General features: G+C 53.4%; 49 protein-coding genes and 1 tRNA gene (1 of these 50 running past the window's edge). 14 read left to right on the top strand and 36 right to left on the bottom strand.

Going from position 1 to position 57,671, the window contains the following annotated elements; all coding sequences use genetic code 11:
* The 7 genes from JXO50_02455 to JXO50_02425 form a co-directional block, all read right to left on the bottom strand.
* A protein-coding gene (locus JXO50_02455; GenBank protein ID MBN2331945.1) for a hypothetical protein crosses the window boundary here: on the bottom strand, positions 1–58 show its 5' end (the start). The gene continues 821 nt to the left of window position 1, outside the view; the window shows 58 of its 879 coding nt (coding positions 1–58); its start codon is at positions 56–58; its stop codon lies beyond the left edge, outside the window.
* Positions 51–956: a hypothetical protein gene (locus tag JXO50_02450; GenBank protein ID MBN2331944.1), complete on the bottom strand. Its 906-nt coding sequence runs from the start codon at positions 954–956 to the stop codon at positions 51–53. The genes JXO50_02455 and JXO50_02450 overlap by 8 nt, the downstream gene beginning before the upstream one ends.
* Before the next feature lie 61 nt (positions 957–1,017).
* Positions 1,018–1,500: an acyl-CoA thioesterase gene (locus tag JXO50_02445; GenBank protein MBN2331943.1), complete on the bottom strand. Its 483-nt coding sequence runs from the start codon at positions 1,498–1,500 to the stop codon at positions 1,018–1,020.
* A 61-nt stretch (positions 1,501–1,561) separates the two neighbouring features.
* The gene (locus tag JXO50_02440; GenBank protein MBN2331942.1) at positions 1,562–3,403 is read right to left on the bottom strand and encodes a UbiD family decarboxylase; all 1,842 of its coding nucleotides are present in this window, start codon (positions 3,401–3,403) and stop codon (positions 1,562–1,564) included.
* An 83-nt stretch (positions 3,404–3,486) separates the two neighbouring features.
* Entirely contained in the window at positions 3,487–3,963 is a 477-nt protein-coding gene (locus JXO50_02435) for a PaaI family thioesterase (protein MBN2331941.1), read from the bottom strand.
* Between the two features lie 161 nt (positions 3,964–4,124).
* Complete coding sequence (locus tag JXO50_02430) at positions 4,125–5,045, bottom strand: MBL fold metallo-hydrolase (GenBank protein ID MBN2331940.1); 921 nt, start codon at positions 5,043–5,045, stop codon at positions 4,125–4,127.
* A gap of 69 nt (positions 5,046–5,114) precedes the next feature.
* Entirely contained in the window at positions 5,115–6,071 is a 957-nt protein-coding gene (locus JXO50_02425) for a hypothetical protein (GenBank protein ID MBN2331939.1), read from the bottom strand.
* Positions 6,072–6,349: 278 nt separating this feature from the next.
* On the opposite strand from JXO50_02425, the gene JXO50_02420 reads away from it, so the two are divergent.
* Positions 6,350–7,732 carry an MBL fold metallo-hydrolase gene (locus JXO50_02420; GenBank protein ID MBN2331938.1) on the top strand — a complete coding sequence of 461 codons (1,383 nt, stop codon included), beginning with the start codon at positions 6,350–6,352 and terminating at the stop codon, positions 7,730–7,732.
* A gap of 162 nt (positions 7,733–7,894) precedes the next feature.
* On the opposite strand, the gene JXO50_02415 is transcribed toward JXO50_02420, so the two are convergent.
* The 4 genes from JXO50_02415 to cysK all read right to left on the bottom strand — a co-directional run bounded on the left by JXO50_02415 (position 7,895) and on the right by cysK (position 13,060).
* Complete coding sequence (locus JXO50_02415) at positions 7,895–8,818, bottom strand: UDP-3-O-acyl-N-acetylglucosamine deacetylase (GenBank protein MBN2331937.1); 924 nt, start codon at positions 8,816–8,818, stop codon at positions 7,895–7,897.
* A gap of 346 nt (positions 8,819–9,164) precedes the next feature.
* Positions 9,165–10,613 (bottom strand): Asp-tRNA(Asn)/Glu-tRNA(Gln) amidotransferase subunit GatB, encoded by a 1,449-nt coding sequence (gene gatB / locus JXO50_02410; GenBank protein MBN2331936.1) that lies wholly within the window; start codon positions 10,611–10,613, stop codon positions 9,165–9,167.
* 50 nt (positions 10,614–10,663) lie between these two features.
* Positions 10,664–12,139, bottom strand: coding sequence for an Asp-tRNA(Asn)/Glu-tRNA(Gln) amidotransferase subunit GatA (gene gatA / locus JXO50_02405; GenBank protein MBN2331935.1), 1,476 nt, complete (start codon positions 12,137–12,139; stop codon positions 10,664–10,666).
* Positions 12,140–12,157: 18 nt separating this feature from the next.
* Positions 12,158–13,060 carry a cysteine synthase A gene (gene cysK / locus JXO50_02400; GenBank protein MBN2331934.1) on the bottom strand — a complete coding sequence of 301 codons (903 nt, stop codon included), beginning with the start codon at positions 13,058–13,060 and terminating at the stop codon, positions 12,158–12,160.
* Between the two features lie 185 nt (positions 13,061–13,245).
* Here cysK and JXO50_02395 point away from each other — a divergent pair, with 185 nt between their 5' ends.
* On the top strand, positions 13,246–15,231 hold the full coding sequence (locus tag JXO50_02395; protein MBN2331933.1) for a DUF3857 and transglutaminase domain-containing protein: 1,986 nt from the start codon (positions 13,246–13,248) through the stop codon (positions 15,229–15,231).
* A 56-nt stretch (positions 15,232–15,287) separates the two neighbouring features.
* On the top strand, positions 15,288–15,662 hold the full coding sequence (locus JXO50_02390) for a cytoplasmic protein (protein MBN2331932.1): 375 nt from the start codon (positions 15,288–15,290) through the stop codon (positions 15,660–15,662).
* An 88-nt stretch (positions 15,663–15,750) separates the two neighbouring features.
* On the opposite strand, the gene JXO50_02385 is transcribed toward JXO50_02390, so the two are convergent.
* Positions 15,751–15,957: a hypothetical protein gene (locus JXO50_02385; GenBank protein MBN2331931.1), complete on the bottom strand. Its 207-nt coding sequence runs from the start codon at positions 15,955–15,957 to the stop codon at positions 15,751–15,753.
* Positions 15,958–16,181: 224 nt separating this feature from the next.
* Between JXO50_02385 and JXO50_02380 the strand changes: the two genes are divergently transcribed.
* Positions 16,182–18,050: a DUF3857 domain-containing protein gene (locus JXO50_02380; protein ID MBN2331930.1), complete on the top strand. Its 1,869-nt coding sequence runs from the start codon at positions 16,182–16,184 to the stop codon at positions 18,048–18,050.
* A 105-nt stretch (positions 18,051–18,155) separates the two neighbouring features.
* Here the strand turns inward: JXO50_02380 and clpB are convergent, their stop codons facing one another.
* The 4 genes from clpB to JXO50_02360 all read right to left on the bottom strand — a co-directional run bounded on the left by clpB (position 18,156) and on the right by JXO50_02360 (position 22,325).
* On the bottom strand, positions 18,156–20,753 hold the full coding sequence (gene clpB / locus JXO50_02375; protein ID MBN2331929.1) for an ATP-dependent chaperone ClpB: 2,598 nt from the start codon (positions 20,751–20,753) through the stop codon (positions 18,156–18,158).
* 105 nt (positions 20,754–20,858) lie between these two features.
* The gene (locus JXO50_02370; protein ID MBN2331928.1) at positions 20,859–21,302 is read right to left on the bottom strand and encodes an Hsp20/alpha crystallin family protein; all 444 of its coding nucleotides are present in this window, start codon (positions 21,300–21,302) and stop codon (positions 20,859–20,861) included.
* Positions 21,303–21,363: 61 nt separating this feature from the next.
* Positions 21,364–21,765 carry an Hsp20/alpha crystallin family protein gene (locus JXO50_02365; GenBank protein MBN2331927.1) on the bottom strand — a complete coding sequence of 134 codons (402 nt, stop codon included), beginning with the start codon at positions 21,763–21,765 and terminating at the stop codon, positions 21,364–21,366.
* Between the two features lie 266 nt (positions 21,766–22,031).
* The gene (locus tag JXO50_02360) at positions 22,032–22,325 is read right to left on the bottom strand and encodes an EscU/YscU/HrcU family type III secretion system export apparatus switch protein (protein ID MBN2331926.1); all 294 of its coding nucleotides are present in this window, start codon (positions 22,323–22,325) and stop codon (positions 22,032–22,034) included.
* 396 nt (positions 22,326–22,721) lie between these two features.
* On the opposite strand from JXO50_02360, the gene JXO50_02355 reads away from it, so the two are divergent.
* Positions 22,722–23,426, top strand: a complete 705-nt coding sequence (locus JXO50_02355) for a gamma-glutamylcyclotransferase (GenBank protein ID MBN2331925.1) — start codon at positions 22,722–22,724, stop codon at positions 23,424–23,426.
* Here the strand turns inward: JXO50_02355 and JXO50_02350 are convergent.
* The 15 genes from JXO50_02350 to JXO50_02280 form a co-directional block, all read right to left on the bottom strand.
* Complete coding sequence (locus JXO50_02350; GenBank protein ID MBN2331924.1) at positions 23,352–24,863, bottom strand: hypothetical protein; 1,512 nt, start codon at positions 24,861–24,863, stop codon at positions 23,352–23,354. The two genes, JXO50_02355 and JXO50_02350, sit on opposite strands and share 75 nt — an antisense overlap.
* Positions 24,864–25,346 (bottom strand): hypothetical protein, encoded by a 483-nt coding sequence (locus JXO50_02345; GenBank protein MBN2331923.1) that lies wholly within the window; start codon positions 25,344–25,346, stop codon positions 24,864–24,866.
* A complete protein-coding gene (locus JXO50_02340) occupies positions 25,327–26,595 on the bottom strand; it encodes a histidine--tRNA ligase (GenBank protein MBN2331922.1) in 1,269 nt (422 codons plus the stop codon). The genes JXO50_02345 and JXO50_02340 overlap by 20 nt, the downstream gene beginning before the upstream one ends.
* A gap of 317 nt (positions 26,596–26,912) precedes the next feature.
* Complete coding sequence (locus JXO50_02335) at positions 26,913–29,429, bottom strand: ComEC/Rec2 family competence protein (protein MBN2331921.1); 2,517 nt, start codon at positions 29,427–29,429, stop codon at positions 26,913–26,915.
* 33 nt (positions 29,430–29,462) lie between these two features.
* On the bottom strand, positions 29,463–30,380 hold the full coding sequence (locus tag JXO50_02330; GenBank protein ID MBN2331920.1) for a J domain-containing protein: 918 nt from the start codon (positions 30,378–30,380) through the stop codon (positions 29,463–29,465).
* 255 nt (positions 30,381–30,635) lie between these two features.
* On the bottom strand, positions 30,636–32,717 hold the full coding sequence (gene pnp / locus JXO50_02325; GenBank protein ID MBN2331919.1) for a polyribonucleotide nucleotidyltransferase: 2,082 nt from the start codon (positions 32,715–32,717) through the stop codon (positions 30,636–30,638).
* A gap of 164 nt (positions 32,718–32,881) precedes the next feature.
* Positions 32,882–33,151, bottom strand: coding sequence for a 30S ribosomal protein S15 (gene rpsO, locus JXO50_02320; GenBank protein ID MBN2331918.1), 270 nt, complete (start codon positions 33,149–33,151; stop codon positions 32,882–32,884).
* 93 nt (positions 33,152–33,244) lie between these two features.
* Positions 33,245–34,153: a tRNA pseudouridine(55) synthase TruB gene (gene truB, locus JXO50_02315; protein ID MBN2331917.1), complete on the bottom strand. Its 909-nt coding sequence runs from the start codon at positions 34,151–34,153 to the stop codon at positions 33,245–33,247.
* Entirely contained in the window at positions 34,153–35,142 is a 990-nt protein-coding gene (locus tag JXO50_02310; protein MBN2331916.1) for a bifunctional oligoribonuclease/PAP phosphatase NrnA, read from the bottom strand. The genes truB and JXO50_02310 overlap by 1 nt, the downstream gene beginning before the upstream one ends.
* 104 nt (positions 35,143–35,246) lie before the next feature.
* On the bottom strand, positions 35,247–35,588 hold the full coding sequence (rbfA, locus tag JXO50_02305; GenBank protein ID MBN2331915.1) for a 30S ribosome-binding factor RbfA: 342 nt from the start codon (positions 35,586–35,588) through the stop codon (positions 35,247–35,249).
* A gap of 42 nt (positions 35,589–35,630) precedes the next feature.
* Positions 35,631–35,927, bottom strand: coding sequence for a DUF503 domain-containing protein (locus JXO50_02300; protein MBN2331914.1), 297 nt, complete (start codon positions 35,925–35,927; stop codon positions 35,631–35,633).
* Positions 35,928–35,995: 68 nt separating this feature from the next.
* Positions 35,996–38,686: a translation initiation factor IF-2 gene (infB, locus tag JXO50_02295; protein ID MBN2331913.1), complete on the bottom strand. Its 2,691-nt coding sequence runs from the start codon at positions 38,684–38,686 to the stop codon at positions 35,996–35,998.
* A gap of 76 nt (positions 38,687–38,762) precedes the next feature.
* Positions 38,763–39,038 (bottom strand): YlxR family protein, encoded by a 276-nt coding sequence (locus JXO50_02290; protein MBN2331912.1) that lies wholly within the window; start codon positions 39,036–39,038, stop codon positions 38,763–38,765.
* Positions 39,039–40,454 (bottom strand): transcription termination/antitermination protein NusA, encoded by a 1,416-nt coding sequence (nusA, locus tag JXO50_02285; protein ID MBN2331911.1) that lies wholly within the window; start codon positions 40,452–40,454, stop codon positions 39,039–39,041.
* Between the two features lie 4 nt (positions 40,455–40,458).
* Positions 40,459–40,926, bottom strand: a complete 468-nt coding sequence (locus JXO50_02280) for a ribosome maturation factor RimP (GenBank protein ID MBN2331910.1) — start codon at positions 40,924–40,926, stop codon at positions 40,459–40,461.
* 299 nt (positions 40,927–41,225) lie between these two features.
* On the opposite strand from JXO50_02280, the gene JXO50_02275 reads away from it, so the two are divergent.
* Positions 41,226–41,975, top strand: a complete 750-nt coding sequence (locus JXO50_02275; GenBank protein ID MBN2331909.1) for a 1-acyl-sn-glycerol-3-phosphate acyltransferase — start codon at positions 41,226–41,228, stop codon at positions 41,973–41,975.
* A 19-nt stretch (positions 41,976–41,994) separates the two neighbouring features.
* Here the strand turns inward: JXO50_02275 and JXO50_02270 are convergent, their stop codons facing one another.
* The gene (locus tag JXO50_02270; GenBank protein ID MBN2331908.1) at positions 41,995–43,593 is read right to left on the bottom strand and encodes a DUF445 family protein; all 1,599 of its coding nucleotides are present in this window, start codon (positions 43,591–43,593) and stop codon (positions 41,995–41,997) included.
* 127 nt (positions 43,594–43,720) lie between these two features.
* Here JXO50_02270 and JXO50_02265 point away from each other — a divergent pair, with 127 nt between their 5' ends.
* The 4 genes from JXO50_02265 (at position 43,721) to JXO50_02250 (ending at position 46,688) form a co-directional block, all read left to right on the top strand.
* Entirely contained in the window at positions 43,721–44,113 is a 393-nt protein-coding gene (locus JXO50_02265; GenBank protein MBN2331907.1) for a RidA family protein, read from the top strand.
* 333 nt (positions 44,114–44,446) lie between these two features.
* On the top strand, positions 44,447–45,022 hold the full coding sequence (locus JXO50_02260) for a rubrerythrin family protein (protein ID MBN2331906.1): 576 nt from the start codon (positions 44,447–44,449) through the stop codon (positions 45,020–45,022).
* 78 nt (positions 45,023–45,100) lie between these two features.
* Positions 45,101–45,988 (top strand): ArsA family ATPase, encoded by an 888-nt coding sequence (locus JXO50_02255; protein ID MBN2331905.1) that lies wholly within the window; start codon positions 45,101–45,103, stop codon positions 45,986–45,988.
* Positions 45,989–46,049: 61 nt separating this feature from the next.
* The gene (locus JXO50_02250) at positions 46,050–46,688 is read left to right on the top strand and encodes a DUF3047 domain-containing protein (protein MBN2331904.1); all 639 of its coding nucleotides are present in this window, start codon (positions 46,050–46,052) and stop codon (positions 46,686–46,688) included.
* A 183-nt stretch (positions 46,689–46,871) separates the two neighbouring features.
* Here JXO50_02250 and JXO50_02245 read toward each other — a convergent pair.
* Positions 46,872–46,948 (bottom strand) — tRNA-Met (locus tag JXO50_02245).
* 212 nt (positions 46,949–47,160) lie between these two features.
* Here JXO50_02245 and lptG point away from each other — a divergent pair.
* The 4 genes from lptG (at position 47,161) to JXO50_02225 (ending at position 53,418) form a co-directional block, all read left to right on the top strand.
* Positions 47,161–48,249 carry an LPS export ABC transporter permease LptG gene (lptG, locus tag JXO50_02240; GenBank protein ID MBN2331903.1) on the top strand — a complete coding sequence of 363 codons (1,089 nt, stop codon included), beginning with the start codon at positions 47,161–47,163 and terminating at the stop codon, positions 48,247–48,249.
* 99 nt (positions 48,250–48,348) lie between these two features.
* Positions 48,349–49,422: a peptide chain release factor 2 gene (gene prfB / locus JXO50_02235; protein ID MBN2331902.1), complete on the top strand. Its 1,074-nt coding sequence runs from the start codon at positions 48,349–48,351 to the stop codon at positions 49,420–49,422.
* The gene (locus JXO50_02230; protein ID MBN2331901.1) at positions 49,422–51,089 is read left to right on the top strand and encodes a ribonuclease J; all 1,668 of its coding nucleotides are present in this window, start codon (positions 49,422–49,424) and stop codon (positions 51,087–51,089) included. The genes prfB and JXO50_02230 overlap by 1 nt, the downstream gene beginning before the upstream one ends.
* A 91-nt stretch (positions 51,090–51,180) precedes the next feature.
* On the top strand, positions 51,181–53,418 hold the full coding sequence (locus JXO50_02225; GenBank protein ID MBN2331900.1) for a DNA translocase FtsK 4TM domain-containing protein: 2,238 nt from the start codon (positions 51,181–51,183) through the stop codon (positions 53,416–53,418).
* A 9-nt stretch (positions 53,419–53,427) separates the two neighbouring features.
* Here JXO50_02225 and JXO50_02220 read toward each other — a convergent pair whose 3' ends face one another.
* The 3 genes from JXO50_02220 to JXO50_02210 all read right to left on the bottom strand — a co-directional run bounded on the left by JXO50_02220 (position 53,428) and on the right by JXO50_02210 (position 56,657).
* The gene (locus JXO50_02220; protein MBN2331899.1) at positions 53,428–54,090 is read right to left on the bottom strand and encodes a hypothetical protein; all 663 of its coding nucleotides are present in this window, start codon (positions 54,088–54,090) and stop codon (positions 53,428–53,430) included.
* Positions 54,091–54,292: 202 nt separating this feature from the next.
* Positions 54,293–56,023: a tetratricopeptide repeat protein gene (locus tag JXO50_02215; protein ID MBN2331898.1), complete on the bottom strand. Its 1,731-nt coding sequence runs from the start codon at positions 56,021–56,023 to the stop codon at positions 54,293–54,295.
* Between the two features lie 97 nt (positions 56,024–56,120).
* Entirely contained in the window at positions 56,121–56,657 is a 537-nt protein-coding gene (locus tag JXO50_02210) for a PEP-CTERM sorting domain-containing protein (protein MBN2331897.1), read from the bottom strand.
* Between the last annotated feature and the right edge of the window lie 1,014 nt (positions 56,658–57,671).

The raw sequence follows: 57,671 nt of genomic DNA, 5'->3' as shown, positions 1-57,671 counted from the left end.
TTTTGGGTTTTGCTTTTGCCGCTGCGGAAAAAATTTCCGGATAAAGCTCTTCAGCCATTGTTCCTCCTTTCCTGCAGCGCCACCAGGCCTACCCCGAAGGTTAATTCACGCAAAATGGAATCAGCACCATCAGCCCTGGAGGGCAGCAGAACCGGCCCACGATCGGTATGACTGTAGGAAACCCGGACAATGCCTTTGATGAAAAAATCCAGTTTGACCACCACGTTGCCGGTATTCAGGTCGGGAAGGAGGAGAATATGGGGCAGCCGGTCAAGGTCAAGCCTGCCGTCATGGCTGGCCGTCACCACCTCTTTCAATGAGGTTGCATCGGTAAGATGATAGCGCCCCCGATGATCCCTGATGGAGGGGGTTTTCAATCCCTGTCCAATGTCACTTTTGAGGTGCAGATTGGAGGGGTCGGAAATCAGCTCGGTTACCCGGGGATTGGAACAGCCAAGGACTTGGGCAGCCTTGACGGCATTGTCAACAATTTCCAGTTTCTGCTGCTCATTGGGAGAAATGTTGGCCCCGGCATCGGTAAGCAGCACCAGATGGTTGCATTGTTCCAAGTCCCAGACGGTAATCACGCTGACGATGGAACCCTCGCCATACTGCTTTTTTTTACGGATAATTGAGCGATAAATAAAGCTGGTGGGAATCTGTCCCTTGCTGACCATCCGGACATCACCATCATAGAGCATGGCCAGCGCCCGGTCAGCTACTTCCTGCCGGTCTTTGATCTCGATAATTTCCTGGGCATCACAGGCCAGACCGGCCTTTTCCGCCGCCCGGGCAATCAGTACGGGATTGCCGATGAGCACCGGTTCAATCAACGACTGGTCGCTGGCCAGTTTGATCGCCTGCATAAACTCCTGGTCTTCAGGAGCAATGATGGCAATTCTTACCGGCTTTGATTGATGGGCCAGATCAAATATTTCCGCTAGTGAACGAACCATTATCAACCTCGTGTTTCATCATTCCTGGTTGGGAAATCCTTCGTAAAAACTGCCCTTCATTTCATTGCTGCCGGCGCTTCTCCTGACGCTGCTGCTGGCGGTAGCGGGAACGTTCCATTGCCTCCTGATAACGACGTTTTTCGTCTCCAGTCTCCAGAATAAGCGGCGGAACCTCCACTGCTCTGCCATTGCTGTCCAGGGCCACAAAGGTAAGATAGGATGAGGCTATATGGCTCGTCTGACCGGTCAGCAGATCTTCCCTTTCCACCCGCACTCCGATCTCCATTGACGACCGGCCGGTCAGGTTTAGGCTGGCTTTAAAAAATACCAGGTTGCCGATATACGCTGGATAGTGAAAGTCAAGCCGGTCGATGGAAGCGGTAACCACATTCCGGCGTGCATGGCGGGTGGCAACCACCCCGGCCGTCGTGTCAATCAGCTTCATGATCACCCCGCCATGGACGTTGCCCGCTGGATTGGCATCCACAGGCAACATCACATGAGCAATGGTAACACTGCTTTCCCGCGCGGTTTTTCCCTGCATCATAGCCTCCATTGACCGTCACCCGCCAGAACAACCGGGACAACTAAACTTCCAGTTAACATTAGATAATACCATGCAGGGGACCGCCAGCAGCTCCAAGGTCATCCACCCGCTTCTCAACTGCCGGGTCATCCAGCAGTGGCGGTGCATGGTGGGGCTTCTGCCGGGCATCAATAATCAGCGGCCCACCACAGCCCCAATGTTTGGCCTCAATCACCGCATCAATACCATAGATGTCGCTGGCCGGGTCGGAGCGGGTGAAGGTAACCCAGAGGAAATTACTGAGGCTCCGGGAAACAAATTCGCTGTCATCAACCACCACGATGAGGGGCAGAAAATCATAGACCAGAGAGTCATTACCCTGGCAGAAGCGGAGCATATCTCCGTCCTGATTCGCCGGCAACGATGATGTGCATGCCGGACCCCGAACAGCCATGACACCAGGGAGACAGATACGGGGATCGGTGAAACCGGACGGCAAGGAAATATCTGTCGGAATCTCAACCGCCAGCTCCCGCCGACAGGGACCAGCCGCAGCTACGACCACTTTTGACCCCTCGTGCAAACCGCTGCCGGAATAATCAAGAGTGTCAATAGTTGTCCTGGTCTGGAAATGGAGATCACGGCGCCAGTCAACCCGGGCCAGCAAATGGGAGAAAAATGCCGGGATATCATCAATATCCAGCCCCGGATTATCCTGACCGGCAACAATAAGCAGATACTTGGCCAACGACAGCTGGCCCTGACCGAGGATGGCATTAGCCTGGGTCAGCAGCTCCCGGGGCTGGCGCTCATCGGCATAAGGAACATAGCGTTCACTGCCGATTGCCAACAGCAACGGATGGACCCCGGCAGCATCGACAGCATTCACCGCCTTGACACCCGGCAACACATCAGCAATCAATTCACCAGTCAGCTGGTGAATAAAGGCCCCAAAACTGGTATCTTCCTGGGGCGGCCGGCCAACGGTGGTAAAAGGCCAGATTGCACCATCCCGATGCCAGACCCGTTCAATGTCCAGGACGGGAAAATCATGGGCCAGGCTGTAATAACCAAGATGATCGCCAAAAGGACCTTCCGGCAGCGTTTTTCCCGGTTTCACGGTTCCCTGTAGACAGAAATCGATTTCCGCCGGCATCGGCAGCTGGCCGTGACGACCTACCATGGTCATCTGACGGCCGCCCAGCAAGCCGGCAAACGCCAGCTCCGGCATCCCTTCCGGCAGCGGCATAACGGCAGCCACCATCAGGGCCGGCGGACCGCCGACAAAAACATTGACCCTCAGCGGCTGCCGGCGCTCCAGGGCCTCGGCATGGTGAACGCCGATGCCCCGATGGAGCTGGTAATGAAGTCCCACTTCGCGATTTGGCTCATAGCGGCCGCCGGCCAGCTGCACCCGGTACATTCCCAGGTTGCCGTGCTGCCAGCCGGGGTTGCCGGGGCTTTCGGAATATACCAATGGCAGGGTAATAAAAGGACCGCCGTCACCGGGCCAGGATTGAATCCAGGGCAAGGCGTCGACGGTCGTCCGATGGTTCAGGATGGGGCCGCGGGCAACCTTTCGGGGCCACAGATGCCAAGCTGCCCGGGGCAATGACAACAGACAGCCGGGATCTTTGAGCAGCTTCCCGGGTGCCGTTTTTAAGTTCACCAGCCGCTCAATATCCCGCAGGGTATCACGGAACATGAACCGGGTTCTTTCCAAAGTACCGAACAGGTTGCCAACCAGGGGAAAACGGCAGCCTTTGACCCGGCTGAAAAACAGCGCCGGCCCGCCAGCCTGGCATACCCGCCGCTGGATGGCGCCCACTTCCAGATAGGGATCAACCTCGTTGCTGATCCGGATAAGCTGGCCGGCAGTTTCCAGATCCAGGATGCATTCGCGCAGGTTTTTATAGCCCATCATGCCTCTCAATCATCGCCAGACAGACAGAGCCGGGAGCCGCCGCCCTGGCCGCCAGGCGGCAGCTGATCCGCACCATTATTTTACTGATCAGCAAAGGAAACTCCCTCCACCTGGGTGCGGCGGGCCAGCTTGAATACCGAAGCAAACTCCAGCACCGGCCGCCCCTCATCGTTGAGCACCGTTGCCTCTCCATGCAGCAGCCGATCCTCAGACTTGAGGACCTTGGCTTTCGCGGTCACCACTCCCTGTTTGACCGGATAGAGAAACCTGGTCTGCAGCGAAATGGTAGCGAAGTGGCTTTTGGGCGGCACAATGCTTTTGATCGCCATGACCACTGCCGTATCTGCCAGGCTCACCAGGGCTCCGCCATGGAGCAAGCCGGCACCTTGGGCAAATTGTCGATAGAAAGGCATTGTCAGCACGGCCTCGCCATTGGCTGCTTCGACAATGGTCATGGCCAGCAACTCTTCAAAGGGGGCACAGCTAATCCACCCCGGCATCTCCAGTTGATGGGGACCGGTCGACCGGCCGCCCTCGTCTACAGGTTCATCGGTCATCATCAAAATCTCTGCTAAAAAATGTGACAAGATAACGACATTGTTTTTGTTTGACTGCATACGCACACTGACATAAAAAAAACCGTGTACAACTGCCAAGGAACAATGCCGGCTTTGTGAATGCTGCCTTGATCAGCACATTTGCTGATCAAGGCAACTGCTCAAGGAACAACCGAGGTCAGCCAGCAGCCACCTTCCAAATAAATCGTCCCCCGTTTCTGCAGACTGGTCATGGTTTCCCCGTAGGCGCTCTTATAGTCGCCCAGTTCATAGGCATCTACTGTTTCGGCAAACCACCGGCTTGCCAGCAGGTGATCAAAAAAACGATCTGACGGAAATGATTTGTGCATCAATAACGTATAGACGGTTATCTTCTTCAGCAGATCAGCACCGATGGCTGAACGCTGTTTTTCATAATGGGCCAGATTTCTTTGTGCCCTGGCAATAGCGCCGGTGAAATCGGCGAAAGGCTTCCCGTGCCCGGGGTACACTTTCTTCACCTCCAGCAGAGCCAGTCTTTCCAACGACTCCTGCCAGTCCTTCAAGGCATGGCTACCCTCCAACCGTTCGGTAAGGACAGCCTGACCATACTCCCACAGGATATCCGATGAAATCAAAATCTTTTCCCGCCGGTTGTAGAGGGCAATGCCGTCAGCGGAATGGCCCGGCACATGAATTACCTGAAATTCATGCGGCCCGACAGTCACCGGGTCGCCATCAGCCAGAGAATGGGTGGCATGGAAAAACTCGGCCTCCTGGTGATAGTAGCCTGACCAGGTGGCCAGGTTGTCCCCGGCATCAACCCATGCCTTGCCCACCTCATGGAGGGCAATATCACACCCAGACAGTTGCTGAATCCGCTTATGAGCCCCAATATGATCACAATGGCAATGGGTTGAGACAATAAGGCCAACCTTCATGGGATCAACCCCCAGTTTACCAATCAGCTGCAGGGTCCGTTCGACATCACCCAAATAACCGCTATCAATGAGCAGCGGGGCCGCACCACGATAGACAAAATGGTTGCCATTGAGATATCCCCGCTCAATAAAAAAAAGATCCTCACAAACTTGCTGCATCACTTGGCAATAATACTCCCACGATGACAATTCCCGGCTTCATGGGTCATCCTGACGTAGCCGCAAAGTCCATCAAAAGCTGACCTGGTCCAGTTTTTCCTCCACCCGGGTGTCATAGAATTGCTGGCGCAACCGGGGTACCACCAGCCACTGGCCGCTGGCGGCAGCCACTAGTTCATAACCACCATCATTGTCCAGTGATAGAACCTGGCCGGTGGCATAGTAGACCTGCCTGCTGCTGCGGCCTTTGACTCGGGGCGTCGGGGAGGCAAAAATCAGCTTTTCAGCCACTCCCACGGGACGCTGAAAAGTAAGGTCTAAACGAACCGTAACCCCAAACAGTTCGCCGGCAATAAATCCCGACCAGCCGCAGATCTCATCAAGCACCGCGCCGATCACACCGGGGTGGAGCATTTCCTGCCCCTGCTGAAACCAGTGGGCAACTGCAGCGTCAGCGGCAGCAAAACCATATCGGGCCAGTATATAGTCCTGGCCAGCGAAAGACCCCTGGAAAAACCGGCGCCCGATTCCCGGCGCCTGACGCTGGTTGCCGCAGATAAAACAGTTCTCATAGATAGACAAGGCCCTGAGCATCCCTGCAGACTCCAGCTCGGCAACCGGCGGCAGGGGCAGACATGCGTCGTCATTACCGTCGGCAACAGGTTCTGCAGCACCGGCAAGGTAATTTTTCTCTTCTCCCTGCCGCTTCATCTGCAACTCAACCCGCCGCAGTTCATGGTTCATTCGGGCGGTCATCTGTAGTTGGTCACCTAGGCGACAGACATCGCCGAACTTCAGGGACAGAGAGCAGGGATAGGGCAGATTCCGGCCGGTTTCCTGAAGCCATGCCAGATCAGCCAGATCAATAAGCGCACTGATGCCGATCCCCCCATGGGGAATATCCAGCCAGCCCTCATGCCTCTTTTCCATCAGCAGAGAGGCATCCAATCCACCGGCAACCACAGCGATGGTATTCAGGCAAAAACCCTGCCGGCAGGCAAAACAATTTTCATGTCCCTGAACATTCATGTCATCGTTCCTACACATATTCCCACTAACATTGAGTACTCCTAGCTACACAAAGCACCCTCTAGCTATACCTCAACTTGCCGGCCGAGTCAAAAAAAACACCGCCGATAAGACGGTGTTACAAAATAACACTGGCCATCTCAGCGATTCAACCAGCAAACGCCATGAACTGTTTGCAGAAAACCTGGAATGCCGGAAAATCTATTGACATTTTCCTGAGCATGAACACATAGCTATGAATATCATTCATACTAATTGATAGTGAAAGGGACAACGCTATGTTTTTTCAACAATTCAAGGTAGATGGTCTGGGATGCCTCTCCTACATGATCGGCTGCCCCCGGGATGGTCGGGTGATTGTCGTTGATCCGAAACGTGACATTGCCGATTACCTGTTGGCTGCCAAAGAGCAGAAAATGGTCATCAGCCACATCATCGAAACCCATGTGCATGCCGATCACATCTCCGGCGCCATGGAACTCAGGAAAGCAACCGGGGCGGCCATTCATATCGGCGCCGGCAGCCCGGTATCCTACGATCATATTCCCCTTCATGATGGTGATGAACTGATCCTTGGGGCCGTCAAAATGGAGTTCATTGCCACCCCCGGACACACACCCCATGCCGTCTCAGTCGCCGTTGCCGATCTTGTCCGCGGCAAGATGCCACAGCTGCTGTTGACCGGCGATCTGCTGTTTGTCGGCAGTATCGGCCGCCCAGACCTGGCCGGCGACGAACTGCTTGATGAACAGATCGCCAACCTCTACAACAGTCTGTACAGCAAACTGAGTCGTTTCGGCGATTACGTTGAGGTCTACCCGGCCCACGGGGAAGGCTCCCTGTGCGGTGCCGGACTGAGTGCAAAGCCCTCTTCCACCCTGGGTTATGAGCGGCATACCAATCCCTACTTCAACCACAGTAGAGAGGATTTCAAACAGCTCATCAAACGGGAAATCCCCCACCGGCCAAAAAATTTTTCAACCATTATTGCCACGAACAAACAAGGCGCCTCGGTGGAGGAAGCGTTGCCGGTGGTCAGAGCAAAAAGTCCGGCTGCCATCAAACAATTTCTCAGCAACCCCCAGGAGCATGTGCTGGTTGACCTCCGGGAAGCGGCAGCTTTCGGCGGCGCCCACATCCCCGGCAGCATCAACATCGGCATGACGTCAAATTCCGCCTCATGGATAGGCAATGTGGTGGATCCAGCGATGCATATTATCCTGCTGGGAGACCGGCAGGAGCAGATAACCATGGCAACCACCATGTTTCGCCGGGTGGGCTATGACCGGATTGTGGGTTCCTGCATCGGCCTGTCCGACTGGATACTGACGGGCAATGCAACCGGCTTTCTCCCTCAGGTATCCATCCATAGTTTACAAGACATCCTGCGAAAATATCCCAACCACACAATTATCGACATCCGCACCGAAGCGGAATGGCAGGCCGGTCACTTGGCTGAAGCCATCCACCTGCCTCTGCCGCGACTGCTTGCCAAGGACATCAGCAACAGCCGGGCAGATCATATCAGCCTGATCTGCGGTTCCGGCTATCGCTCCAATATCGGCGCCTCGATGCTCAAGAACCAAGGATGGCAAAACACCTACAGCGTCATCGGCGGGATGAATGCCTGGCGAGCCGCCGGGTTCTCCATGGTCAGCTGAAAACCATGCAAAGCCGCCTGACCTGTGCTCCAGCTTAACACATACATCCGCCCCTGGTTCCGCAAAGTTTCATTGACCATATCCATCAAAAAGCCCCCGGACCAAAGGTTGGTCCGGGGGCTTTATCGTTAACAGCCAACGATTCAAAATTCCGGCATGCTATCAGGCAAATTGGGGCACTGCCACCGTCTGCCGGGGAGAGGCAACCCGGGCGGCGGCTGGCTGGCCTTCCAGGGGAGTAACAATTTCCCAGGCCTCAGGCTGCGACCATACTGCTTTTACCAATTGATGGTTGAGAGCATGTCCTGCCTTATGGGCCGTTACCCGGGCAATAAGAGGTATCCCCAAGAGGCTCATATCACCCAGACAATCAAGCACTTTGTGGCGGACAAACTCGTCAGGGAAACGCAAGCCGCCCTCATTCATCACCCCGAAGTCATCCAGGACAACTGCATTTTCCAGGGATCCACCCTGAGCCAGATTATGCGCTTTAAGCATCTCAACCTCTTTCAGGAAACCGAAGGTGCGGGCGCGGCTGATCTGGCGTTCAAAATGACGATCGGTAAAATCAAGGGTATAAGCCTGTTTACGGATCAGCGGATGAGCAAAATCAATCAAGCAGGAAATCGACAGCGAGGCGGCCGGCTCCAGAGAAATCCACTTATCTCCCTCGGTAACGGTTACATTGTCCCTGATCACCAGAAATTTCTTCGGTGCAGACTGGGATACAATACCAGCGGTTTTGATCAGAAAAACAAAAGGACTGGCACTACCATCCATAATGGGAATCTCATCACCGTGAACCTCTATAAGGGCGTTATCAACACCCATACCGTACAAAGCCGCAAGCAGATGTTCCACAGTTCCGATCTGCACCCCATCTTTACCCAATGAGGTGGCGTAGTTGGTGGCCACCACATGTTCGGCAACCGCCTCGATGAGGATACGCTGTTCCCCGGCCACCCGCACAAAGAGGATGCCATGGTCCACCGGCGCAGGCTGCAGAACAATGGTAACTTTCTTCCCTGAATGCAACCCGATACCCGTTGCATAGATCTCTTTTTTCAATGTTCTTTGAAAAAGCATCACTCTTTCCTTTATCAGTCATCTCCCGTAAGAAGCTTATCACGGGAAATCATAGTCAATGAAATACGGACAGCCACACGGCTCTAGACAAAAGCAAAAATTATACCAAAAAAGAACCAGCCAACCATTGACTGCCGTCAATATACCACCATAAAAGATTAATTGCTTATGATATCAAAAGGTTATAACTAAAAAAACAAGGACACCCATCACCATCAACGGCTTCCGGCTGCCCTTTCAGGTACGGGACGAAAACTACCCAGTGAGACGATTTTGTCCTTGAGATGAGACAATAATGTCTCATTAAAAGATAGACGTTACTTGCCCCGCCGGCCGCATTACCGTTTCAGGGCCGACCGGCATCAAGCTGCTGCTGGAGCAATTCATTAACCAGGCCGGGATTTGCTTGGCCCCTGGTCTGCCGCATCACCTGTCCGACAAGGAAACCAAACACCTTCTGTTTGCCACCATAGTATTTTTCAACTTCGGCCGGGTTGGCCGCCAGCACCTGCCGGACAACTTCCGCCAAGGCGCTGGTGTCATCAATCTGCACCAGCCCCTGGGCGGCAACAATAGCGGCGGGATCATTCTGCCGCTCCCGGTACATGGTGGCAAAAACTTTTTTAGCTATCTTACCACTGATTGTCCCGGCCTCAATCATGGCCAACAGCGCGGCCAGGCCGGCCGGAGTTACGGGACATGCATCAATTGACGTTTTCTCATCGTTAAGGTAGCGGAGCAGCTCGGACATGACCCAATTGCTGACCATTTTCGGATTGGCAAACCGTTTCACTGCTTCTTCAAAAAAATCAGCCAGCGCCCGGCTGCTGGTCAAGCCTTCAGCATCCACCTCGGCAAGTTCATAGGTACTGATAAAACGGGTCTTTTTGGCTTGGGGCAATTCAGGCAATGACGCACCCAAATCAGAAATCCACTCTGCAGGAATCTGAACCGGTAGCAGATCAGGATCGGGGAAATAGCGGTAGTCATGGGCCTCTTCCTTACCTCTCATGGAAATGGTCATGGCTTTCTCAACATCCCACAGCCGGGTTTCCTGAACCACTTGGCCGCCGCCGGCAATGACTTTCCGCTGGCGCTCCACCTCGTACTCAATTGCCCGCTGGACGTTGCGGAAGGAGTTCATATTCTTCAGTTCCGCCCGGGTGCCAAATTCCTGCTGCCCAAAAGGACGGATGGAAACATTGGCATCACAGCGAAAACTGCCCTCCTCCATATTGCCATCACAGATCTCCAGATAGACCAGGATATCCCGTAGTGCCCTGAGGTAGGCGACAGCTTCAGCCGAACTGCGCATATCCGGTTCACTGACAATTTCCAACAATGGTACGCAGGCACGGTTATAGTCCACATAACTAACCCCGTAGAGGTGCTCTGGATGAACCAGCTTGCCGGCATCCTCTTCCATATGGATGCGAGTAATGCCAATCCGCTTCTGCTCCTGGCCGGCAACCTTGATATCGAGATAACCACCCAAACAGATGGGACGGTCAAACTGAGAAATCTGGTACCCTTTGGGCAAATCGGGATAAAAATAATTCTTGCGGGCAAAAACACTATCATTGACAATCTGACAGTTGGTAGCCAAACCGGCTTTCACCGCATATTCAACTACCCGGCGGTTAAGAACCGGCAGGGCTCCGGGCAGGCCGGTACATACCGGACAGGTATTGGCGTTCGGCTCATCACCAAAAGAGGTGGCGCAGGAGCAGAATATTTTTGTTTTCGTCCGTAGCTGGGCATGCACTTCCAGCCCGATTACAACTTCAAAATCCATGTGACTCTCCATAACGGATGGGTAACCCTAGAAAGGCAAGATGTTTCTCATCAGTTTGCGCTCCCATTAATGACCGGTTTTTCCCGATGCCAGTCGGTTGCCTGTTCATACTGATGGGCAGCCTGGAAAAGGGATTCTTCGGCAAACGGCCTGGCAATCATCTGCAAACCAATGGGCAGCCCCGACTTGCTGAAGCCGCAAGGCAGCGAGAGGGCCGGCAGGCCGGCAAGGTTTACCGGAATCGTCAGAATATCGGTAAGATACATCTGCAGCGGGTCATCAACCTTCTCGCCGATCCTGAAGGCCGGTGTCGGCGATACGGGCGAGACAATGATATCGCAAGAGGAAAACACAGTTTCAAAATCTTGCTTGATCAGAGTCCGCACCTGTTGGGCCTTTTTATAGTAGGCATCGTAGTAGCCGGCTGATAGGGCATAGGTTCCCAGCATAATCCGGCGCTTAACTTCCGGGCCAAAACCCTCGGACCTGGTCTGGCAATACATCTCTAGCAAACCGTCAGCATCGGGTGACCGATAACCGTACTTCACCCCGTCATAGCGGGCCAGATTAGAGCTTGCTTCAGCGGTGGCCACCAGGTAGTAGGTAGCAACCGCATAGTCGCTATGGGGCAGATTTACTTCCCTTATAGTGGCTCCCTGATCTGCAAAAAAACCGATGGCCCGCCGCACAGCTTGTTCCACCTCGGTATCCATCCCTTCGACAAAATACTCCTGGGGAATTCCCACCGTCAGGGAACGAAGATCACGATCAAGGAGGGTATGCCAGGTTGGCACCGGTTCTTTGACCGATGTGGAATCATGGTGATCATAGCCGGCGACAACCGATAGCAGCAGGGCAGCATCGGCTACCGTTTTAGTGAAGGTACCGATCTGATCCAGAGAAGAGGCAAAAGCCACCAGGCCGTAGCGGGAAACCCGGCCATAGGTGGGTTTCAAGCCAACAACCCCGCAAAAGGACGCCGGTTGACGAATGGAGCCGCCGGTATCGGAGCCCAGAGAAGCAATACATTCATCGGCCGCCACCGCGGATGCCGAACCGCCACTGGAACCACCGGGGACACATTCAAGGTTCCAAGGATTTCTGGTGAGCTGAAATGCTGAGTTTTCCGTTGATGACCCCATGGCGAACTCATCCATATTAAGTTTGCCGGTCAGCACCGCTCCAGCCTGCCGCAGCCGGTGAACCACGGTGGCATCGTAGGCGGGAACATAGTGCTCGAGAATTTTGGAGGCACAGGTAGTCCGCATTCCCTTGGTTGACAACAAATCCTTGAGACCAAGGGGAATGCCGGTCACCGGCGACACCGCTTCTCCGGCCGCCAGCCGCCGATCGGCCTCAGCGGCCTGTGCACGGGCCCCGATCACATCCACCAGCAGATAGGAACCAACCTGCTGGTCAACCTCACCTATCCGCCTCAGAACTGACTCGGTTATCTCCATCGCTGAAACCTCACGGCGCTGCAGCTTCTGCTGCAGCTGGGTCAGCGTCTGCGCATATAATTCCATAAAAGCTCCTTGCCCGATTCAGATCAGGCTGGTACTGAAATAGCGCTCAATACGATCCGGCAGAATGGTTACCACCCTCTTGTCGGGACCAAGCTCCCGGGCAACCTTAATGGCCGCCCAAACGTTGGCTCCTGAAGATGTTCCCACCAGCGTACCTTCACAGCCAGCCAGCTTACGGGCCATCTCAATGGCATTCTCATCACTGACGGTCACCACCTCATCAATCAGTGAAACATCCAGCACCGGCGGCACAAAGCCATCACCGATGCCCTGAATCTGGTGCAGGCCAGGCTCCTGACCGAGAAGGGCAGCTGAATTTTCCGGCTCCACCGCAACAATTTTCACCAGGGAATTCTGTTCTTTAAGAAACTTGCCGGCACCGCCCAACGTTCCACCGCTGCCAACCCCGGCGACAAAAGCATCAACATTGCCTTCCAACTGTTTCCACAGCTCCGCCCCGGTGGTTAGGTAATGAACTTCCGGGTTGTCAGGATTTTCAAACTGGCCGACAACATAGGCATTGGGAATCCCGGCTGCCAGCTCTTTCACTTTATTGACTGAACCGGTCAGACTCTCTTGTGAGGGGGTCAGCACCAGTTCGGCCCCCAGGGCCCGAATAATCTTTTTTCTTTCCTCACTCATATCTTCTGGCATGACGATAATCACCCGATAACCGCGGTGAATGCCGACGAAGGCCACGGCAATGCCGGTATTTCCCGATGTTGCCTCGATAATCACCGATCCGGGCTGCAAATCACCTCTTTTCTCAGCCTGGGTAATCATGTATTTTGCCACCCGATCTTTGACGCTGCCACCAGGATTCAGGTATTCGGCTTTTGCAAAGATGGGAATGGACGAAACCTTCGCCAACCTGAGAATCGGCGTATTGCCGATTACATTGAGAATGTCATAAAATTCCATACTCCCCTTTCCTCCTCAAACGGCATGGTTCCTGCGACCGCGTTGCAATGAAAGCAGACAACCGACAGCAGCAAGGCCACCGGGAACAAAACCGGTCAATAGTGTTGCAAAAAAAACCGGGCTAGTCTACTATAACTCCTTCGATAAATAAAGTTGTTTATCCCAACTTCCATCAGCGGATCAGCATGCTCAGACCATTCAGCTCCCACATGAGGCAGCAGTTCATCAACATTGTGCCGGCCATGGTGTTTTTTTCCATCCTGGCCATCAGCTATCCGGCTGCGGCAGCAACGCAAAACTTTGCTTTTCTGGCCCAGATTACCAGGAGGCAGTATCCCCATGCCCATGCTGTCCTGGCTTTGGAAAAAGAAACCATTACCTATGCGGCCAACGGCACTTCCAGAGCTGAAGACGAGGTTTTCCTCACCATATTGGATGAGCAGGGAAAACAGGAACATGGCGTGTTATCTTTCCAGGTAAACCGCTCCTATGCAAAGTTGGATATCCCCCTCCTGGAGATCATCAAGCCGGACGGCCGGCTGCTTTCGGTTGACTTTGAAAAGAACTCCCGGGAGGATACATCAACCCGCAACAGCAGGATGAATATCTACAATCCCAACCAGCGGACAATCAACATTTTCCTCCCAGGTCTGGAGATCGGTGACACCATTCATTACCTGACCAGGCAGGAACGTTTCAAGACAATCATCCCTGACCAGATGTATGGCATGGTGTTGGGACAGTATCTCTTTCCCATCCGCACCTACCATTTCACCCTGAAGGGACCCGCTTCACTGCCCATCAACCACCTGATAAAGGATGAGGTTGCCGGCTGCGTCAGCTATCATGAAGAAAAGGAAAAAAATCTGGTGATCAGAAACTGGACTTTCAAAGACGTACCACCAGTGGTTCCCGAACCCTCGATGCCGCCCCTCAGACAGGTAGCAATGCGTCTGCTGTTTTCATCCCTTGATTCATGGGAACAAATATCACGTTGGTACCATGAGCTGGTGGAACCCAAACTGAAACCGACCCCTGAAATGACGGAAATGGTTGCAACCTTGACGGCCGGGAAACACACTGCCGAGGAAAAAATAACCGCCGTCTACTATTTTGTTGCCCAGCAGGTCCGCTATATGGGAATCACCACTGAAACCGACCGGCCCGGCTTTGAACCCCACGACGTTGGCCTGACTTTCAGCCGTCGGCATGGGGTGTGCCGCGACAAGGCCGCCCTGCTGGTCAGCATGCTGAGGCTGGCCGGTTTTGCAGCCAACCCGGTCCTGATAAGCCTTGACGAAAAGCTGGATCGTGAAATTCCCCTGCCCTATTTCAACCATGCCATCACGGTGGCCAGCAACAGCAAGGGTGAACCGGCCTGGTTTATGGATCCTACATCGGAAACCAGTCGGCAGTTGCTGCCTGATTATGAACGGGATGCCTCCTATCTGATCGCCGACCAGCAGGGCACCTCCCTGAGTCTGATACCGCCGGTACTGCCGGAGGAAAACCGGTTCTCCCTCCACATCAATGACCGGATCCAGCCGGATAACAGCCTTGCCGGAACGATCACCGCCACCTGTCGTGGTTTCGCCGACACCGCCATGCGCTCACTCCTCATGCGCCGCAGCCGGGAAGAACAGAAAGATTTCCTTGAGCAGATGATTTTGCGGCGGCGGCCGGAAATAAAGGTCACCAATCTCAACTGGTCAGACCCGGCTGACCGGGCAACTCTGTTCACCTTTTCCTGTTCATTCAGTCTTCCCGACGCTATCCGCTGGCTGGACCAGCAGAGAGGCATTTTCCTGCCGGCCAGCAATATGGCCGACCCCGGCATCCTGGACCGCTGGATTCTTGGCAAAGCGGATATGACCACCAGAAGCTACCCGCTCCGCCTGGGATACACCTACAGCACGGTTGTCGAGGAACAGATTGCCGCCAACCCTCTGTTACAGCAGCTGGAACTGCCACCCGCTACGGCAATTGACACTAAGTATTTCAACTACCAAACTCTCTATGTCGGCAAAGGGGAAGAACAGCTGACCATCACCCGCACCTTTGCCCTCAAGCAACTGGAGGTCCCAGCTGCCTCGTACCAGGAAATTACCTCCCTCCAGCATGACCGCAACCAGGAGGTACTGCTACCCATTCTGATTACCAGAAAGCCATGATACGGCAACAAGGCAATAAGGCAACTTCAAACCTCACATGACAGAAAAGGAGAACCATGTTTAGCGGAAATCAACCCAACCTCACCGACCAGATCTCTGTTGACCGGAGTAACCTTTATCGCGAAGAAACTTTTTCCGATTTACAGATGGCAACGATTAAAAAACTCATCCCGGTCAAAAGCGATGGCACGGTGGATGAAACCAGAGAAATCATCTTCATCGGCCACACCCAGCTGCTGACCCAGGCCGGCATGCTGCCGGTACAATGCCCCATTGCCGGCCGAACCCTGGAAGAAGCAATGACAAACTTTCCCCAGGCGGTCAATGACGCCGTTGAAAAAATGATCGAAGAAGCCAAGGAATATCAGCGACAGCAGTCTTCGAGGATTGTTGTCCCCGGAGCTAAGGATATCGGCAAGATCATTACCTGATATGCCTCACAACCGGCAACTACACAATAAAAGAGGCAGCACCTGTACAGGTGCTGCCTCTTTGCCACAACCCGGCACGCAATCTGGATCAGCTGCAGCAGGAGCTGCTGGAGCCGCAACCGCCGCAGGAACCACCACCAGCAATGGGAACATTGGAGGTAAGCTGAAAACCAAAACCGTTGAAATCTACCTTGATCGGGGCAGCTTTCACCATAAAATCCTTATCGACCAGATATTCAAACCCGGCAATCTCATACACATGATCACTCTCTTTTTTGTCCTTATCGATGGCCATCGATATCGCTGGGCCGCTTCACCCGCCTTCTTGGAGAAACACCCTGATCGGCAACGATTCTTTTCCCTGAAAATACGCGGCAATCTCCTTTTGCGCCGCCTCGGTAACTTCAAACATGTACGCCTCCTGTTTTGCACCTGAAGAAAGATCAGGCTTTTGAATTGATAATCGCTATTACCTTAGTAATTCACATTGAAATTGTCAATAGGAAAAGGAAGAAAATCATGCATCCCCAGCGACACAGCAACTATTTTTTACGGCTCGTGTTTGTCATCCTGCTCTTTGCAACCCTTGGGACGTCGGCAGCCCGGGGCACAACATCCTCCCCACCAGCCGACTGGCTGCAGGATGCCGACGCCCTAACCCTGTTGATTGACAAACGGTACACGGTCAACCAGAATGGCAGTTATGATCTCCAAATTCATGTGGTTCGTAAAATCATCACCTACAAGGGTAAAAAGAACTATGCCGACTTCAAACTTGCCTACAATGACAGTTACCAGAGCGTCACCATCGAGAAGGCTGAAACCACCACGCCTGAGGGATCGGTGATTGCCGCCGACACCGGGGAGGTGCATGATATTCTGGCTCCTTGGACTGCCAATGCTTCCATCCATTCCCACAGCCGGCAAAAAATCGTCAACCTGCCGTCGGTGGTTCCCGGGGCCACCATAGATATTGAACTGACCCTCCACTCCCGCCTCGGGTTCTGGGCTGAAGAGCTGTTTCGCCTTGACGATCCAATCAGCAAAAAAAGTGTATCCGTAACCGTCCCTGACAGCCTCTCTCTCTATTTTCGGGAACCCGCAGGCATCAGCGGCACAAAACAGCGGCACGAAAACGAAACGACCACCTATTGCTGGGAAGCCGTCATGCTGCCCAAACAGGTCCCTGAACAACTGACACCCCGGAGCGAAAACCAGGACTTCAGCCTGTTGCTTTCCACCTTTGGCAGCTGGCAACAGGTTTCCTCATGGTATGCAGACCGCATCGCCCCATCAGCCGGCACCTTGACAGCTCTCAACCTGGAGCCCTTTGCCCTGGAGATATCCACCGTCGACCGGCTGTATGAATCGCTGATGCGCCAGATAACGCCCAACCCCATCAGTTTTCTGGCAACCGACCTGACCCCACAGCCAGCAGCAGAAACGCTGGCCCAGGGATATGGCACGCCGGCCGACTTGGCCCTGCTTTTCTACCAGGTCCTCCAGCACCTTCGGATTCCGGCCACACTGCTGTGGAGCAACACCTCCGGTATTTTTTTGACTGATCTTTCAGCCGCCCCCTCTCCGGAACTGCTGAGCAATCCCCTGGTTCGCTGCCGCAGCAAAGACTACTCCTTCGAGCGGCAGGAACTGCCACCCGGCTTTACCGGCTGCGAAGATCAGTTGGCACTGAGCATGGCCGACGGCAGTCTGGTGCCAGTCATCACCTCTTACCCTAACCAGCAGCATACCAAGATGGACATCTCCCTGACCGCCGAAAACCAGCTTGCCGGCAGCATAAAAACGGTACTTAGCGGAGAGGCGGCAGTGGATGCCAGAAAGCAATGGCGCTATCTGTCACCAGAGGAACGCCAGATTACTGCCTCCCGGTTTCTCCATGCCATTGATCCGCTGGCGGTCATAGACGGGTCATTAACCACCAGCGGCCTTGAGGAGCTGCAGCAACCGGTTATCATCGAGTGCCGTTTCACCATTCCCCGGACACTTCCCATGGTCGGCGGATACTCCCTCTTCACCATTCCAACGCCGGCGCTGCCAGGGGAATTCACAACCTGCCTGCCGGATCGGCGGACAGCTCTGATGATTGACACCCCTTTCGCCGACAACCTGGAGCTCACCATCTCCCTGCCGGCCATGAGCACCTGCAGCACGATCCCCTTATCCACTGCCGGAGAACTGCCCGGCATCACATGGGAAACAACCGCCGCCATGGCTGGCAATCACCTGCTCTACAACAGAACCATTGAACTGAAACGCACCATCCTGCCGGCAGATTCCACCTACCAGCAGTTTCGCCGGCAACTGGTCAGTTTCCATCAGCCTATGATGCTGATGGTGTTGATCAAACCGGAAAAGGTGCGGAATTGAAATGCTTCAACCGCTAAGCTGCCCCAGAATCAGGCATTGTTTGGATAAAGCTCTGGGCGGCCAAAGCCGCCGGTGACCATGCTCCACGATTGCACCGGCACTCTCTTAATTCATGAAAATCAGGTGATCACCTTCCGGCCGCACCCTCACCCGGCTGCCGTTTTTCACCTTCCCCTGCATGATTTCACGGGCCAGCGGCGTTTCCAAATAATGCTGGATAGAGCGTTTCAGCGGCCGGGCGCCATAGGCGGGATCATAACCTTTTTCAGCCAGGAATCCCCTGGCCTCGGGAGTAAGCTCCAGGACGATCTCCCGCTCAGCCAAGCGCTCAAACAATCGCCGCAGCTGAATATCAACAATAGACTGCAGCTGAACCTTATTCAGTGAGTGAAAAACAACAATATCATCCACCCGATTGAGAAACTCCGGCTTGAACTGGGCGCGCATGTCGGCCAGCACCCGGTCCTTCATCCTGCCATACTGCTGTTCATCTCCCTGGTATTCCAGAATATGCTGGCTGCCGATGTTAGAGGTCATGATAATGACGGTATTTTTAAAATCCACCGTCCGACCGTGGGCATCGGTCAGCCGGCCGTCATCAAGAATCTGCAGCATAATATTGAAGACATCGGGATGGGCCTTTTCTATTTCGTCAAACAGCAGCACCGAGTAAGGCCGGCGACGGACGGCCTCGGTAAGCTGGCCACCCTCTTCAAAACCGACATATCCTGGCGGCGCCCCGATCAGGCGGGCAACCGCGTGTTTTTCCATATACTCCGACATATCAATACGGGTCATATTCTCTTCATCATCAAAAAGAAATTCAGCCAGTGACCGGGCCAGCTCCGTTTTGCCGACCCCGGTTGGACCAAGGAAAATAAAGCTGCCGATTGGTCGATTGGGATCCTTGATCCCGGCCCGAGCCCGGAGAACCGCATCGGCAACCGTCTGCACTGCTTCATCCTGGCCCACAACCCGGCGATGGAGCATCTCCTCCAGGTGGACAAGCTTTTCCCGCTCCCCCTCCATCAGTTTGTTCACCGGAATACCGGTCCAGCGGCTGACAATGGCAGCCACATCTTCTTCATCAACCTCCTCCTTGAGCAAACGGCTGCCGCCTTTCGGGCCGGCAACCGACTGTGCCGCTGCAGCCTTTTCCTGCTCAAGCTTGGTCAGGACACCATACTTCAATTCCGCCGCCCGGTTGAGATCGTAGTTGCGCTCCGCCTTTTCAATCTCCCGTTTGGTTTCTTCCAACTGCTTATTCAGCTCCTGGAGACGGCTGATCTGCTCTTTTTCAACCTGCCACTGGGCCAGCAGAGCGGCGCTGCTCTCCTGCAGATCAGCCAGTTCCTTTTCAAGTATCCCCAGACGCTTGCGGGAGGCGTCATCCTTCTCTTTTTTTAAGGCTTCGCGCTCAATTTCCAGCTGCATAGTTTTTCTGGTCACCTCGTCCAGATCAGCAGGCATGCTGTCAATTTCAGTCCGCAGCCGGGCAGCCGCCTCATCAATGAGATCGATGGCCTTGTCGGGCAGAAACCGGTCGTTGATATAGCGGTGGGAAAGAACCGCCGCCGACACCAGAGCGGCATCCTTAATTCTTACTCCGTGGTGGACCTCATAGCGTTCCTTCAACCCCCTCAGGATAGAGATGGTGTCGGGAACCGTCGGCTGCTTTACCAATACCGGCTGGAAGCGCCGCTCCAGAGCGGCATCCTTCTCCACGTGCCGGCGATACTCATTCAGGGTTGTGGCACCGATACAATGAAGCTCGCCCCGGGCCAGCATGGGCTTCAGCAAATTGCCGGCATCCATCGACCCTTCGGCCCTGCCGGCGCCGACCACCGTATGCATCTCATCGATGAAAAGAATAACCTGACCATGGGATTCCTGCACTTCTTTGAGTACCGCTTTCAGCCGTTCCTCAAATTCACCGCGGAATTTAGCACCGGCAATCAGGGCTCCCATGTCGAGTGAAACGAGCTTTTTCTGCTTCAGATTTTCCGGCACATCCTGACGGATGATCCTCTGGGCCAAGCCTTCAACAATGGCTGTTTTTCCCACTCCCGGCTCACCGATCAGCACTGGATTATTCTTCGTCCGCCGGGAGAGGACCTGAATCACCCGACGAATTTCGTCATCCCGGCCAATAACCGGGTCCAGTTTTCCCTGGCTGGCTGACCGGGTAAGGTCAACACCGTATTTCTCCAGAGCCTGATAGGTTTCTTCAGGATTCTGGGAGGTCACCCGCTGCGCCCCCCGCACCTCGCTGAGCACCTGGAGCACTTTATCGCGGGTGACACCATAGCCGACAAACATTGCCGCCAGGGGATCTGCGGTGTCATTGAGCAGGCTGAGAAGCAGATGTTCAACGCTGATATACTCATCCTTCAGGCGACTGGCTTCATCCTGAGCTCCCAGAAACAGTTTATTCAACCGGGTAGTAATGTAGATACTGCCAGCGGACGCGCCGGTACCGGTGACCGAGGGAAAAGCGGCCAGCCGTTTTTCAATCTCCCGGCCGATGGTATCCGGCACCAAACCAATTTTTTCAATGATTCTCGGAATAAGGCCCTGTTCCTGCTGCAGCAGGGCCAGCAGCAGATGCTCACCATCAACCTGCTGATGGTTGCGCCGGAGTGCGATATTCTGGGCATCCTGCACTGCTTCCTGGGCTTTTTGGGTCAATTTATTCAAATCCATCCGGCAAAACTCCTTATCTGCGGATCACATCTTTTTTATCATCTGCCATAGAGAAGGGGGCAGATAGTGCCCCCTTTGCTTAAACGCAACCTGTCACCGGATTGGTTACTGCACTTGAATCTGCACTTTTTTGGGCTTCACTTCCTCCTTTTTCGGCAGAGTTATTTTCAAAACCCCTTTATCATAGCTCGCCTTGATGCCATCCTGATCGACCGTTGTCGGCAAGTCAAAGGAACGGGTAAAAGAACCATAGAATCGCTCAACCCGGTGATAATTATCCTTTTTCTCCTCCTGCTCCAACTTCCGTTCACCTTTAATGGTCAGGGTATTATTCTCGATATTGAGCTGGATATCCTTTTCATCAACCTCCGGCAGTTCAGCCTTGATAATGATTGCCTGGCCATCCTCATAAATGTCCACCAGCGGCTGCCAGGACGGAGCCATCAGCCTCTTTTCATCGGTCCGCTGCAGACTGTCTTCAAACAAACGATTAATCTGATCCTGAATCGTCATCAAATCACGAAATGGGGTCCATTTTACCAATGCCATGATTCATTACCTCCTCATTCACTACGTTGTTAAAAAATGTTTTCGTCATCACATGCTACGTTTATCCATCTCCCCCGGCAACCGGGATATATCGTGCTGGCCCTGCAGCTTTTTTGGCAATGGCTACCTCCAGCACACCATGTTCATAGCGAGCCCGCACCCCGTTTTTATCAGCTGAATCCGGAAGGATAAAACGCCGCTCAAAAACACCGTAATGGTTTTCAGCTCTGGCAAATAGTTCTCCATGTTCCAGCGCCGGCCGGCGACGCTCCCCGGCAAGAACAAGAACATTATCATCGACTTCAACTGTCAGCTGGTCAGGCTCAACCCCGGCAATCATCAGCAGCAGTCTGTAAGCCAATGGCCCTTCAATCACATCGACATGGGGGGTAAACTCATAACTGCCGGTGTAGTCCTCTCCCCATGGCTGCCAGCTTGGCTGGGAAAAGATGTTTTCTTTCATCCTTCCTCCTCATTATTCATGTGGTCGTTCCATCTACAATATAAAGATAATACTGCTTTTTTGATTGTCAAGATCAAAAGGATTTTTTAGGCAGTCTTGAGAAAAATAGATTATTCAAGGCAGAGGTAGGTGAGCATTGCAACCTCATCAATCCCGTCATAGTTGGAGGGAGTACCCGTTTATCATAAGACGGCAAACGGGCAAAAAGGCATTTTTGCAAGACAGTCTTTCAGTCAACAGCAACGGAATGTGAGGCTGGGAGTGTTTCAGGAATCGTACTTCTGGTGGGCCCGGTAAATCATCGCCAGGATGTCGGCAACAACATGATACACTTCGGGGGGAATTTCCTGGTTGATATCGAGGGTCATCAGCACCTGCACCAATGCCGGATCTTCTCTCAGGGGAATGCCATGTTCCCTGGCCACCTCGATAATCTTTTCCGCCATCAAGCCGGAACCTTTGGCAACCACCGTCGGCGCTTTCTGTTTGCTCCGTTCGTAGGTAAGCGCTGCGGCAGCCCTTTCCTTCTTCACCTCTGGCTTTTTACTATTTTCAGACATGATATCCTCATCAAAAAATGGGGGGAAGCCAACCCATGCAACTTTCTGGAGAGCTGCAGTTGACCGCAGCAAACGAACTCAGTTTTCAGCCAGAAAGCCGAAACACCGCAGCGCCAGACAACCCCACACGACAGAACGTACTCCCCCAAAACATTACGGTGTTGGCGTCAGGTCCAGACAATCACAACCTGCCAACAAAAGGCACCATCAGGAAAAAATATCAGCTTGATTTCAGTCAGTCTCCGTGCTATTATCCCCCGGCCTTTTCCTGAAAGGCTCCAGCATTCCCCTGCGACACCAAACATTTCAGCACCACCGGCATTCAGGAAAAACTCTGAAGAGGATATCGTTTGGTTGTGCGCCAACCTCTTTTTTGGGCAAACCTCACGGATCACCATGAGCGATAAACTCGCCTTGCGACTCAAAGCCTTGGCTGAATTAAGAAAAGCAGACGTCCTCACGACGCCCTATTTTTTTGTCTATGGCAGTCTGATGGAACGCTACAAGAATTTCAACCGCTTTATCCGCAGGCAGGTAACCAGCATCCAGCCGGCCTACTGCCAAGGGCTGCTCTACCACCTGCCAATCGGCTTCCCCGGCCTCATTATCCTTGATGGCTGCCAAGATATCGTTTTTGGTGAACTGATGACTTTTAAAAGGCCGGAAAAAACCATGAAGGCTTTGGACCAGTTGGAGAGCTACTACCCAGACAACTTCCAGAAAAGCATCTATATCAGGAAAAAGCTGTCCATCGTAGTTGAAACGAATACCAATCCGCGGGAATTCCAGGAGGAGGAAGCTTGGGTCTATACCTACCCCATAGAACATCTGACCCCGGAGCACCAGAAAGAGTTCCTTATCTCCTGCGGCAGCTGGAAATTGCTCTCTGAACAGCCCCAGATCAAGGAGGCGCAACGCATACGGAATCTGTTCAGACGGATGAAAAAAGTACCCGAACCGCAGCACGTCCATATTGAACCGGCGCTATGCATCGATGAACATCTGCACGAGCGCTGGTCCCAATCATTAGCCTGTGAAAAATTTTGTAAAAACCCCCACCTCTGCCAGCATAACAGCAGGAAACGGATCGAAAATTTCTAGGATAATGACACAGGAGAGTATCCGATTCCAGTCCTTGAGGATGGTCATAATCTGGTCTCCCCATGTACCGATCTCCCTCTCGCCATAGGCCTCTTCACTCCTCAGGCCGCTTTTGACCGTCTCCACAAATCGATGCAGGGAACTCTCCGCCAGTGGCCGGGGATTTTGCGCCCAGTGCAGCATCCCCTGCACCTGATCACGGCAACTCAAATCGAGATTATAGCCATGCTGAAAACCTTTCAGAGCCATAATCACCGGCAAATAACCATACTCCCGATCACCGGCACGCCAGAGGCGGAGAAAAGAATATTCCACCACCGCCTTTTTCTTCTCGGCCAAAAGAGACAGGTGTTTCCGCCGCTGAATAACCCCCCGCAATTCGTTGCCACCAAAACGCTTTTCGAGCATTCTGCCGTTTTCATCCTTCCCCAGGTCCCCACCCAGCATCAGCAGACACAAATAATCATCAAGCTGGGGGCGGACAACCCCCAACCCCCGATTTTCAAGATTCACATGCAGGCTGTGGGGCTTGATCTCACGGACAAAATCGATGGTCTCACCAATCATGGCGCTCGCCACCCACGGATCGGTGGTCAAAGGCAGACTGTAATGTCGGGGATAATCCACCCGCACCAGCGAATATTCATAAAACCCGCCAAAGCGGGAAAGGGTAAATAGGCGACGGCCGCGAACATGGGTATCGACATAGCCTCCCAGTCTCCAGGTCACATCCTCAAGCATGAAAGCGCTGTAATATTCCATATTGTGGAATGGATCAGCATCGACACCATGACGACCAAGCTTGTCAAAGGTGGCATAACGACCGAGATTGCTGAATTCCATCTCAAGGCCGATGGGGGTTCCACCTGGCATCTGAGAAGCCCGATACAGCTCAATTTCGGCAGCCAGCTCCTCCTCATCAAAAATACTGCGGGCGGCCTCAAAGGCAAGCAGGCAATAGATATACAAATGCCTGACCTTCTCTTCGATAACCCGTTCAACATGGGGGGCTATGGCCTGCTGACAGAGCGACCAATGGCGGTTAATCCAACGGAGAACGATCAGGTTTACCGGCGTTTCCCAATAACAGGATGGCGATGGTTGCGGCAGACGAGCACGATGACTGGCCCTGGTCAACTGCACCAGAAAACCGAACAGGTAGTGACGAAAGATGAGCGGCAGATAACCCGGCAGCAGGTCGCGATGACGCCAGGTCAAACGGCTGATAGTCTGTTTTTCATGCAGACTCTTGCCGGCAAGGACAAGGTTCTCTTTAAAACGCTGGCTGGAGTTGGTTGATTGCAGAAAACGGAATCGGCGTTCATAGGTGACACCGACAAACTCGCGCAGGAGCCTCAGACGTTCAACCGTCGTCAGGCGCTCATACAGTTGCCGGTAGGGAGTATCATTATACTGGTTGGGAAAAAAAAGGCTCATTTACCCATAGTCACCACGGACATATTTTTCAATCTCAACGCGAGCCATAACGACCGAATCTCTCATTAGCGTATACAACTTGTCCGCAGATGTCAAGTGAGCCATATAGCCAAGCATGTTGCGGGACACCGCCTCCATATCTTCTATCAGCCTTCGCTTGTCAAAAAGGTTGGCAGTTCCCTTATCCAACTTGTCATGATAGGCATCCATAATCCCAATTAATCGCTCCGTATCGGCAATACCCTTTTCCCGCAAATCAAACCCCTGGGGCAGCTCCGGCAATTCATCAATTTCATAGACGGGAAACGGTGCTTGGGGAACAGCAACCTTCTGGACCCCCTGGCTCTGCTGGTGCGAAGCATCAATCCGGCTGCGAAGCAGATCCTGAAAATTACCCGCAGCATTTTGTTCCGATACCGGACGATTTTTTCCGGAACCACCGGTAGCAGGGACTGCTGACGGATCAGTTATTTTGATGCCCATGGAAAACCTCCCTGATAGATTCAACCAGCAGCGACAGGGGTATCGACTGCTGCTCTTTAGTCATCATGTTACGCAAGATTGCGGCACCCTCTTTGAGCTCCTGGTCACCGGCAAGGAGGGCGTAGCTCACCTTATCCCTATCGGCTTTTTTCAACAAACTCTTGAGGCTTTTCTCCTTAAAACTCATCACCGCCCTGATCCCCTCCTGATTCAGCTGATGCAGCAAAGGAAACAGGAACGTTGCCGCTGTTTCTCCCAGAGCCACCAAGGCTATAAATGGATCCGATTCGGGAACGTCAGCGTTATCAACCAGCATATTGAGTCGTTCCAGACCTATGGCAAAACCAATGGCAGGGGTTGCACACCCCCCCAACGCCTCCACCAAACGATCATACCGGCCGCCGGCAGCAACAGCATTCTGAGCTCCCAGGTCACCGGCAAGAAATTCAAACGTTGTCCGAGTGTAATAGTCCAACCCCCTGACCATGAAAGGATCAATCGTATACTCAAGCCCTGATTGATCCAACAGGCCTGTAAGACCAGCAAAATGTTCCCGGCAGGCATCACCAAGATAATCGGAAATTTTCGGTGCTTCAGCCATCACCGCCCGGCATGATGACTGCTTGCAATCCAGAGCCCGTAGGGGATTCTGGGGCACCCGCCGGTGACAGTCAGCACAGAGAGCGGTCATTCGCTGCTCGAGATAACCCTGCAATGCTTGCCGATAGGCCGGACGGCACAGTTCGCAACCAAGAGAGTTCAGGTGCAATTTTGCCGAGCTAATACCAAGAACATGAAAATATCGTGCCAACATGATCAGCATCTCAGCATCCTGGCAAAAAGACTCCTCGCCAAACACTTCCGCCCCCAACTGATAGAATTGCCGATACCTGCCTTTCTGGGGCCTTTCATAGCGAAACATAGGGCCGAGGTAATACAGCTTATTGATTTCCCTGGTCGCTGCCAACCCGTGCTGAATAAAAGCCCGCACCACCGAAGCCGTGCCTTCAGGCCGCAGAGTCAAACTCCGGTTCGAACGATCAGCAAAGGTATACATCTCTTTTTCAACGATATCGGTATCATCACCGATACTACGGGAAAACAGTTCCGTATACTCCAGGATCGGCAGACGAATCTCGCCGTAATCATATGATGCCAGCAGCTGGCGAAAAGCCTGCTCAATCCACTGCCAGGCTTGGGTCTCAGTCGGCAAAATATCATTGAAACCTTTTATGGCATTTAGTCCCACAACCACTCTCCATCATTTCGATCTTTCATGAACGTCTTTATCGTATCAAGCAACTTTTTTCTCCGTTGAGGAATGCCAGGGCCGGCAAGCACCAGAGTTCAGATTCCCGCTCGTTCTTACCGGCCACTTGCAGCCGACTCCGAGATGTCCTCCAGACACCCAAAGCCGCTCAGAACATGAACCTTGGCAGCTCCAGGAAGTGAGAATCAGTCAACCAGGTTCTTGTCTTTGGGCCATTTAATGATCGAGCAGCAGCCCTCTTTATTCGCTGATCTTTGTTGATAACGCAGGACCCCGGAATTAGCAATAGGAAAAATTTACCTAGCAGCCGGCGTATGTCTGGATGGGGACACCTGGGAGAAGGACGTCTTTTTATTGATACGGATTTTGCCGTCAGCAAACAGATGACACTCAATAAAACCGTCTGACCTGGTCTGCCAGACAAGCGATCCTTTCGGCCACTTGTCAACGTTACCGCCGGCGAACACGCTGGGGAGAACCACAACCATCGGTGCTTGAGCGTCCATCGGCACCGAAGCAGGCTGAGACTGAATGCAAAATAGGAGATCAAGCTGACCTTGCCCTTCCGGGACACCGTAGCGCTGCAGCCCGGTCGGCGATCCACCCCATATCAATGCCTGGCAGTCGCCAAATTGTATGGTCATGGATAAAGCCATCTCATCAAGAAACGTCCGCCAGGGCGCTAGCAGCTGAATATCGTTAGCCGGGGGAGCCACCGCCTTCAGGGTTACCCGGTTGAATATCCAGGCTCGGGAAAAGTCGGTCAACTTCCGCCAACGGACCCCTTTTTCTTTGCTCCTGGCATAAAAGTCACGAAAAGGCGGGTAGCCGGTCCACAGGCCGTTGTACCAGATTTCCCTGACACCGAAATGTTCAATCATAAAATCAAGCCCGGCCACCGCCCCACGTTGAGGGTTGGTCAATATCAGAACATCAATATGACCAATTTTGCGTGACCAGCAGAAAGGGGCAATAATTGATTCCACCATGGAAAAATCCTGGTTGGCAAAACTGCCGCCATTAACCAGCAGCACCTCCCCCGTTGGCATTTCAACAATCATTGCCTGGGAAAAACCGCCGACAAAAGCTGAAATAGCGATATGATCCCGTTGGAAGCGACGATCATACCAGACAATACCATCCACCATCATGACAAACATCAGGAGAGCGAGCAGCAGCAGGGGAACAACTTTTTTACGACGACAACACAGCATCCCGACGATGAGCCAGAAAGCATAGTAGAGTATCAGTTCAACGGCAGTAAAAGAAGCAGCATACCAGCGGAGACCAGGCAGCAGGGAATGGACCCACTGACAGCCATTGATCATTATTCCGGTCACCATAGTCAAAAGCCCAAGGCAAGCGGTGCCCAGCAACGGCAATGGCAACAACAGCAGGGTTACAAACCCCAGGGGGAGAATAAGACAGGAGAAAACAGGAACCAGTATCAGGCTGCTGACCAAGGAAAAAGGTGTCAGAAAATGGACCCGGTTGAGCAGCAGTGGCCCGGTGGCCAGCCAGGCTGCCAAGCCGATAACCAGGATCAATGCAGTCCAGGTGGTGCCCGCAGACAGCCACGTTCCCCACCCTCCCTTATCTGCTGCCAGTGTCAACCAGCCGGCCGCTGTCCGATAATAGACCGTTAACGCCAACAGGATTGCCGCAACCGCAGCCACCGACAACTGAAACGAGAGTTGAAAGAGAGCTTGAGGCCAGAGAGCGAGAATAATGATCACTGCTGCCAGCAGAGAGCTGAATGGGTCATCAGCCGCATCCACCATGATCGACAGGAGAAAAACACTGGCCATGATCCCAGCCCTCACCGCCGGCAGGTGCATACCGGTGATCAGAACATAGAACCAGCAGCTCAGCAAGGCAATGCCGGCGGCAACCTTGCGCGGGCCGGCAACAAAAAGGCACGGGAACAGGCGGTTGAAAAGCTGGCAGGAAACGGCAAAAAGAAAAGCAACCACAATGCCGACGTGCAAACCGGAGATGGCAAACAAATGGTAGGCACCAAGATCAAGAAACAGATCTTTTATCTCCGGAGTCAGTTTATCCCTGGTACCCAGCAGCATGGCCTGTACGATACCCATGACATGTTCCGGCGCGGCTCTTGAAGCGACCTTACCGTATATCCAGCGGCGCAACCGATCGACGGGCCGCAACCAACTGCCGGTAGAACGTTCTGCAATAACAGCACTACCGGACCAATCATCCACCCGGACAAAGACACGCCGGTCACTCGCCATCCATTGATAGGCCCGGAATGCCAGAAATGGATGTTTTGGCGGGCGGTAAGAACGATACGACGCTTCAAGGCGCACCAGATCACCAACAAGCGGCAGACGAGGGTCGTCATAGGAAGCAGCCGGCAGGCGCAGCAAAAGCTTCACCCCCCCGGCAGAATCCCCGCCAGCAGCATGGCCAGCTTCACCGACCATGGCTGCCGGCACCATCCAGGAATCATAATACCCTTCCGGGAAGCCGGTAATTACTACCGTTAAAAAAGTTTTCTCTGATGGGGCTGACGGCATTGCTTCCTGCCGGACAGAAAAGGAGGAAACTCTTGCTGCCACCCGCAGAGCAACGAGAGAGGAAAGCAGGGTGGAAAAAAATAGGAAGGAAAAAACAACCGTTTTTCGAATTTCGGCCTGGGGGTTATAGTATCGACTTAATCGATAGTAAATCCAGGCAGCTAAGACGGCAAACAAAGGATAAAGCCAGCCCGCCGGCAGCAGCACCGGCCAGGCAACCGCCGCCAACATCTGCAAAAAGGGTAGGACCAGAGGTCGGAAAGCAAAACTCTTCACCGGTCAGACACCAGTTCCGGATGCTGCCGGCCATCAGGCGGCGGAGATGGCCGCTGCCAACTGTTCAACCAGTTTCCTGGCCTCAGGCGTAAGTTTTTTGGGAATCTGGACCTCAATCTCGACGATCTCATCACCATGGGCACCGGACTTGCCTTTTTTTACCCCCTTACCCTGCAGGCGAAATTTCTGACCCGATTGAGTTCCGGGCGGCAGGCTAAGCACCGCCTTACCATCAAAGGTGGGAACATCAACCCGGCCGCCAAGCATCGCCAAGGTCACTGGGATTTTCACTTGACAATGGAGGTTGTAACCATTCATGGCAAAAATTTCATGGGGCAGCACCTTAACGCGCAGCAACAGGTCCCCCGGAGGGCCGCCGTGGATTCCCGGCTGGCCTTTGCCCTTAACCCGCAATTTCCCGTTGTTGCTGATCCCAGGGGGAATGCGCACCGTTACTTTGCGGTTATTAATCTGCAGAACAAGTTCTGTCCCATGAACCGCATCTGCAAAGCTGATTTCCACTTCATAGCTGATATCATGGCCCTTGTGCGGTCCCTGCTGGAAACCACCGCCACCGGAACCGCCAAAGAGGTCGGAAAAAACATGGGAAAAGTCACCGCCTCCGGGGGTAAAGGTACGTGATCGACCACCCGCACGGCCGCCAAAGAGGTCATTGAGATCAAAGCCAAAATCACCAGCTCCCGGATGGCCATGAAAGCCTCCGGGCTGCTGGAAGGTAGCACCATACATATCATATTCTTTACGTTTCTGCTGATCTCCCAGAACCTCATAGGCCTCATTAATCTCCTTGAACTTCTTTTCCGATTCAGCATCATCTTTATTCATATCAGGATGATATTTGCGGGCTAACCGGCGAAATGCCTTTTTAATCTCCTCTTCAGAAGCCTTTTTATCGACGCCAAGTACGGCATAGTAATCTTTTCCAGCCACAGAACAATCCTTTCCTCACCCGCTATCAGTCTCCATGGACAATCTGCAGACCATCAACCAATCCATAGAGTTCGCTTGCCAACAACCTTGATCAAACCCCGCATACAGCAGTGTTTCCATCGTACAATCACTTTTCAGTATAGTCATCAGCTGAAATTTTGTAAAGCGGCATCAATGGCGGCCGCCACAAAAAAAAGCGGGGGTGATACCCCCGCCTTTTACGTCACCGACACATATCCTTTAACAGCACCTAGCTTATGCCTGGCTGTCCAGAGCATCCTTACGGGAAAGCTTGATTTTTCCCTGGCGATCAATTTCCAGCACCTTCACCAGTACCTCGTCGCCTTCCTTGAGAATATCCCGCACATCACGGACCCGTTCGTGAGCCAGTTGGGAAATATGCACCAGCCCGTCAGTTCCTGGGAAAATTTCAACAAAGGCGCCAAAATCCATAATTTTCTGGACTTTCCCCAGATAGATTTTACCTACTTCAGCCTCCTGGGTCAGGTCACGAATCATGGCAATGGCCATTGCTGATGCTTTTTCATCGGCGGAAGCAATCTTGATCTCGCCGCTATCCTCGATATCAATCTTGGCTCCGGTTTTTTCAACAATCGCCCTGATATTCTTGCCTCCCGGCCCGATGACGTCACGGATTTTATCCTGATGAACCGTAATTGTCAGGATGCGGGGGGCATAGGTAGAGATATCAGCCCGGGACTCAGCCAGGCTCTGCTCCATCACCCCAAGGATCTTCAATCTTCCTTCCCTGGCTTGGCTGAGAGCTTTTTTCATAATCTCCTGACTGATACCGGTAACTTTTATATCCATCTGGATGGCCGTTATCCCTTCCCGGGTACCTGCCACCTTGAAATCCATGTCACCAACATGATCTTCATCACCAAGGATATCAGTGAGAACGATAAAATCATCCCCTTCTTTAACCAGACCCATGGCAATACCGGCTACCGGCGCCTTGATGGGAACACCGCCATCCATCAGCGACAGGGAACCGCCACAAACGGTTGCCATGGACGATGAACCGTTTGATTCCAGCACCTCGGAAACAACACGGATGGTATAGGGGAACTGCTCGGCAGCGGGAAGAACCGGCGTCAAGGCCCGCTCGGCCAGCGTCCCATGGCCGATTTCCCGCCGCCCGGGACCACGGAGGAAACGGGCTTCACCGACACTGTAAGGAGGGAAATTATAATGCAGCATAAACCGCTTGAAACTCTCCCCCAAAAGGGCATCTATCCGCTGCTCATCCGACGATGTTCCCAGAGTCACCGTAACCAGTGCCTGGGTTTCACCGCGGGTGAAGAGGGCTGAACCGTGGACCCGGGGCAGCAGCCCCACCTCGGTGGTAATTTGTCTTACTTCATCGACGGACCGCCCACCAATCCTGACCCCCTGCCGATGGATCTGCTTTCTGATGGCAGCCGCCAACTGATGTTCAAAGATTTCCCCCAAATCATTTACCGGAATCTCCAGGGCACCCAGTTTTTCAGCGATCTCACCTTTCAAATCACTGAAATAATCCCGGCGCTCCAGTTTATCATTGATGGCAAGTCCTTCTGAAAAACGTGGACCATAGTCACCCTGCACCAGCGCGGACACCTGCTCATTGAGCTGGGGGGCCACCACTTGGCGTTTCTGCCGACCAACCTTTGCCGCCATCTGTTGCTGAGCCTGCAGGAATGGTTGAGCGGCCTGATGGCCGAACTCCAAGGCTTCAACAACAATTTCTTCAGCCAGTTCATGGGCGCCACCCTCAACCATAACCACTGCTTCACGGCTGCAGGCCATCACCAGATCCAGATCACTCTCAGCCATCTGGTCGACGGATGGATTGGCAATCAACCGACCATCAATCCGGCCGACGCGGACACCGGCCACCGGTCCGGCAAAGGGGATATCAGAGATCATCAAAGCTGCTGAAGCCCCCGTCAGTGCCAACACATCAGCATCATGCTGGCCGTCAACAGAAAGTACCGTCGCGATCACCTGGGTTTCGCAAGAAAATCCTTTGGGAAACAGGGGCCGGATTGGCCGATCAATGAGCCTGGAAGTCAATGTTTCCCGGTCAGAAGGGCGACTTTCACGCTTGAAAAATCCTCCTGGTATTTTGCCGGCAGCATAGGTCTTTTCACGGTAATCGACCGTCAAAGGGAAGAAGTCAATTCCTTCCCGCCCCTTTCGTTCAGCCACTGCGGTCACCAGAACAACCGTATCACCGGCTCTGACCACAACAGCACCACTGGCCTGCTTGGCCATTTTTCCCGTTTCCAGGGTAACACTACTCTTTTCAACTTCGATTTGACAAAAATTCTGCATTCAGATTCCTATTTTTTTCGTTTGTGCAAGCTAGGAAGGGACTGCAATGAAGTTCTCCAATGAACTCAAGCCTTCCTGCAATTGCGTTTTTTGATTTAACAAAAAGCAGGGGAATCCCCCTGCTCGTCTGTCTGCCAGCCAACATGTCACAACAGAAGCCCGACCTAACGCCGCAGGCCCAAACTGCCAATAACATTCTTATAACGCTGAAACTCTTTCTTTTTCAGATAATCAAGCAGGCGACGGCGCTGGCCGACCAACTTCAAAAGCCCCCGACGCGAATGGAAATCCTTTTTATGGGTTTTGAAATGCTCGGTAAGATAGGTAATCCTCTCACTTAACAAAGCAATCTGAACCTCAGGAGATCCGGTATCACTATCATGAAGTCTGTACTTTTCAATAACTGTCTTTTTCTGCTCATTTTCCATAACCATTGTCTCTTCTCTTCCTCCAAACTGTAATACTGTCCTAACCAAGGCCACATATGCACTTTTTGCCTACCACAGGACCATGGTAATGTAAAGAATTTATTGCCAAAAAACCCGTTTCATCCGCAGTTTACGGTGATCATCTTCAAGAACCAGGCAGGCGATGGCCAACAATCTTCCCACCGGATCAAGAATCTGGCAGAAAGTACCCGGCGGCTGCTCAAAATTTTGTTCCACCTCCTGTACCGACAGGGGTGAACCGGTTTTAACCAAAGCCAGCTGCCCAGGATCGGCAATCGTTACGGACGGCATGGATCCAAGAACGCTGCTCATGGACAACATAGCCGGAAATCCCTCCGGCTCACCTAGATCCTGCAACCTTTCAAGATCAATTGCCTGATTCAGGGTAAAGGGGCCGCTTTGTTCACGGCGAAGACCGGTCAGTGTTGCACCGCAGCCGAGATAATGCCCCAGATCGTGAACCAGAGAACGAACATAGGTCCCGCGAACACAGTGGACCCTGAACACCACGTTCGGCAGCTCAACTGCCAGCAGCACAAAGGAGGAAACCGTTATCTCCCGGGGTGGTGGCACCACCGGATTGCCGCTGCGCGCCAGGGCATACAAAGGTCTTCCCTGGTGCTTGAGTGCCGAATAGACCGGCGGCACCTGGAGAAAGGTGCCGGTAAAACACATGAAAGCCTGTTCTATCTCGGCCCGGGAAAAGTTCAGCCGCCCCTTGTGCCGACAAACAACGGCACCCTGGATATCATAGGTATCGGTTTCGATCCCCAGCTGCATCTCACCCTGATACACCTTGATCGACTCGTCAAGAAAGGGAATCAGCCTGGTTGCCTTACCAAGAGCAACGGGCAGAACCCCCGTAGCCAGGGGATCTAACGTCCCAGTGTGACCGGCTTTACGGACTGACAGCAGGCGTTTGACCCGCGAAACAACCCCCTGGGAAGTCATCCCTGCAGGTTTATCAATTACCAGGAAGCCGTCCATCAGGCCTTTGGTGAAACAGCCGCGAAACCGCCTGCCCCCCGGGTCACCTCCAGCAGATCATCCAGTTTTGCAAAAACCATGGCAATAATGTCATCGGCAGAACCATCGAGGTGGCAGCCGGCGGCATTCTTATGGCCGCCACCGCCAAACTCCTGTGCCAGGGATGCAACGTCCACCATGCCCCGGGAACGAAAACTCAGCTTATAGGACCGCTCACCTGTCTGCCTGAGCATGAAAGCCACTTCCACCCCATCGATGGAACGAGGGTAATTTACCAACCGGTCCGTATGCTCAGCATTCGTCCCGGTTTTGGCATACATCTCCCGGGTTACCGTGACACAGGCAGCCTTGCCATTTGCAGAGATGCGCAGCGTCTGCAGGGTATAGGCCAGCAACTGCAAGCGGTTGAGCGGCTCGCTTTCATAGACATGCTGGGCCACCATCCAGGGATCAACCCCTTTGGCCACCAGTTTTCCGGCAACTGCAAAGGAGCGAGGGCCGGCATTCTCATAGTGGAACGATCCGGTATCCGTCAGAATTGCCGTATAGAGGTTAACAGCCACATCACGGGAAAAATCAGCATCAAGAGCCGCAACAACCTCATACACCAGCTCAGCCGTTGCGCTTGCCTGGGGGTCTATGAGGTTGAACTGGGCAAAATGATCATTGGTAATATGGTGATCAATACAGGCTGTCCGGCGATAACCGGAAAAAGAGGCCATCTCCCTGCCTGCCCGGCCCGGTTCACTGCAGTCCAGGAGGATCAGCAGGTCAAACGTCTCATGCTCAGGCAAGGTATTGACAACTAAATCCGCCCCCGGCAAAAATCTGAACATATAGGGCACCGGATCAGGATCATAGACAACAACCTGCTTGTCCAATTTCTGCAGGGTGGCGGCAAGAGCCAACGACGAACCAACCGCATCACCATCAGGGTTGACATGGGTGGCAATGAGAACGGTCCTGGCCTCGGAGCATACCCGGATCATTGTCTGCAGCTGTTGTTGATCTAGAGACACGACAACTATCCTCAAGAAACGTTAACAAAATCATACGGTACCGGGAAACATCTGCCGGCACAAGCACCGCTCTGCTACAATCTATCCAGCAGCTGTTCCAGCTCAAAACCGCGATCAACGGTATCATCATAACGAAAATGCAGTTCCGGAATCCGCTTCAAACGGAGACGCCGACCCAGTTCGCGGCGCAGAAAACCAGCGGTACTCTGCAACCCCTCCTGGGTTTTCCGTTTGTCGACATCAGAACCATGGAGCGTGTAGTAAACCTGGGCAAAACTCAAGTCGGGGCTGACGGCAACATCAAGAATCGTCACCAATGAAATCCGCGGGTCTTTGACCTCCTGCAAAAGCATACACGAAATCTCTTTTTTCAGAGAATCGGCAACCCGACGGCAGCGCACGGTCTGATTTCTCATATCGTTTTCTCAAGAAGCATGAAGGCTGGCCAGCAATCCTGGTCAGCAGTCGTGGAAGGATACTATTTCCAGGGAAGAGTCACCAACCACGACCGTCCCGGCATCCTCAATAAAATCGAGGATTTTATCCAACCCCCGGTTAACATAGGCCTGGTCTTTGCTGACTATGGTCAGGGCCAGCACCGAACGTTGCCAATCATCATGGCCGCCGGTTTCAGCCACCGACACATTAAAGGTGTTTCTGATCCGCTGAATCAGCGATTTAAGCACCCGCCTTTTCCCCTTCAGGGAGCGATTCTCAGGCAGGAAGAGCTCTACCTGGCAGACACCGACATGCATGGGCACAGACAGTCTGAAGATTCACGGCTTGTCCTGACACTCCGTACCACAAACCGTATACCGTTGATTTATAACGTGGCCGCCACTTCCTCGGTGGTGTAGGCCTCGATCACATCGCCAACTTTCAGGTCGTTATACTTTTCAATGCCGATGCCGCACTCGTAACCGTTCAGCACTTCCTTAACGTCATCTTTGAACCTTTTCAAGGAACTGATCTTGCCTTCGTAGACCACCACATCGTCACGGAGCAGACGAACTCCGGCATTTCTGCTTATTTTGCCATCCGTTACCCGGCAACCGGCAATAGTACCGATCTTGGTGATGGAAAAGACCTCTTTAACCTCGGCCCGCCCCAGATGAATCTCTTTAATCTCCGGCTGCAGCAGACCTTCCATTGCTTTTTTCACATTATCAATAAGATCATAGATAATGGAATACATCCTGAGGTCAACTTGTTCCTGCTCGGCCAGCATCTGGGCCTTCATGTCAGGACGCACATTAAAACCAATAATAATTGCATTGGAAGCGGACGCCAGCATGACGTCAGCTTCCTTGATGCCGCCCACCGCCGCATGCAGCGGTTCAACCTTAACCTTATCGGTGGACAGTTTTTTCAATGAATCGGTAACCGCTTCAAGGGACCCCTGGACGTCGGCCTTAACAATAACGTTAAGTTTCTCAACTTCGCCTTCCTGGATCTGTTCAAAAAGATCTTCCAGGGATATTTTACTGGTTTTGGAAATTTCCCGTTCCCTGAACTGATGCTGGCGATTATCAGCCAGCTCCTTGGCAATTTTTTCCGACTTGACAACATTGAAGTCATCACCGGCAGACGGCACTCCCGACAGACCAAGAATTTCCACCGGAATAGAAGGACCGGCAGTATCAACCGGGACGCCGCGGTCATCAATTAATGCCCGGATCCGGCCACTGTAAAGTCCGGCAACGATATAATCACCGGCTCGCAGGGTCCCTTCCTTAACCAGTACGGTAGCCACAGGACCCTTCCCTTTATCGAGCCTTGACTCAAGTACAACCCCCTTGCCGGCTTTATCGGGATTTGCCTTCAATTCCATCATCTCAGCCTGGAGGAGAACCATTTCCAGCAACGTATCAATATTAGTCAGCTTCTTTGCCGACACCTCGACAAAGATGGCATCGCCGCCCCAATCCTCAGCAACAATACCATGCTCGCTCAACTGGCGTTTCACTTCATCAGGCTGGGCGTTGGCTTTATCAATTTTATTGACCGCCACAATGATCGGCACTTGCGCCGCCCGGGCGTGATTGATCGATTCGATGGTTTGGGGCATCACCCCGTCATCGGCAGCCACAACAAGAATAACGATATCGGTAATACTGGCCCCACGGGAGCGCATCGTCGTAAAGGCCTCATGGCCGGGGGTATCAACAAAGGATATCCTCCCCTTCGGCAATTCTACCGAGTACGCCCCGATATGCTGGGTAATGCCGCCGGCTTCGCGGTCCGCAACACTGGTTTCCCGAATAGCATCCAGCAGCGATGTCTTGCCGTGGTCAACATGCCCCATGACCGTAACCACCGGCGGACGCGGCTGCAGCGATCCTTCCTCATCCGGAGCCTGTTCCAGCAGAATCTGTTCGTCAAAAGCAACATTCTCCACCGAATGGCCGTATTCCGAAGCGATCAGTTCAGCGGTATCAATATCGATCATCTGATTGATGGTGGTCATGATTCCCAACCCCATCAACCTGGCAATAACCTCAGAAGCTTTCACCCCAAGCCGCTTGGCCAGTTCACCGACAGACACCACATCCGTTATCTTGACAACCCGTTTGCTCTCCTTGGGAGTAGTAATTTCCGTTTGCTGGCCAAGCTTTTTGCCGCCTTTGGCTTTTTTACCTCTACCACGACCACGCATCCCGGCGCCATCCAGCTGGTCCAGATCCTTGATCACCGATTTTTTCAGGCTTTGCTTCTTCCGGCGCCCGTCAACAGCCTGTTCTTCGACAACCTCAGCCTTCTTTTTGCCTTTGCGACCAATTTTTTTGGCCTCAATCGGCACTTCAGGCTGCGCCACGACATCGGGGGCTGCCGCAGCCGGTCGCTGGCGTGTCCCGGCAGCAGGTTTTGCCGCTTCACGAACCGGTCGCTGGCGCCCCGGACCGGCAGTCTTCTTTTCAAGTTTTTCAAGGTCAATCCGGCCGATAACCCGTGCTCCCTTGGCTTTACCTTTGGCCGATTTTTCCACCGCCTCAGGTGCGGGAGGAGTTTCCGGTTTCACCTCATCGGCGGCTGAGACCTCCGGTTCAACCGTGACTTCCCCTGCCGGCGGCACAGGCTCAACTTCAAGCTCGCCAATCTCTTCCTCGGCAGCTGTCGATTCCGCGGCAACCTCTTCGGCAACCGGTTCAAGAACCTCCTGTTCAGGGACAGAAACCTCCTCGGCGGCCTGCTTGGCAGCACTTTCTGGCAGGACTTCTTCCGCTGGCAGCTCTTCAGCCGGAGCTTCACCGGCAACAGGTACTTCTACCGGCGCTGGCTTGGCAGCTTTCCGTCGCCGGCGCACAGCCCCAGAAGCAATACGCTTTTCAACTACCGCCGGCCCTTGGTGCTCACGGTAATAAGTCTTGATTTTCTCAACATCTTCATATTTCAGAGAACTGAATTTACTACTGGCTCCAATCTCCAGGCTGGCAATAATCTCCAACAGATCGGCATCCTTGAGATTCAGTTCTCTGGAAAGCTCATAAACCTTTATTTTAACCTGTTCCCCCAAAATCAAAACGCGTCACCCCTTTCACCGGAAGATGCTGAACTACATGGATAGGTATTGTCTGCTGTCAACAAGTTGGTTACTGCTCCAACAGGTGGCTGTTACATAAAAGATGAATACTTTCGGGGGTAAAACCCCGCAGGTGAAACCTGGTCAACGACTTGTGCTGAGTTTTTTTAACAAAACTGCCGATGCACGCAGCGGAACAACACAAATAAAATCCCCGTCCCGAAGCCCGCGCTGCAGGATCATAGATCAGCTGGCCATCAGCACTGCGGACAAAACGGCAAAGCTCGGCTTTTAGTTTTCGCCGACGGCAGATCAGGCAGGTTCGCTCTGCGCTATGCACCGCCATTTACCGTTCATCACCCTCGGCTGGCAAAACATCCGCTTCGCCCTCTGCAGATATCTCTGCACCACTCTCGGCATCGGCAACAGGATCCTGATTACCAACGGCACCAGCAGTTTCAGAAACCTCCAGGGCAGCTTCAGCCGCCGCCTGTTCTTCCTCCCGTTGCTGTTCAGCCGCCAGGCGGGCCTGCTCTATGGCCCGCTGGGCGCAGGCAACCAGCTGCTTGGCATCAGCCCCATCGGTACCAATCACCTCTTCCAGCTCCTCCGGGGAAGCGGCAACAAGGTCTTCCAGCTGCCGATAACCATTATCATAAAGCAGCTCCATGGTCACATTATCAAGGCCTTCAACCTCCTGCAACGATTCATAGAGCCGCTCAAAATCACCAGCTACTTTTGAAACGGATTTTACATCAAGATGCCAGCCGGTCAGCTTGGCAGCCAAACGAATATTCAACCCTTTTCGCCCGATAGCCAGCGAAAGCTGATCATCGGGAACGATAATCTCCATCGCCTGATTGTTCTCATCGAGAATAATCTTGCTGATCTGGGCCGGCGATACGGCATTGCAGACATAACGGACATCATCCGGATTCCAGCGGATAATATCAATCTTCTCACCCTTCAGCTCCTGGACGACATTCTGCACCCGGGACCCGCGAACCCCGACGCAGGCACCCACCGGATCCACATCATGATCATTGGTAAAAACGGCAATTTTTGCCCGTATGCCGGGTTCACGGGCGGCACCCTGGACAGTGATAATCCCTTCAAAGATTTCCGGCACTTCAGCGTCAAATAATTTAATCAGAAATTTAGGGTGCGTCCGGGAAAGGACAATTTTCGGTCCCTTGACGGTCATTTCAACATCCAGAAGCAGCGCCCGCACCCGTTCACCCTGGCGAAACGTTTCCCGGGGAATGGTTTCCGCCCGAGGCAGGATGGCCTCGGTCTTGCCGAGATTAACAATCAGGTTGCCCCGCTCCATCCGCTGAACGGTACCGCTGACAATTTCACCAATCCGTTCATGAAACTCTTCAAAAATACTTTCCCGCTCCGCCTCTCTGATCTTCTGCATGATGACCTGTTTGGCAGTCTGGGCGGCAATGCGGCCAAATTCAGACGTATCCAGTTTCAGCCCCAAGCTGTCACCATACTCAGCGTCAGGATCAAACTCCCTGGCTTCTTCCAGCGAGATGTCAGTATAGGAATTCTCTGGATTTTCAACCACTTCAACAAACTCAAACAGCTCGACTTCACCGCTCTCTTCGTTGAAACTGGCTTCAATATCTCTCCCCTGGCCCAGCTTCTTACGGGAAGCAGTCACCATGGCAGATTCAATGGCCTCAATCAGGATCTCTTTGGGAATACCCTTTTCCTTGCTGACCTGATCAAGAATAAATTTCAAACTGGAAGACATAAACCTATCCCCTACCTGTTTTTGTTTTACCCGCCTCTGGAAATTCATACACCAGATTACATTTGCTGAAATTAGCTACTTCAAGTGTATGACACCCGTCATCCGCAGCCAGCACCAGGCGATTATTCTCCTGGTCATATTCCTGCAATGTGCCAATAAATCGCCGGCGCCCCTCAACCGGCACTTTCGTTTTAATCTTAATTTTTCGACCGTAATGGGCAAGAAAATCCTTGGCCCGTTTCAGGGGCCGATTCAACCCCGGGGATGACACCTCAAGAATATAGCTGAAGGGCACGACATCCTCAACTTCCAGCAGGGCCCCCAGCTGCCGGCTGACCGTTGCACAGTCACCAAGGGTAACCCCACCCGGCTGATCAATATAAAGCCGCAAAATTCCGCGGGAGCCGGAGGTCACGTACTCGAGGTCCACCAGCTCATAGCCAAGGGATTCGAGCAACTCTCCGCTCAGCAAACTGATACTCTCCAACGCCTGCGCTATTCTCTTTTCTGGGACGCCCAGTGTTCCAATTCCTTTCCCGTTGCCATCCGGAATGCCGAAGCAGCGGATGGGCAATCAATGTTCAACCATGGCGAAAAAGAAAAAAAAAGTGGGCCAGTCCTAGCCCACTTTGAGAAAACTCCGCATGTCTGAGCCCAATTAACGAGAGGAAGCTACCACTATTATTCACGAAAAGCAAGTTTTTTCTTTCAATATGCAACAGCTCACGGTATAGACAACAGTTGGCACCAATAAACTACCACGGAACCTCCATGAAGCTACTGAAAAAACTTGTACTCGGCACCTATTCGAATCTCCTGGTGGGAATCAGCACCCTGCTCTGGTCCACCCTGGGCCTCCTTTTCTGTCTTCTCCCCCCGGCCTGGAAACTGAAAGGACACAATCTCTGCGCCCATTACTGGGGAACATGGATTCTCAGGGGCAGCGGCATCAGTGTGCGGGTTGTCGGCAGCGAAAACCTGAAACCCGGCACCCAGTATATGGTTATCGCCAACCATCGCAGTTTCCTCGACATCTACATTCTACTGACCGCTTCCGGCCTGCACTGTCGAATGGTCGCCAAAAAAGAACTTACCAAAATCCCGGTGTTTGGTCTACTCCTGCGCTACAGCGACAGCATCGTCATTGACCGGCAAAACCGGGAGCAGGCCATCGCCACCATGCGTCAGCGGGGTAAGTTGCTCAAAGAAAAGGGGCTCTCCATCGTGGTTTTCCCCGAAGGCACCAGATCAACCGGCAGAAAAGAACTCGGCAATTTCAAGAAAGGCGCCTTTATTCTGGCAGCTCAGCTGGGCCTGCCCATCCTGCCGGTAACCATTGTCGGGGCCGGGGAACTGCAGCCCAAAGGGGCGATGGCCATTAAACCGGGAAGCATCACTCTGAAGATCGATGCACCCCTCATGCCGCCGGATTATGCCAAGCCTGCAGATATCGCTCCCCTGGCTGAGCAGGCCCGTAAAACAATCGAACACAACCTTCAGACTTTTACCGCCGCTCCTTAAAAGGGGCACGCTCCCGTTCTCAATAGAAAAAACGCATAAAAACAACCTGGAAGCCGCCGATCATGGCCCCCAGGACACCACCAAATATATTTATATAAGTGAAGTGCTCCCGCATGATATCCATCAGCAGGGCCTCCACCTGTAAAACCGGCAGGGCGTTGATCCGCTCCTCAACCATGGCCGGAATGTCTATCCGGTCAGTCAGGTTGGGCAGCTCCGTTTCCATCAGGTTGCAGGCTTTCCGGTGGGTAAAGGCAATTCCCCGCTCCAGCACCTCATAGGGAATCTTCAGTGAAAGTTTGCCAATCGGCGTCTGGTAGAAATAGTTACACACCAGTTCATGGAAATGGTTGGTCAGGTGGCGTTTGACTTGGGATGAACGCAGCTCGGCAATCAGTCGCGCACCAATCCGGGAGCCCATCGCCGCCGAAACCCCTTCAAATCCAACAGCCTCGGCCAGCTGCGAAAAAGACCGGTCGCGGATAGTCATCAGCAGCTGCTCAAAAAGGGTGAAGCAGCGCTCAGTCGTTTCCTGGCGGCCAAGAAGATCAAGAAACTTCCCCTTGAGATAGTCCCGTATGCCCGCCAGCTTCTGATAAGAGACTTTCTTTGCCAACTCATTGACCGGTATCTGCAGAAAAGCATCAAAACGATCGGCAATCAGCTGCATCACCTTTTCCTGCACCTGCGGCTGCTGGAGGGCCGCGGCAATATCTTCGCCAGCCACATCTACCAGCTCATCAATTTTTCTGGCCAGTAGGTCCTCCTGTAAAGCCCAGCTGGCCAGCAACTTTTTCCAGAAGCCCATTTTGCTCACATAGGCATCGATGGCCTGGTGGATCCGGTTTTTAATCCGTTGGCGGATATTGGGATCATAGAGCAGCCGGCTCAGGCTGGCCATCAGTCCGGGAAGTTCCTGTTTCAACTGTCCAATCAGCAGTTCGCGCAGATCACTCGGAATAACCTGGGCCAGGGGTTTGGACGTCGCCAGCAGACGGGAAAAACCCTGATCGAATTCTTTGGCGACCCAGCCTTTGACAGCGTCCGACCGCAGCCAGTTGCCACACCCATCCCGCAGACGCAGACGAAAACGGGCATAGGCATCTACATCAATGATCGACGATAGGTTGGCCGCCAGCAGCTGGTCGCCTAACTGCCGGACGAAATCATCAACCAGCCGGTCAGTGGCTGGATGCTCAACCAGCTGATCGACCATACCATAGAGGTAATGGCGGCTGCGGTCCACCAGGTGCTCCATATCCCCGTGAAAATCAGCCGGGAAGAGCGAGCTGAGGGTCCCCAAGTCCTGTTCAAAAACATCCTGAAAACGCCGGGCTATGGCCAGATAGATGCCATCCTGAAAATCGCGGCGCTGCAGCCGGGAAACAATCACCTCATGGGTCAGCAGGTGATCACCGATCATGCGGCCGATATTGGTGGCCAGTTCTTTCCGCTTGGCGGGGATAATCCCGGGGGTCATGGGAACCGGGATGCCACAAAACTTCTTCTGCTCCAGCGGCCGAAACAGCATACGGATGGCAAGGTAGTTGGTAAAATAACCGATAGCCGCCCCCACCAATGGTGGCGCCAAATAAGGAATCAGAGACTGATAATTCATCCTTACGGTATAATGGATGCCGGATAAATAATCAAGCCGGGGGATGGAATTTATGGTATGTGGATCGAGGTTAAAGGTTAAAGGCTGAAGAAAAAGAGATTGAAAATGAAAAGAGGAGGCAGACAGAATGACAATCAGCAGGATAGCAACCAGCAGCGCCCCCCAGGCTATCGGGCCCTATTCCCAGGGCATCCGGGCCGGTGATTTTCTCTTTCTGGCCGGCCAGATTCCGATGGATCCAGCCGGCGGCCGGCTGGTGGCAGGCGGCATCCAGGAACAGACCCGGCAGGTGCTGGAAAACCTGCAGGCAGTGCTGAAGGCCGCCGGCGCCGGGCTGTCACAGGTGGTCAAAACAGAGGTGTTTCTCCAAAGCATGGAGGATTTCGCCGCCATGAACGAGGTATATGGCAGCTATTTCACCACAGACCCGCAGCCGGCCCGCCAGGCCATCGAAGCCGCCCGGCTGCCGAAAGGAGCCCTGGTGGAGATCTCCTGCATTGCCTATCTTGGCACCGTCTGAGCACGAAACGCCTGCCAGGCAGGTCGAAACCTCCTGTCTGCACTGAATGAAGCCGTCGGAATATGGTTTCGAGCGGTTTTGGGTGCCGGACGAATCACCTGGATGGTGATTCGCGGCGGGCACCTCGGAGCCAGCCAGGGATGGCTGGCGAGAATGAGCGGAAACCATATCCCGACGGCTTTATGCGTTGGACGAAATTTCAGCCGCCGGATGACCAGCGTGCCCACCGGCCAAAATAACACTTGACGCTCAGGAAGGCATTCTCTATTAATTGAATGACCATGGCTTGCGCCATCCATAACTCTTTACATAAAAAGACCACAGGAGGTTGATATGAGCAGTCTGAAAGGAACCCAAACCGAAAAAAATCTTCTCACCGCCTTTGCCGGCGAAAGCCAGGCCCGCAACCGCTATACTTACTACGCCAGCAAAGCGAAAAAAGAAGGCTATGTTCAGATTTCCGCCATTTTTGAGGAAACCGCCAACCAGGAGAAAGAGCACGCCAAACGGCTCTTCAAGCTCCTTGAAGGCGGCGACGTTGAAGTGACCGCCGCGTTTCCCGCCGGCGTTGTCGGCTCCACCATCGACAATCTCAAGGATGCCGCCGCCGGTGAAAACCATGAACATCTGGTGATGTATCCTGAGTTTGCGGTCATCGCCCGGGAAGAGGGGTTCCCGGCAATCGCCGATATTTTTACCGCCATTGCCGTGGCCGAAAAACAGCATGAGAAACGCTACCTTGATCTGATGAATAATATCGACGCCGGCCGGGTTTTCAAACGGGATCAGGCGGTTGTCTGGCGATGCCGGAACTGCGGCTACCTCCACGAAGGCAGTGGCGCTCCGGAAGAATGTCCCGCCTGTGCCCATCCCCAGGCCCATTTTGAACTGCTGGGAGAGAACTACTAACATCTCTGTTGTCCGGGATGTGGCGGCCGGGAAAACAAGCCGGTAGCCACATCTCGAACGCAAAACGGATTAAAGGCAATGGCTAGCCAGCACACTAAAATTATCATGTTTACCGGCAAGGGCGGCGTTGGTAAAACCACCATGTCGGTGGCCACCGCCCTCCATTATGCCCAGACCTGCAAGACCGTCATCGTTTCCACCGATCCGGCGGGCTCCCTGAAGGAAATTTTTCACCGGGATTTCGCCCACGGCATCACCTCGGTTGCCGATAATCTCGACGTGGTGGAACTGACCCGCGATGTTGTCCTGAAGCTCTGGCGGGAAAAGTTTGCTGATGAGATCTATACGGTCATCTCCTCCTTTCTGCCGGTGGGCAGGGATATCATCGACTATATCGAGGGGGCGCCGGGAATCGACGAAGAGTTTATGCTTGATTATGTGTTGACGCTCTGCAAATCGGGAAGCCATGACATGATCATCTGGGATACCGCCCCCACTACCACCACCCTCAATCTCCTCTTTGTCCAGCAGCTCTTCTACACCCATCTGACCCAGGCGCAGAAACTCTACCTGAAGGTCAAAGGGGTTCTCAACCAGGTCAACCCTCTGGAGCTGATTCAAAACTGGCGGCTGTTGACGGAAGAAGTCATGACCATGCTGCGCACAGATGCCACCGCCTGGGTAGTCACCAATCCCGAACGGCTGCCGGTTGAGCAGTCATTGTTCATCGGCAGGTCGCTGCAGGAATTCGGCATCTCCCTGAACGGCTACATCATGAACAAAATGCTGCCGGCGGCAGTCTGCCAGGACAATGCTTTTCTCGAAGCCAAGCGGGACAACCAGCTGCGCTGGCAGAAAAGCCTGGCCGACCGGACAGCTGAAACGATCAAGGTCATTCCGGAACTGGTTGGCGACGTCTCCGACCAGGAAAAGCTGCTGCAGATCGCCGGCATGCTGGGCTACTGACCCGGTGTTTCAGACAACAACCATCCTCTTTTCAAAGCCAGTTCAATCGGCTGCCCGGCCGATCCTTACCCTGACACTGCTCTTATGCCTCTGCGCCGCCAGCCTGGCCCATGCGGAAAAAGTCACCGTCGGCCATTTTTCCGCCAGCCAGCTGGACGGCTGGCAGACCAAGGTATTTTCCGGCACCACCAGCTACCGGCTGTGCCCCATTGACGAAGTCACCGCCCTCAAAGCCGAGAGCCTGGCCAGTGCTTCGGGACTGTTTAAAAAGGTCAGGATTGATCTGGAGCAAACCCCCTACCTCAGCTGGCAGTGGCGCATCGAAAACCGCCTCCCGCCGCTCAATGAACAAAGCAAGGCCGGCAACGATTATGCCGCCAGGGTCTATGTGGTTGTCGACGGCGGCCTGCTCTTCTGGAAAACTCTGGCAATCAACTATGTCTGGGCCGCCAGCTCCCCCAAAGATCATTTCTGGCCCAACGCTTTTGCTGGCCCAAATGCCATGATGCTGGCCCTGCGGTCGACAGAAGACAAAGCTGCAACCTGGTATGGTGAAAAACGCAACCTGAAGGATGATTTCAAAAAGTTGTTCGCCAAGGATATTCGCTACATCGACGCCATTGCTTTGATGACCGACACCGACAACAGCAAGGGAAAGGCAACTTCCTACTACGGGAACATCTATTTTTCGGATCACTGATGAGCATGAATAAGATAAGACGTTGAACGCCTTGTAAGCGACCAGATTTGCCGGCTAGAATGAGCGGCGATGTGAACACAGCAGTGTATGAGTGCGTGAAGCTCCTTATTCAGGCAGGGATTACACCTTGGGGCAGATAGAAAGAGGGGTTGCGCTTTTCCAACGCAACCCCTCGGTAATGTTTGGTAGCGGGGGCAGGATTTGAACCTACGACCTTCGGGTTATGAGCCCGACGAGCTACCGGACTGCTCCACCCCGCAACACGGTACATATGCCTGGACTTATAATACAAATAGCTTCAGTTGTCAACAGCTATTACAAACCAGCCTGTTGCAATGCCATCCTTTCCTGCAAACAGGGGAAAAGCTCCGGAGTCTTTTCGCTTTGCATTGATAGATTGCCCCGGATGGTTTTTTTTGCTATGATCCGGCACTGTTTATCTTCTGTTACGCTTGTCTTCCCACGGGACAGTATGCGGCTTTATCAACGTTATCTCACCAAAGAATTCCTGCAGATTTTCACCCTGAGTCTGTTGGCCCTCCTTTCGATCTATCTCCTGCTCGAGTTTTTCGGCAGCCTTGATGATTTCATTGAAAATCATGTGGGACCATTTATTATCATCGTCTACCTGTTCAACCAGCTGCCATTCTATGCCTCACAGTTTATTCCCCTGTCGCTTCTGCTGGCTACCATGCTCACTTTAGGCAGCATGGGACAAAACAACGAACTGGTCGCTTTCCGGGCCTGCGGCTTCACCCTGCGCCAGCTGAGCCTGCCGCTGATTATCGTCGGCATCTGCGCAGCCCTGCTCACCTTTGCCATGACCGAATACCTGGTACCCGCAACCTTCGCCCGGGCCAAGCATATCAAGACCGTGATCATCAAGCAGAAAAAGGAAAAGAAACTTTTCAATCTGCAGAACGTATGGTATACGGGGCAGGATTATATCTATCATTTCAAAGAGTTGATCCCGGAAGAAGACACCATTCGCGGGGCAACCATCTATCAGCTGGATGAGCAGTCCTGCCTTATACGTCGGGTTGATGCGGAAAAAATCGTCTATCAGCATGGCATATGGACCGGTTTTGCGGTAAACAGCCGCACCTTTTCCTACCATGAAGGACGTTCAGATCTGCAGGAATTTAACCGACAGCAACAGGTTTCTCTGGCAATCAGTGAACAGCCGAAAGATTTTCTCATTCCCCAGAAAGCGGTTGAGGAGATGAATTTCCGGGAACTACAGCATTATATTGACAAAGTAAAAAACATTGGCATTGATGTAACAGAATATGAGGTTCAACGGTACCACAAGCTCTTTTTTCCCCTTGCCTGCCCGATTATGGTGCTGCTCGGCATCCCTTTTTCCCTTGGCGGCCGGCGCAGCGGCGGCACAGCCAGAGGGATCGGCTTAAGCCTGGTGATTGGCTTTTCTTTCTGGTTTATTCTCTCCTTTTCACTGGCATTGGGCAAAGGCGGCGTTATGTCGCCGGCACCGGCCGCCTTGCTGCCCCACCTGCTCTACGGGGTTGCCGGGTTGGGACTGATCCAGAGAAAAAAATAAAAAACAATTAATCCATTGCAGATACTGTGACGGAGGCTTCACTGATGATTTTGACACCCGAAACACTTGACACCATAAAACAACTAGCCGCAAAAATAGATAAATACCGGGGGTATCTTTGATGTAGCCAGCCTGGAAAAACGACTGGGAGAGATTGAGCGGATCAGTGCCAGGGAAGATTTCTGGCAGGATCAGCAGCAGGCGACTGAAATCCTCAAGGAGCGCACCGCCCTGACCCAGGAAAAAGAACGTTGGCAACAGGTGGAGCATGAACTGGAAGAGATAACCCTGTTGGCCGAATTGCTCAAAGAAGAGGAGGATGCGGAAGGTGCTGCCGAGCTGAAGCAGCGTCTCAGCTCTCTGGAAAAAAGCTTTTCCCTTATTGAACTGGAAAAGATGATGGCCGCCGAACATGACCGGCGAAACGCCATCGTCAGCATCAACGCCGGCGCCGGCGGAACCGAGGCTCAGGATTGGGCCGAGATGCTTTTGCGCATGTATCTGCGCTGGGCCGAGAAAAGAAGCTGGAAAACCGAGATCGTTGATATTCTGGCAATGGACGAAGGGGGCATCAAGAGTGCCACCTTTACGGTCAGCGGCGATTATGTCTACGGCAATTTCCGTTCCGAAATCGGCATCCACCGTCTGGTGAGGATATCCCCCTTTGATGCCGGCAGCCGCCGCCATACGTCGTTTGCTTCGGTTTTTGTCTTTCCCGAGATTGATGACGATGTGCAGATTGAAATCAACGACAAGGATCTGCGCATCGACACCTACCGGGCCAGCGGCGCCGGCGGTCAGCATGTCAACAAGACCGATTCTGCTGTCCGCATCACCCATCTGCCTTCCGGCATTGTTGTCCAGTGCCAGAATGAACGGTCGCAGCACAAAAACAAGGCCATGGCCATGAAAATCCTCAAGGCCAGGCTCTATGAAGCGGAAATGGCCCAGCGCCAGGAAGAGATTGACAAAGTGGAAGGCACCAAAAAGGAGATTGCCTGGGGAAGCCAGATCCGTTCCTACATTCTCCACCCCTACCAAATGGTCAAAGATCACCGCACCGACCATGAAACCGGCAATGTCACCCAGGTTCTCGACGGCAATCTCGATTCATTTGTCGAAGCCTATCTGCTGAACCAGATGAACCTGCAGCCTGAAAACCGAGACTCATGATGGCACAACCCTCACCTGAAGTCCGGTTGATTCCCCTTGGCGGGATGGGGGAGATCGGCATGAATATGATGGCCATTGAGTGCGATGATGAAATTCTGGTCATCGACTGCGGCCTGATGTTCCCTGAACCCTACATGCTGGGGGTAGATCTGGTTATCCCCGACACCACCTACCTGAAGGAAAACCGGCAGCGGATCAAGGGAATCATTATCACCCATGGGCACGAAGACCACATCGGTGCCCTGCCCTTCGTACTGCCTGACCTGCAGGTTCCCGTCTACGGTACCCCGTTCACCCTCGGGTTGATCAAAAATAAGCTTAAGGAGTTTTCCCTCCATGAAAGCACCCGGTTTGTGACGGTCAAACCGGGGGAAAGCCTGGTCACCAACCATTTCATTGTTGAATTTATCCGGGTGATTCACTCAATTCCCGATGGCGTTGCCCTGCACATCACCACCGAAGCCGGCAACATCATCCATACCGGGGATTTCAAGATCGACTCCACTCCTTTGGGAAGCGATCATACCGACCTGGCTGAATTTGCCCGGCGCGGCGAAAACGGAGTCAAGCTGCTGCTCTCGGACAGCACCAACGTTGAGCAGGAAGGCTTTTCCGCCCCTGAGCGGCGGGTAAAAGAGGCCATGGCAGCACTTTTCCCCACCTGTCCCGGGAGAATCATCATTTCATTGTTCTCTTCCAATCTGCTGCGCATTCATGAACTTATCAACCTGGCTCACCGGCAGCAGCGCAAGGTAGCACTGTACGGCCGCAGCCTGCTGAACAACGTCATGGTGGCCCGGGAACTGGGATATCTTGTCATTCCCGACAACACCCTGATCGACATCCAGGAAACCGGTGCCTACAATCCTGAGCAGCTGCTGCTGATCACCACCGGCAGCCAGGGGGAACCGTTCTCCGGCCTCTCGCTCCTGGCCGCCGGGGGCAATAAATGGCTGCAGGTCATTCCCGGAGATACGATCATCTTTTCCTCACGGTTCATTCCCGGCAATGAAAAAGCAATCAACAACCTGATCAACCGCCTCTACCGTCGCGGCGCCAGGGTACTCTACAAACCGATCGCATTTACCCATACCTCCGGCCATGCTCACCGTGATGAGCTGCGTCTGCTGCTCAACCTGGTGAAACCGGAGAATTTCATTCCCATCCACGGTGAATATCGCCACCTGGTTCAGCATGCCCAGTTGGCCAAGGAACAGGGGATTACTGCCGACCACATCGTCATTGCCGGCGACGGTGATATTATCTCCCTGGACCAAGACGGCATCCGTTGCACCGGCACTGTTGAAACCGGTAAAATCCTCATTGACGGCAAAGGGGTAGGCGAAGTAAAGGATGTCATCCTCCATGACCGTAAACACCTATCCCGAGATGGGGTCGCACTGGTGGTTATTGCCATTAATGAGTCAACCGGGGACGTGGTCTACGGGCCTGATATCACTACTAAAGGTCTGATTTTTGAGGATGAGAAGGAAGAGATTCTCGCCCAAGCGCTGGCGGTTGTCACCGAAACGCTGGCAAACATTCCGGCCGCTGAGCGAACCGACTGGATCGAGCTGAAAACAACAGTCCGCACCAGTCTAAAAAGGTTTTTCAAGCGCAATTTACAGCGTAGTCCAATTATTCTGCCGGTCATCATTGAACTATAGATAAGGCAGGGTACAAGGAATTGAGAATGAACCAAATAGAGGGTAATAACCTGCCACAACATCATCGGCACAGCGTAAAAAGACCTCAACTATGTTAAAACGACTGCAACTGGATCGTCAGGAATGGAAGTATGAGATAAGCGGCATTCTGGTGCTCGGCCTTGCCGTCTTTCTGCTCATCTGCCTGGTGTCCTTTTCGCCACAAGATCCCTCATGGAACACCGCCGCCATCCCCGGCCGGGAGATTCACAACTTCAGCGGCCGGCTGGGGGCGATCATTGCCGATCTGCTGGTGCAGGCTTTCGGCTTGGCGGCAGTAGTCATCCCTCTCTATCTGTTCGGCATATTCCTGACCCTCTTGGCCAGCAAAAAACCGCCCCCATGGAGCAGCTATCCGGGAGCCGTGCTGCTGCTGCTGAGTACCTCCATCTGGACATCACTGATCAGCCCGACCTTTACCTACCATCAGCAGGCGCTCAAATCAGGGGGGGTATTCGGCTACCTGATGGCCGCCCTTTTTCTCTCCTATCTCAACCAGGTGGGAACCTGCCTTTTGATGCTGGTCATTTTCTCCCTGGCCATTATCGTCACCACTCATATTTCGCCTTTGAAGTTGATGGCGATTGTCGCCGAGGGCTTTCTGAACTCCAGCCAGATGCTTTCCAGAGCCTGTCTAGCCATGCTGGTCTCTCTCCGGCAGATGGCAGCCAGGCAGCAGAAGAAAGCCAAAGACCGGTCAGCGCCAGCCAAACCGGTAATCAAAATTGAAAAAAAACCCAAAGCCCCCGCCCCGGAAAAGGAGATCCTTCAGCAGGAGATCCTGCCTTTTTTCCAGGAATCAGGCAAGATAACTCTGCCCCGGACCTCCATGCTTGATGATCCACCGCCTAAAAAGAAGGTCTCCCACAATGATAAAAGCCTGCTGATGCAGTCCCAGATTCTGGAGAAGAAGCTGCTGGATTACGGGGTTGAAGGCCAGGTTACCGAGGTTTACCCCGGCCCGGTGGTGACCATGTTTGAATTCAGGCCGGCAGCCGGCACCAAACTGAATAAAATTGTTTCCCTGGCAGATGACCTGGCCCTGGCCCTGAGTGCCATGTCAGTGAGGATTGTCGCCCCCATCCCGGGCAAATCGGTGGTCGGCATCGAGATTCCCAACCTTGAACGGGAGGATGTCTATTTCAAGGAGCTGATCGTCTCCGACGCCTTCCAGACCAACAGGTCTCTCCTGCCCCTGGCCCTGGGGAAAGACATCGGCGGCGCCCCGTTCGTCAGCGATCTGACCAAAATGCCCCACCTGCTGATTGCCGGCTCCACCGGGTCCGGCAAAAGCGTGGCCATCAATACGATGATCTGCAGTATTCTGTTCAAATCGACCCCCGAACAGGTTCGCTTTATCATGGTGGATCCCAAAATGCTGGAGCTGTCCATCTACGACAACATTCCCAACCTGCTGCTGCCGGTGGTCACCAACCCGAAACGGGCCGCGGCCGCCCTGCGCTGGGCCGTTGATGAGATGGAACGTCGCTACAGCCTGATGTCGGAAAGCGGCACCCGCAACATCCTGGCCTACAACAAACTGGTCCGCAAACAGGCCCAGCAGCAGAATGAGGACGAGCAGCAGCATACCGAAATGCTACCCTATATTGTCGTGGTCATCGATGAACTGGCCGACCTGATGATGGTTGCCGCCAAGGATGTGGAAGAATCCATCACTCGCCTGGCCCAGATGGCCAGGGCGGCCGGCATCCACCTGGTGCTGGCGACCCAGCGGCCGTCGGTTGATGTGATCACCGGCCTGATCAAGGCCAATTTTCCGGCCCGCATCTCCTTTCGGGTTTCATCCCGGGTGGACTCCCGCACCATCCTTGACGCCATGGGCGCCGAACACCTGCTGGGCAACGGCGACATGCTGTTTCTCCAGCCCGGCTCGGGAACCTCTAATTTCACCCGCCTCCATGGCTCCTTTCTTAACGACAGGGAGATCAGGAGGGTCACCGACTTCCTCAAAAAACAGGGCAAACCCCAGTATGATGACGACATGCTGAAAAAACAGGAGGAGGAGCTGGCCAAATCGCGCAAAGAACGCAATAAAGCCGCCCTTGCCGTTGACGGCGGGGAAAGTGACGAGGAGGGTTACGATGAATTGTATGACCAGGCGGTGGCCTTCGTCGCTGAAGTAAAAACCGCCTCCGCCTCGCTGATCCAGCGGAAATTCAGGATCGGCTACAACCGGGCCGCCAGAATCATTGAAACCATGGAAGCAGAAGGGGTCATCGGCCCGGCCGAAGGCAGCAAACCACGCAAGGTCCTGATCGACAACATCTGAGTCAAGGACTCAGAACAGAATTGCCAGAAACATGGTGGACATATTGAAGAAAAACTTCGGTGGCGAGCCGCCGCGCAGAAAAATATCGTCAGCTATTCTGGTGAGCACCCGGGTCATGATCACCTCATAGCCCATATTCAGGTAGCCGTCCGCTGCTGCTTCATTGGTGAGAAACAAGAGCTCCCCCAGGTCATCGCGATAGACCTTCAGCCGCCAGTTCACCTGGCTGATATTGTGATAAAGCGTCTCCAGCTTTTCCAGCGGCAGCTGCAGGCTGCTGAATAACTGTCCATCCTCCACCCCATAGGCTTCCCTGACACTTTTCACCAGGCCAAGACTCAGCAGATAAACCCGATCGCCATAGTCAGTGACGGGATCAAAAGCGGCCCGCAGAATTTCATGGGAAGGCTGACCGTAAAAATAACGCTCCGGCGGTTCGCCGCCATGGAAGATCGCCTTGATCTTCTCTTCCCGCAGCACCAGATCCGGTTCATATTTGGGATTCTTCGCATACAGCCGGCGGGTAAACTCCTCCAATTCCTGGTAGTGCTGCTCCATGTGATGATTGATCATCTTCACGTCGGTGGGGACCACCGCCTCCCCCAACCGCTGTCTGGTTGCCGCCAGCTGACGGCTACAGGCACCGGAAAACAACAATAAAGCCGTCATCATGCACACTGTGGCTTTGGCAAGAGGAGAGTGACTCAATGGGTAGAACCTATTGGCGCTGCTGTTATGGAACATTGTTTCCATTGTAGCAGATTATCGGAATGAAAAACAATCCCCATCACCAAAAGAAGAGCCACAATCTGTGGCTCTTCTTCACTGGAAAAACAAAGAAATGATCATTTTTGGATGCAGAAAGGCTCCGCCGCTACTCCTTTCTCTGTCTTTCAAGGGTGATTTTACTCAGTTCGGTCCGTGCCGGCTCTGAAGCTGGATCGAGTTCCACCACTTTTTTATAGGCATTTTCTGCCTCCTGAAGATTACCCTCCTGCCGGGCAAGCAATCCCAGCTGCTGCCACCAGGCCGGTGTCAACGGATCTATCCGCACCAGTTCCCGCGCCGCGCTCATCCCGCGGGCATGCTGATTGGTAGTTTCGGAAACAAGCAGGGTGAAGTACCAGGCAAACCGATCATCACGATTTTTATGTATAAGACTGGACGCAACCTCTCCGGCGCTGCCATACCAGCCGTTGTAAAACAGGAGAGCCAGCAGATTGCGCGCCCGGCAGAAGGCTTCCCGATCCTTTTTGGCAGGCAGGATAAAAGCCGCCGTTTCCTGGATCTTTGGCAGCAATGCTGCCGCCCCTTTTATTGCTACCTGAAAACCCTCAGTATCACCCCTGGCCAGCAGCACATGGGCGGTCAAATAATCCACCAGCGGCGCCGGTTCACCCCATCTGCGCGCCAGGGCCAGGCCGCCCAAGGCAACATCATAGTTGCCCTTCACCTGCTCAATGATCACCAGCGGGATGAAACTCCGGCCCAGGCGCGGATTCAGGCTGATAGCCTTCTTAAACTGGATTTCCGCCTGATCCAATTGCTGCAGGGACAGATAGGCAATGCCGGCATAGTGATGACTGAGGGGCAGCCCCTTGCGGCCCGCCAGGAAGGTATCAAGGTGATCGAGGGCCCGCTTCTCACTGCCACCCTGATTGATCAAGGCCGCCGCCGTGATATAATGGGCCTCGGGAATATGGCCATACACCTGGAGTGCTTTTGCCATCCGCTCGATGGCCGCGTCATAGGCACCCACCGCCAGCAGTTTCATCCCCTGTTCGATGGTTGCCTGTTTCACCCCGGGGGCGTAATAGACCATCGTGATGGTCTCCTGATTGGCCGCTTCCTGGTTGCCGGCCTGACGGTACAGTTCCACCAGCTGGCGGCGGTAGAGAATATTATCCGGATCCAGCGTAACGGCCTGCCGGAGTAAATCAATCGCTTTGGCAGCATTACACTGGCCCCGGTACACCTGGGCCAGGCCGGCGGCAGCCGGCGGAAAGTTGGGATACGCGTCCCGGACCCGGCCTAAAAACACTTCGGCTTGGGGCAATTTTTCCTGGGCCAGCAGCAGACTGCCCTGGTAATAAAGACCGATAAGGTTTTCCGGCTGCTGTTGCAGCACCGCATCAAGAGATGTTTGCGCCCGGCTAAAATCCTGCCGCTGGGCGGCCAGAATCGCCCTGATCAGCTGCCGGTTGACCTCCTGCGCTTGATGGTCGCCCAGCATTTCAAGCTGCTTTGCCGCCTCATCACTGGAGCCGCCGAGAGCCGCCAGCACCCCCAATAACCCCCGGGCCTGCTGATGTCCCTCTTTGCGTACCAGCACGGCGTTGAGATACTCTTTGGCTTCCTGCCAGGCACCCCTAGCTAGCTGGATCTCGGCCAGGGTCAGCAGTTCCTCTGTGGGATCGGTCTGGAGCAGGGAAAGCAGGTCCTGATGGACGGAAAAGTCATTCTCGGGCAGCACCTCAGAGCTGCTATCAATGACAACGGTACTGGCCGGAGTGGCAAAGAAAAAGACCAGAGCAACAGCACACACCGCAACCAGTGGCAAGCGGACCATCAACCGGCCGGGGCTGGCAGATAAAAAACCGTTCATATTCCCTCCCACGCACACAGAACACATACCTATTTTATCCTGCAGCCAACAAGAAAAGAGCAGGCCTGCACCTGCTCTTTTCTATCAGCCAGCGAGGTTACTGATCTTTTTTCCGCCGCCGATTGATCATACCCAGCCCCAGAAGCCCGACACCGAACAGGACCATGGTTGCCGGCTCAGGAACCGGTTCATTACCATTGGGGATCTCGGTAGCCGCCAGGATATTGATGTTCCAGGCGGTGGACAACGCTCCATCCCAGTAGCTGTAGCCCGTCCATGCACCACTAGCACCTTGATTTAAAACCAACCACTCACAGTAATCCTCCCACCAAGTGTAGGTATCCCCTACATCAAGGGTCACAGTAGTCGGGTCATAGAAATAGTTGGTGATATAGGTGGTATCATCAAGACCAATAGTCGTTTCCAGACCCTTGTAGACACTCCACATGGCATAGGGATGGCCAAAATTTCCATACCAGGTGCCAGATGGGGTACCCTGCCACTCACGATCAAGATACGCTAAAGCTGCCAAGAGATCCGGATGTAACAGGTCATACGCCGTCCCCCCAAGATCCTCGCCGGCAAAGGCCATCTCAACCAGCAGGCCGCCAGTTTTCGCTGCATTATTATACATTAAAGGTCTATCATACCCAGATGAACCATCAAGACCAGTCCCACTTCCATCTCTATACTGGACATAGTCAATCCAATATTGCAGCTCATCACGGACAAACTGAGGTGCGCTGACGCCCATGTCGCCGGCAAACAGGCTGGCAATCACCGGCCATTGGGCAGTGGAATTATCAGCTTGACCATAGTCAGCATAGTAGCGCCAACCACCCCGGTAAACATTTCCGGGATCTGCTTGGCCATAGGCAAAATAATCCACCGTATCCTGAACAACTTCCGCATACGTCATCCCGGAAAGCGCCCCGGTGGTGACCACGGCACCGGGAGTCCCCGTGGCAGCAATTGCCGGCAGCACCAATCCGGTCACATAGGTATCTCTAGAGTTATTGCCCCCGAGAACAAATTTAACCCCCAAACCATCGCCATCACCATCGGGATTACCGGTTGGCTCTACACCAATTGCATAGGTTGTCGCCTGGCTGAAAACATAGTTCAGCCCCTCCCCAACCACATCACCATAATTGTTCCCATTGATAATGACATCGGTACCAGCGCTATAGCCCTCTTCCAGAAAAGAAAGCAGTGCAGCACCGGTCGCAGCCGTACGACTGTCAGCATCATACCAAGATCCAGCAGCTTCCTGATTTGAAGCCAACCACTCAAGTCCAGCATCGATGGCCGCCTGTTTCTCCGCCTCGGTCGCCGCGGTGGCACTACTGGCAACAACCAGCAACAACCCCAACAGGCAACTTAAAACTAATAAAACTTTTTTCATACCCCTCCCCTCCCTTTCCTACTCATGTTGGATTACGAAAAACCCACCTGAACAATGCAACTGGCATCACCCCCCTTCCCGGACATACCGCGCTGAACAACCGTTATGTAATAGTTTTCCCTCGCCACATTAACTTTTTATAATAATGCATATCACATGCCATAACGTAAGCCGTTTTCCTAACCATTGGACATTACGGAAAAATAAAAACAATTGCATGTTTCATACATTCATGATAGAGAT

The sequence above is a fragment of the Candidatus Anaeroferrophillus wilburensis genome, assembly GCA_016934315.1.
GTDB classification, from domain to species: domain Bacteria; phylum Desulfobacterota; class Anaeroferrophillalia; order Anaeroferrophillales; family Anaeroferrophillaceae; genus Anaeroferrophillus; species Anaeroferrophillus wilburensis.
The sequence above is the reverse complement of the archived record's forward strand: the minus strand, read 5'-3'. Positions and strand labels throughout refer to the sequence as shown.

Coding starts and splice junctions, on each gene's coding strand:
- JXO50_02255 (MBN2331905.1), top strand. CDS start 45,101: ATGGCTAGCCAGCACACTAAAATTATCATGTTTACCGGCAAGGGCGGC.
- JXO50_02230 (MBN2331901.1), top strand. CDS start 49,422: ATGGCACAACCCTCACCTGAAGTCCGGTTGATTCCCCTTGGCGGGATG.
- JXO50_02290 (MBN2331912.1), bottom strand. CDS start 39,038: ATGGCGGTGCATAGCGCAGAGCGAACCTGCCTGATCTGCCGTCGGCGA.
- lptG (MBN2331903.1), top strand. CDS start 47,161: ATGCGGCTTTATCAACGTTATCTCACCAAAGAATTCCTGCAGATTTTC.
- JXO50_02260 (MBN2331906.1), top strand. CDS start 44,447: ATGAGCAGTCTGAAAGGAACCCAAACCGAAAAAAATCTTCTCACCGCC.
- JXO50_02300 (MBN2331914.1), bottom strand. CDS start 35,927: ATGCATGTCGGTGTCTGCCAGGTAGAGCTCTTCCTGCCTGAGAATCGC.
- JXO50_02385 (MBN2331931.1), bottom strand. CDS start 15,957: ATGGCCATCGATAAGGACAAAAAAGAGAGTGATCATGTGTATGAGATT.
- nusA (MBN2331911.1), bottom strand. CDS start 40,454: ATGTCTTCCAGTTTGAAATTTATTCTTGATCAGGTCAGCAAGGAAAAG.
- JXO50_02440 (MBN2331942.1), bottom strand. CDS start 3,403: ATGGGCTATAAAAACCTGCGCGAATGCATCCTGGATCTGGAAACTGCC.
- JXO50_02350 (MBN2331924.1), bottom strand. CDS start 24,863: ATGAGCCTTTTTTTTCCCAACCAGTATAATGATACTCCCTACCGGCAA.
- cysK (MBN2331934.1), bottom strand. CDS start 13,060: ATGGAATTTTATGACATTCTCAATGTAATCGGCAATACGCCGATTCTC.
- JXO50_02445 (MBN2331943.1), bottom strand. CDS start 1,500: ATGCAGGGAAAAACCGCGCGGGAAAGCAGTGTTACCATTGCTCATGTG.
- JXO50_02390 (MBN2331932.1), top strand. CDS start 15,288: ATGTTTAGCGGAAATCAACCCAACCTCACCGACCAGATCTCTGTTGAC.
- JXO50_02395 (MBN2331933.1), top strand. CDS start 13,246: ATGCTCAGACCATTCAGCTCCCACATGAGGCAGCAGTTCATCAACATT.
- JXO50_02265 (MBN2331907.1), top strand. CDS start 43,721: ATGACAATCAGCAGGATAGCAACCAGCAGCGCCCCCCAGGCTATCGGG.
- JXO50_02215 (MBN2331898.1), bottom strand. CDS start 56,023: ATGAACGGTTTTTTATCTGCCAGCCCCGGCCGGTTGATGGTCCGCTTG.
- JXO50_02360 (MBN2331926.1), bottom strand. CDS start 22,325: ATGTCTGAAAATAGTAAAAAGCCAGAGGTGAAGAAGGAAAGGGCTGCC.
- JXO50_02220 (MBN2331899.1), bottom strand. CDS start 54,090: ATGATGACGGCTTTATTGTTGTTTTCCGGTGCCTGTAGCCGTCAGCTG.
- JXO50_02210 (MBN2331897.1), bottom strand. CDS start 56,657: ATGTATAATAATGCAGCGAAAACTGGCGGCCTGCTGGTTGAGATGGCC.
- JXO50_02380 (MBN2331930.1), top strand. CDS start 16,182: ATGCATCCCCAGCGACACAGCAACTATTTTTTACGGCTCGTGTTTGTC.
- JXO50_02355 (MBN2331925.1), top strand. CDS start 22,722: ATGAGCGATAAACTCGCCTTGCGACTCAAAGCCTTGGCTGAATTAAGA.
- JXO50_02365 (MBN2331927.1), bottom strand. CDS start 21,765: ATGAAAGAAAACATCTTTTCCCAGCCAAGCTGGCAGCCATGGGGAGAG.
- JXO50_02425 (MBN2331939.1), bottom strand. CDS start 6,071: ATGAATGTTCAGGGACATGAAAATTGTTTTGCCTGCCGGCAGGGTTTT.
- truB (MBN2331917.1), bottom strand. CDS start 34,153: ATGGACGGCTTCCTGGTAATTGATAAACCTGCAGGGATGACTTCCCAG.
- JXO50_02420 (MBN2331938.1), top strand. CDS start 6,350: ATGTTTTTTCAACAATTCAAGGTAGATGGTCTGGGATGCCTCTCCTAC.
- gatB (MBN2331936.1), bottom strand. CDS start 10,613: ATGGATTTTGAAGTTGTAATCGGGCTGGAAGTGCATGCCCAGCTACGG.
- JXO50_02370 (MBN2331928.1), bottom strand. CDS start 21,302: ATGGCATTGGTAAAATGGACCCCATTTCGTGATTTGATGACGATTCAG.
- pnp (MBN2331919.1), bottom strand. CDS start 32,717: ATGCAGAATTTTTGTCAAATCGAAGTTGAAAAGAGTAGTGTTACCCTG.
- JXO50_02225 (MBN2331900.1), top strand. CDS start 51,181: ATGTTAAAACGACTGCAACTGGATCGTCAGGAATGGAAGTATGAGATA.
- JXO50_02345 (MBN2331923.1), bottom strand. CDS start 25,346: ATGGGCATCAAAATAACTGATCCGTCAGCAGTCCCTGCTACCGGTGGT.
- JXO50_02270 (MBN2331908.1), bottom strand. CDS start 43,593: ATGAATTATCAGTCTCTGATTCCTTATTTGGCGCCACCATTGGTGGGG.
- JXO50_02415 (MBN2331937.1), bottom strand. CDS start 8,818: ATGCTTTTTCAAAGAACATTGAAAAAAGAGATCTATGCAACGGGTATC.
- clpB (MBN2331929.1), bottom strand. CDS start 20,753: ATGGATTTGAATAAATTGACCCAAAAAGCCCAGGAAGCAGTGCAGGAT.
- JXO50_02275 (MBN2331909.1), top strand. CDS start 41,226: ATGAAGCTACTGAAAAAACTTGTACTCGGCACCTATTCGAATCTCCTG.
- rbfA (MBN2331915.1), bottom strand. CDS start 35,588: ATGAGAAATCAGACCGTGCGCTGCCGTCGGGTTGCCGATTCTCTGAAA.
- rpsO (MBN2331918.1), bottom strand. CDS start 33,151: ATGGTTATGGAAAATGAGCAGAAAAAGACAGTTATTGAAAAGTACAGA.
- gatA (MBN2331935.1), bottom strand. CDS start 12,139: ATGGAATTATATGCGCAGACGCTGACCCAGCTGCAGCAGAAGCTGCAG.
- JXO50_02435 (MBN2331941.1), bottom strand. CDS start 3,963: ATGACCGATGAACCTGTAGACGAGGGCGGCCGGTCGACCGGTCCCCAT.
- JXO50_02310 (MBN2331916.1), bottom strand. CDS start 35,142: ATGATCCGGGTATGCTCCGAGGCCAGGACCGTTCTCATTGCCACCCAT.
- JXO50_02450 (MBN2331944.1), bottom strand. CDS start 956: ATGGTTCGTTCACTAGCGGAAATATTTGATCTGGCCCATCAATCAAAG.